Origin of the sequence: Paraburkholderia sp. J94, from assembly GCF_905220285.1 — a bacterium.
In the GTDB taxonomy this organism is placed as follows: Bacteria; Pseudomonadota; Gammaproteobacteria; order Burkholderiales; family Burkholderiaceae; genus Paraburkholderia; species Paraburkholderia tropica_A.
In genome coordinates this window covers 461,149-518,819 of the sequence record NZ_CAJMZH010000001.1, presented here as the reverse complement: position 1 = coordinate 518,819, position 57,671 = coordinate 461,149, and the positions used below count along the sequence as shown (strand labels likewise).

The following is a 57,671-nucleotide window of genomic DNA, read 5'->3' as shown; positions in this document are numbered from 1 at the left end:
GTCATGCTCATGAGGCCGCTCATGCCTTGCGCGATGAGGTCGAAGCCGCCTTTGTCGGCATACGGGCCGCTGCGGCCATAGCCCGAAATCGCGCAGTAAATCAGGCCGGGATTGTCGGCCTTGAGCGTCTCGTAGCCCATGCCGAGCTTTTCCATCGTGCCGCGCCGATAGTTCTCCGTCACCACGTCGGCGTCCGCGAGCAGACGGCGCAGCACCGCGCGCCCGCCCTCGGTCTTCAGATTGAGCGCGATGCCGCGCTTGCCGCGATTGACCATCATGAACGACGCCGATTCGCCGCTCGCGAGGATCGGCGCGAAACGGCGGCAGTCGTCGCCGCCCGGCATCTTCTCGACCTTGATGACTTCCGCGCCCATGTCGGCGAGCATCATCCCGCACACGGGCCCCGACATGATGTGCGCGAGTTCGATCACCTTCATGCCCGCGAGCGGTCCCACGCTTTCGCCACGCGGCGCGGTGTGCTTCTCTGCGTTCATCTCAGCGTCCCTTGAATTGCGGCGTCGATTTCGCGAGAAACGCCTGGTAGCCAATGCGGAAATCCTCGGTGCCGAAGCACGCGAAGCCTTCATCGCGTTCCGCTTCGCTGAGCGGCGACGGATTGCGCGCGCGGCGCACGAACTGCTTGTGCCAGCGCGCGACCAGCGGCGCGCCCGCCGCAATGCGCCGCGCCGTGTCGAGCGCGTGCTCGCTCACCTCGGCATCGGGCACCACGCGCGTGACGAGGCCTTTGGCGAGCGCTTCGCGCGCGTCGAGAATGCGGCCTTCGAGCAGGATCTCCAGCGCCACCGCTTCGCCCGCGAGACGCAGCAGCGCGTTGAGTTCCGCGTGCGCCATCACGAGGCCGAGGTTCTTGATCGGCGCGCCGAAGCGGCTCGATTCGCCGCAGAGTCGCAGATCGCAGAGCGCAGCGAGTTCGAGCCCGCCGCCCACGCAGATGCCATGAATCATCGCGACGACGGGAACCGGACACGCATCGATCAGATTCAGCGTGCGATGCATGAGCGCGCCGTATTCGCGTGCCTGCGCGACGTTCGAGCGATCCGTGGCGAATTCGCCGATATCGTTGCCCGGCGAAAAGGCTTTCTCGCCCGCGCCGCGCAGCACGATGCAACGCAGCGACGCATCGGCGGACAGCGTCTCGAAGGTGTCGCCCAGTGTGCGCCAGAGCGTGCGCGTGAGCGCGTTGAGCTTCGCGGGCCGGTCGATCGTGACAATGGCGATGGCGTCATCGCGTTCGTCGCGATCGACACGGATGCGGCCATTGACGGCTTCATTCGCGTCGTTATCGTTCATCAGGATTCCCTGGTATTACGCTGCGGTATGCGCATGCGCGCCGTCGGCGGAACGCGAGGCGCTGTCGAGCGCGCGGTCCGGGCGCATCGCGAACGACAGCACGATGCCCGCCGCCATGATCGCCATCGACACCGTGAAGGGCAGGTTCCAGTTGCCCGTGCGGTCGATCAGCCAGCCGCCCACCACCGGACTCACGATGGCCGCCGCCGCCGATCCCGTGTTCATGATGCCGCTCGCCGTGCCCGCATGTTTGGGCGCGATGTCCATCGGCACGGCCCACATCGGACCAATCGTCATTTCGTTGAAGAAGAATCCCGCGCTCAAACACAGCGCGGCGAGCGTGACCGTGACGTTCTGCACGAGCAGGATCGGCGCGAGCGAAAGCAGCGTGAGGAACATGCACACGCCCACCATCACGTTGCGCGCGAGGCGCAGATTCTGGCTTTTCTTGAGGATGCGATCGGTAACTGAGCCGCCGAGCCAGTCGCCCAGCACGCCCGCGAAAAACACGCCCGACGCGAACAGCGCCGACTTGCCGAGCTGCATGTGATAGTTGTGCAGGAAGTATTGCGGAATCCAGCCGAGAAACAGCCACAGCACCCAGCCATAGCAGAAGTACACGGCGGTGACCGGCGACATGCGCGCGGCCAGACGACGCCACGGCACCGGTTCACGTTCCTTCGCACCCGTGTAGCGTTCGAGTCCGGCGCATTCGGCTTCGGTGATGCGCGGATGCGCGCGCGGATCGTCGCGGAAGTACCAGATCCACAGCACTGCCCAGAGGAAACTCACTACGCCCGTGACGATGAACGCGCCGCGCCAGCCCGACATCAGCATGAGCCAGACGATCAGCGGCGGCGCGACAGCGTTGCCGATGCGCGAAGCGGCGTGCGTCGTGCCCTGCGCGAAGCCGCGCCGGTCGGCGGGCATCCAGTTCGACATCGCGCGCGTGGCGGTCGGGAACGTCGCGCCTTCGCCGAGGCCGAGCAAGAGGCGCGCGACGATCATCGACGCGAAGCCGCCCGCGAGACCGGTCAGCACGGTCGCGCCGGCCCAGATCACGGCGCACACGGCGAGCGTGCGGCGCGGGCCGAAGCGGTCACCCACCCAGCCGCCGATGATCTGAAACAGCAGGTACGGATACGCGAACGCGGAGAATACGATGCCGATTTCGGTATGCGAGAGATGTAGCTCGGCCGCGAACTGGCTCGCTGCCGTGCTCACGTTGACGCGGTCGACGTAGGTGATGAGGTACATCGCGCACAGCAAGAGCAGCACGCGCGTGGTGGCTCGGCGGAACATCGTCGTCTCCTGTTTAGTCATGGCGCGGACGCGGGGATGCGGCGCGCGGGCTCACTGCTGTAGCGTGATGCGACTTCGTGTACGACTGCGTGAATTGACTACGTGTAGCGACTGCCTGTAGCGACTGCGTATTTCGACTACGGTTGCGGCGCGGCGGGATGCAGCGCGCGTTCCAGCACCTGCGCGACGTGCAGCGCGTGCGCCGCCGCGCCATCGGCGATCTGATGACGGCAACTCGTGCCGTCGGCGACCACGAGCGCGTCGCCGGCTTGTTGCGCCGCGCGCACGGCGGGCAGCAGCGCGAGTTCGGCCATCGCCATCGAAGTCGCGTAATGCTCGCGTTCGTAACCGAAGCTGCCCGCCATGCCACAGCACGACGACTCGACTGCTTCCACCTTCAACTGTGGAATCCAGCCAAGCACGGTTTGCACCGGCGTGAACGCGCCAAAGGCTTTCTGATGGCAATGGCCATGCACGAGCGCGCGCGCTTTCGGCAAGGCGTGCAGCGTCAAATCAAGCCGCTGCGCGGCCCGCTCGCGCACAAGAAATTCTTCGAACAGGAACGCATGGCGCGCGAGCTTCGCGGCGTCCTCGCCGAAACCGTAGGCGGTCCATTCGTCGCGCAAGGTCAGCAGGCACGACGGTTCGAGGCCGACCACCGCCACGCCGCGCTCGACGAACGGCAGCAAGGCGTCGAGCGAGCGGCGCGCTTCCGCTTTGGCTTCGTCGACGAGACCGGCGGACAGCATCGTGCGCCCGCAACACAGCGGACGCTCGCCCGCAAGCTGATTCAGATGCACCGTGTAGCCCGCCGCTTCGAGCACGCGCTGCGCGGCGCGCGCGACGCCCGGCTCCAGGTAGTTGTTGAAGGTATCGACGAACAGCAGCACTTCGCGCGTGGCAGTGGTCGATTCCGTTTTGCGCTGCTCGCGTGAATCGCGCTGCTGCGCGAGATACGAACGCCCGATATCGGGCAACGCGCGCGCCTCGGCGAAACCGATGCGGCGCTTGATCCACGCCGCCACGCGCGGCAGGCGTTCGAGCGCGGCCGGTCCGCCCGGCACGCGGCTCGCGAGCGGCGCATAGCGCGGCAGATACGCCACGAGCCGGTCGCGCCAGCGCAAGCCGTGCTCGCGCCGCCACGCCGCGCGCGCCTCGATTTTCAGGCGCACCATGTCCACGCCGGTCGGGCAATCGCGCTTGCAGCCCTTGCACGACACGCACAGATCGAGCACGTCCTTGACCGCCTGGCTCGCGAGACCGCCCGCGCCCGCGCCGCCTTCCGCGCCGTCGAGTTGGCCCGACAAGGCGAGCCGCAGCGTATTGGCGCGGCCGCGCGTGACGTGCTGTTCGTCGCGCGTGACGCGATAGCTCGGACACATCGTGCCCGCGTCGAACTTGCGGCAATGGCCGTTGTTGTTGCACATCTCGACGGCTTTCGCGAGGCCCGCGCTCGCATCGTGGCCCGAGCCCGGCGCGCCCTCCTCGCCCGTCAGCGGATCGCGCGTGACATTCCACGCCGACCAGTCGAGCGCCGGTTCGAGCGCACGCTCGCGATAACCCGGCGCGAATCGGAAATGCTCGACGGCGTCCATCTTCGGCGGATTGACAATGCGGTCCGGGCTCAGCCGATTGCCCGGATCGAACAGCGTCTTGATCTGCGCGAACGCGGCGTTGATGCGCGGACCATATTGCCACGCGACCCATTCGCCACGGCACAATCCATCGCCGTGCTCGCCCGAAAACGCGCCCTTGTACTCGCGCACCATCGCGGCCGCTTCTTCGGCGATCGCGCGCATTTTCTGCGCGCCGTCGCGGCGCATATCGAGAATCGGCCGCACATGCAGCGTGCCGACGCTCGCATGCGCATACCACGTCCCTTCCGTGCCATGCCGATGAAACACCTCGGTCAAACGGCCCGTGTAGTCGGCGAGGTGTTCGAGCGGCACCGCGCAATCCTCGATGAAGGAGACCGGCTTGCCGTCGCCCTTCATGCTCATCATGATGTTCAGGCCCGCCTTGCGCACGTCCCAGAGCGCTTTTTGCGCGGCGGCATCGGCCATTTCGACCACGCTGCCGGGCAGACCCAGATCGCCCATCAACTCCACTAGCTGCGCGAGACGCGCGATCTGCGCCTCGCGGTCGTCGCCCGCGAACTCCACCAGCAGCACCGCTTGCGGCGAGCCCACCAGCGCGCGCTCGATCACAGGCTTGAACGCGGGATTGCCCAGCGCGAGATCGATCATCGTGCGATCGACCAGCTCCACGGCCGCCGGCCCGAGCTTGACGATGTGCTGCGTGAGGTCCATCGCGCCGTAGAAGGTCGGAAAATTCACCACGCCGAGCATCTTGTGGCGCGGCAGCGGTGCGAGCCTGAGCGTCAACTGGCGGCTGAACGCAAGCGTGCCTTCCGAGCCCACGAGCAGATTGGCGAGATTGGGTTCGCCGTCCGCTTCGAAGGCGAGCGGATTCTGGCAATCGAACAGGTCGAGGTTGTAGCCCGCCACGCGGCGCAGCACTTTCGGCACGCGCTCGCGCAAGGCGTCGCGCTCGCGTTCGGCGATCTCGCGCACGCCGCTCACGAGCGCCTGCGTGCGCGGGTCGCGTGCCATCGTGGAGAGCTTGCCGAAGCGCGTTTCGTGACCGTCGGCGAGCACGGCGTCGATTGCGGCCACGTTGTGGACCATGATGCCGTATTCGATCGAGCGCGAGCCGCACGAATTGTTGCCCGCCATGCCGCCGATCGTGCATTGCGCACCCGTCGACACATCGACCGGAAACCACAGGCCATGCGGTTTGAGCCACGCATTCAGATGATCGAGCACGATGCCCGGCTCGACCGTCACCGTGCGCGCGTCCTTGTCGAAATCGACGATGCGGTTCAGCCATTTGCTCGTGTCGATCACAAGCGCTTCGCCCACCGTCTGCCCGCACTGGCTCGTGCCCGCGCCGCGCGCGAGCAAGGGCGTGCCGGTTTCGCGCGCGATGTCGAGCACGAGACGCAGATCGTCTTGATCGCGCGGCACCGCCACGCCGATCGGCATGATCTGGTAGATCGAAGCGTCGGTGGCATAGCGCCCGCGCGAGGCGCGGTCGAACAGCACGTCGCCACGCAGCTCGCGCGCGAGGCGCGTGGCCAGCGGCGTGAGCGCGGCGCGCGCCGAAGCGGGCATCAGACGGATCGGCTGAACGAGCGGTTTGGGCGTGGACGTGAGCATCGAACGTGGGGCAACATTATGTATAAATCAGGAATCCGAATGTTATCGGCGTGAGCGATGAGGCGCGCGTGCGTGGCGGATATCGTCACGCACGCGACCCGCTTTCAGAACGATCAGGCGGCCGCTTTCAACGCGGGCCGCGCCGCGTGCTCGGTCAGATAGTCCATCGCCGCGCCCACGCCCGTTTCCGCAAGCGCCACGCCCGCGAGCCGCAGGCCCATTTCGCAGCCGGTGAGCGCCGCCATCAGCGTGAGGTCGTTGCAGTCGCCCAGATGGCCGATGCGGAACATGCGCCCCTTCACCTTGCCGAGCCCCGTGCCCAGCGACAGATCGAAGCGTTCGTAGATGATCTTGCGGACCGCGTCGGCGTCCACGCCCTCGGGCATCATCACGCCCGTGAGGACCGGCGAATACACGGCGGGATCGGCGCACTGGATCTCCAGGCCCCACGCCTGCACGGCGGCGCGGCACGCGGCGGCGAGCCGCTGATGACGCGCGAACACGTTGTCGAGCCCTTCGCCGAGGATCATGTCGAGCGCTTCGGCCAAGCCGTACAGCAGGTTCGTGTTCGGCGTGTACGGCCAATAGCCCTGCTGATTCATTTCGATGATCTCGGACCAGCCCCAGAACGCGCGCGGCAGCTTCGCCTCGCGGCTCGCGGCGATGGCCTTCTGCGAGACCGCGTTGAAGCTGATGCCGGGCGGCAGCATCAGGCCTTTCTGCGAGCCGGACACGGTGACGTCCACGCCCCATTCGTCGTGCCGGTAGTCGGCGGACGCGAGGCCCGAAATCGTATCGACCATCAGCAGCGCCGGATGCCCCGCCGCGTCGATCGCGCGACGCACGGCGGCGATATCGGACGTCGCGCCCGTCGACGTTTCGTTGTGCACGACGCAGACGGCCTTGATCGCGTGGCCCGTGTCCGCGCGCAAGCGCGTCTCGATCTGATCGGCCTGCACGCCGCGCCGCCAGCCTTCGATGCCGGGCAAGCCGAGGAATTCAGGCTTGAGGCCGAGGCTTTCGGCCATCTTCTTCCACAAGGTCGCGAAGTGACCGGTCTCGTACATCAGCACGGTGTCGCCGGGCGACAGCGTGTTGGTGAGCGCCGCCTCCCACGCGCCCGTGCCCGAGGCCGGATAGATCACCACGGGCTGCGCGGTCTTGAAGATCTTCTTGATGCCGTCGAGCACGGCTAGCCCGAGCGCGCCGAATTCAGGCCCGCGATGGTCGATGGTCGGATAGCTCATGGCCCGCAGGATGCGGTCCGGCACCGGGCTCGGACCGGGGATTTGCAGGAAATGGCGGCCAGCGGGATGGAAGTCGAGTTTCAGCATGAAGGCGTCCCACGTCAGGAAAGGTCGGAAGTCACACGCACTGCGTTCGAAGCCACCCGGCACCTGCTCTCACGCCGAAATGGCATTTTGCATGCAAAATACTCTAGTTCACTGAGCCGCAGATGCAAGGCTCAATTGGCATGAAATGCCCCAGGGGAAACCCGTCGATGCAGCGCAGCGTAGCTTTCCGGGCGATCACGCTAGAATGAGGGCACGTCGGTCGATCGGGGTTTCGTATGCAAAATGCAGACATTCCGGACGCACAACTCGCGTCCGCGCAGCCTGAGGCGCACGAACTGGCGCTGCCGAAGCTCGCGCGCCAGCGCCTGCACGACACGGTGGTCGATCATCTGCGCGAGTTCATCGTCGAGGGCCAGCTCGCGCCGGGCGTGAAGCTCAACGAGCGCAAGCTCTGCGAGGTGCTCGGCATTTCGCGCACGCCGCTGCGCGAGGCGCTCAAGGTGCTCGCCGCCGAAGGGCTGATCGAGATCTCGCCGAATCGCGGCGCGACCGTCGCGCAACTGAGCGAGGCCGAGATCCGCGACATGTTCGAGCTGATGAGCGGGCTCGAATCGTTCGCGGGCGAACTCGCGTGCGCGCGCATCAGCGAAGGCGAGCTTGCGCAGATCAAGGCGCTGCACGCGGCCATGCTCGTCTGCCGCGCGCAGAACGACCTGTCCGGCTATTACGCGCGCAATCACGCGATTCACGATCTCATCAACGCGGCCGCGCGCAACGTGGCGCTGCGCCAGACCTATGTGACGCTCAACCGGCGCTTGCAGGCGCTGCGTTTCCGCTCGAACTTCCAGACCGCGAAGTGGGACAGCGCGATCCGCGATCACGAAGCGATGATCGCCGCGCTCGAAGCGCGCAACGGCGCGGCGCTCGCCGCGATCCTGCGCTCGCATCTGCTGGCCAAACGCGATGCCGTGCTCGCCGAGCGCACGCTCACGGTGGCGGGCATGAACGCGCCGCGATAGCGGTTTCGCTGTTCGAACATCATTTGACGTGAAGGCGGACGATCTGTGCGCATGCACAGATCGAGGCGCGTGACGAGCCGTGCGCAGCGATTGGCGCGTGCCGACGCCGCCTGCCTTTATACTGCTGGCCCCGGAAACAACGACAGACAAGGACGGCGGCGCCGCGCGCGCCGTCGTCGACAAGGAAGACCAGATGGGACCGTATGTAGACGCCGTGCCCTCGGCCGAAGTGCTGCCCGCGCGCGCCGACGTGGTGATCGTGGGCGGCGGCGTGATCGGCGTATCGGCTGCGTGGCACCTCGTTTCGCAGGGCTATAGCGTGGTGCTCTGCGAGAAAGGCCATATCGCCGGCGAGCAGTCGAGCCGCAACTGGGGCTGGTGCCGCCAGGCGGGCCGCGATATGCGCGAGATGCCGCTCATCACCGAAAGCATGCGCCACTGGCGCGGCATGGCCGATGCCGTGGGCGCCGACGTCGGCTACCACGAATGCGGCGTGCTCTATATCGGCGCGAACGAGGAAGATGAAGCAGGCTTCCAGCAATGGTTCGACGATGCAGCGGGCTACGACACCGGCGCGCGCATGGTGCGCGGCGCGGAACTCGCGAAGCTGATGCCCGGCGCGTCGCGCGCGTATCGCGCGGGCCTGTTCGTGCCGACCGACGGCCGCGCCGAACCGCAGCGCGCAGTGCCCGCGATGGCTCGCGCCGCCCAGGCGCGCGGCGCGACGCTCATTGCGCATTGCTCGGTGCGCGCGCTCGAACGCTCGGCCGGACGCGTCTCCGGCGTGGTCACGAGCCGCGGACGCATCGCCTGCGATGCCGTGATTCTCGCGGGCGGCGCGTGGTCGAGCCTGTTCTGCGCGAACGAAGGCGTGCGCCTGCCGCAACTGAAAGTGCTCGGCACCGTGCTGCGCACCTCGCCCGTCGAGAACGGGCCGCCGACATGCGGCTGGCTCGGCGACATCGGTTATCGCAAGCGCGCGGACGGCGGCTACACGATCGGCTATAGCGGACATCGCTACACGCCGGTGAGCCCCGAGGGCTTCAAATATCTGCGCGAATACACGCCGCTGCTCAAGCAGAACTGGCGCACGATCCGGCCGCGTTTCGATTCGGCGGCATGGCGCGAGTTTCGCGATCGTCCAGGCTGGAACGCCGAACAGACGAGCCCGTTCGAACGCACGCGCACGATGGACCCGTCGCCTTCGCAACGCGGCGTGCAGGCCGCGATGGCGAGCATGCGCCGGCTCTATCCCGCGTTCAACGACGCGCGCATCGTGCAGGAATGGGCCTGTTATATGGACGTGACGCCCGACATCATTCCGTATATCGGCGCGGCGGCAAACGTGCCGGGACTCACGGTGGCGACGGGTTTCTCGGGTCACGGATTCGGCATCGGGCCCGCAGCGGGACGCGCGGCCGCCGACGTTGCCATCGGCCGCGATGCAGGCATCGACCTCGCGCCGTTCTCGCTCGACCGCTTCGCGCCGGGCATGCCGATCGTGCCGGGCGGAGAGATCTGAACGCGTGTGCGATTCGCACCATGCCATGCCATTCATTACATGAGATTGCATGGCCTTCCTTCGACGGCGTCGCTGCATCCGACGCCGTTTTTTTGCCTGCGACAAATGCGCCATCTTCGCCGCGATGGCCGCATTCATCGAAAAGACCCTGAAAACACGATCTAAACGCAAATCGGAAAATCATACCCGCCCACTTTATTTCGGCATCCAGATTAATTTCCCGATGTGACGCGTTGTGTCACTTTCATAGCCGTTTTGCAATCGAGCGTTTCGCGTTATGTGCGGCCACTATGGTGGACGCATTTAATTTATTGCTCTATACTCGGTTCGTCTTAATTACAAAACGCAACATCTCTTGCGATTCGCGCTGCAACGTCGTGCAAATTTCACGCTTGCAGCAGGCTCGCACCATCAAACGGAACCTCCGGTTCAAGCGGCACGCAAATTGCTACCGCACTCTTGCCGTTGCAGCATCGAACGGCGCCCATGCTCTGGCACGCACAACGCGCAGCCGGGCTGAACATGACAACCAGACGAACGCCATAGCGTTCATTCGACGGCCGGCAGCGCACTGAACGCGCGCCGGTACAGACTGTTTCCGTCAGTTCAATCGCGGCCATGCCGGGATCACGAACTTCCTTCGCAGCGCCATTGCGGCGCTCTCGCGGCGTGCCTGCGCGCGCCGTTTCGTCTACAAGGAGGCGTATCTTCATGACTCGACGCACTGTCCAACTCGTGGGCAGCCTCATAGCGATAGCCGTCATTGCGTGGGCCCTCGCCCGCGGCATCGGCGCCGATACGTTCCGCAGCCATGCGGGCGATCTCGCGTACTACACGGGCCAGCACATGCTGCTCGTGGTCTGGTCGATGGCGCTCGCCATCCTCGTCGGCGTGCCCGCCGGCGTGCTGCTCAGCCGCCCGCGCTTTCAGCGCCAGGCCGAACGCTTCATGCAGATCTTCAACATCGGCAACACGATTCCTTCGCTCGCCGTGCTCGCGATCGCGCTCGGCATCTTCGGTATCGGCGACATTCCGGCCATCGTCGCGCTGTTTCTCGCCTCGCTGCTGCCGATCACGCGCAACACCTATGAAGGCGTGAAGAACGTGCCTGCCTCGCTGCGCGAAGCTGCAAAAGGCATCGGCATGACGGGCTGGCAATCGCTCACGCGCGTCGAACTGCCGAATGCGGTGCCGATCATCGTCGGCGGCGTGCGTACCGCGCTCGCCATCAACGTGGGCACGGCGCCGCTCGCCTACCTCATCGGCGCGGACAGTCTCGGTTCGCTGATCTTCCCCGGCATCTATCTCGACAATCAGCCCTTGCTGCTGCTCGGTGCCGCAATCACGGCGATTCTCGCGCTCGCGCTCGACGGCATTGTCGCGACGGGCAGCCGTCAATGGATGCTGCGCCACGGAGGTCTCGCATGATGTTTCGCAGTACGATACGACGTCTCGCGAGCGCCTTCGCCATCGGCACGCTGTGCTTCGCGGCCAGTACCTCCGCGTTCGCGGCCAGGATCGTGCTCGGCGCGAAGAACTTCACCGAGCAATACGTGCTGGCCGAAGTCACGGCGCAATATCTGCGCTCGCGCGGCTATGACGTGGAAGTGCGTTCGGGCCTCGGCAGCACGCTCATGCGCAGCGCGCTGGAGAACGGCCAGTTCGACATGGTGTGGGATTACACGGGCACGGCGGCGCTGGTCTACGACAAGCTTACCGACAAGCTCGGCCCCGAAGCCATGTACCAGCGCGTGAAGGAACTCGACGAACCGCGCGGGCTCATCTGGCTCAATGCGTCCACGCTCAACGACACCTACGCGCTCGGCCTGCCCAGCGAATTCGCGCAGCAGACCGGCATCAAGACCATCTCGCAGCTCGCCGATTATCTGAAGACGAATCCCAAGGCGAAGCACATGGTGTTCGGCATGGACGCCGAATTCGCGAATCGTCCCGACGGCCTGAAGCCGCTGCTCGACACCTACGACATGCACTTCAAGCGCTCGCAGATGAAGCAGATGGACCCCGGTCTCGTCTACACCGCGCTGCATAACAACCAGATCAAGATCGGTCTCGTCTACACGACCGATGGCCGCGTGAAGGGCTTCGGCATCATTCCGCTCGAAGACGACAAGCGTTTCTTCCCGCCGTACAACGCCGTGCCGATCGTGCGCAAGGCCACGCTCGAACACAATCCGAAGCTCGCGGCGCAACTCAACGCGCTCTCGGCGGCGCTCAATAACGACGTGATGCAGGACATGAACAAGGCCGTGGATCTCGACGGCAAGTCGCCGCGCGACGTGGCCGATGCGTTCCTGCGCGCCCACCCGTTACCTTGAAGGAGCACGCATGAACCTATTCGACTATCTCGCGTCGAGCTGGCCCGACCTGCTCCAGCTCACGCTGCAACACATCTGGCTCGTCGGCATCGCCGTGGGCTGCGCGATTATCGCGGGCGTGCCGCTCGGCGTGCTCGTGAGCCGTCACGAATGGCTCGCGGGACCGCTGCTCGGCCTCGCCACCGTCGTGCTCACGCTGCCGTCCATCGCGCTGTTCGGCCTGATGATCCCGTTCTTTTCGCGCTTCGGCCAAGGCATCGGCGCGGTGCCCGCGATCACGGCGGTGTTCCTCTACTCGCTGCTGCCGATCATGCGCAACACCTATCTCGCGCTGCGCAACGTGGAGCCGGGCATCAAGGAAGCTGGCACCGGCATCGGCATGACCTCGTGGCAGCGGCTGCGCCTCGTCGACCTGCCGCTCGCGGTGCCCGTGATTCTCGCGGGCGTGCGCACCGCGGTCGTGATGAACATCGGCGTGATGACGATCGCCGCCGTGATCGGCGCAGGCGGACTCGGCACGCTGATCCTGCGCGCCATCGGCCAGAGCAGCATGATGAAACTGCTGGTCGGCGCCGTGCTGGTCAGTATCGTGGCGATCGTCGCCGACCTGCTGTTGCAGGCCCTGCAACGCGCGCTCACACCGAAAGGAGTACAGAAGACATGATCGAACTCGACAAACTGACCAAGACCTTCGCACAGAAAGGCGGCCAGCCCGTGAAGGCCGTGGACTCCGTGAGCCTCTCGGTGCCTGAGGGCGAAATCTGCGTGTTTCTCGGCCCGTCGGGCTGCGGCAAGACCACCACGCTCAAGATGATCAACCGCCTGATCGAGCCGACCTCGGGGCGCGTGCTGATCAACGGCGAGGACACGACCGGCCTGAACGAAGTCGATCTGCGCCGCCATATCGGCTATGTGATTCAGCAGATCGGCCTGTTCCCGAACATGACGATCGAGGAAAACATCACGGTCGTGCCGCGTCTGCTCGGCTGGGACAAGAAGCGTTGCGCCGAGCGCGCGACCGAACTCATGTCGATGGTCGCGCTCGATCCGAAGCTGTATTTGAAGCGTTATCCGCGTGAATTGTCGGGCGGTCAGCAACAGCGTATCGGCGTGATTCGCGCGCTGGCCGCCGATCCGCCCGTGCTGCTGATGGACGAGCCGTTCGGCGCGGTCGATCCGATCAATCGCGAAACCATCCAGAACGAGTTCTTCCAGATGCAGCGGCAACTGAAGAAGACCGTGATCATGGTGAGCCACGACATCGACGAAGCGATCAAGCTCGGCGACCGCATCGCCGTGTTCCGTCGCGGCCAGCTCGTGCAATACGATCATCCCGATACGCTGCTCGCACGCCCGCGCGACGAGTTCGTCGCGCAGTTCGTGGGCCAGGACAGCACGCTCAAGCGCCTGTTGCTCGTGAAGGCCGGCGACGCCGCCACGCAGCCCGAAACGGCGCGCGTGGACACGCCGCTCACGCACGCCTTCTCGGTGATGGACGAAGCCGACACGCGCTATCTCACGGTGCTCGACGATGCGCGCCATGCGCTCGGCTATGTCACGCGCCGCGCGGCCCGTGGCGCCGATGGCGCGTGCGGCGAGCGCGTCACGCCGTTCGCGGCGTCGGTCTCGGCCGAAGACAATCTGCGCGTGGTGCTCTCGAAGATGTATCAGTTCAGCGCTTCGTGGATGCCGGTGCTCGACGCCGACGGCGGCTATGTCGGCGAGATCACGCAGGACTCGATCGCCGAGTATCTGAGCTCGGGCCGTTCGCGCCAGCAAACGGGCCAGGCGCCGGGTTCGTCCGTCAAGGCGGCTGCCACGGTCTGACGCGACTGCGCTCGCGTTCGCGAGACATCATGAAAAAGGGCTCGTTCGTGTCATGCGAACGAGCCCTTTCTTGTTTGGGGCGCTACAAAGCGAACGCGTTAGCGCGGGCCACCGCCGCCAGGACCACCGCCTGGGCCTCCGCCCGGTCCGCCGCCGGGACCGCCCGGGCCGCCGCCATAGCCGCCGCCAGGTCCGCCGGGGCCGCCGCCTGGTGGCGGTCCCCACCAGCAGCCGCCAAGCGCGGCGGTGAGGAACAGCGCGGTCAACATCGTGATCAGCTTCTTCATGGGCTCTCCTGTGGCGAAGGTCGAGCGCCGCGCGCACGCCACGCATCGACCGGGGACAAGCGCATGAGCAACGCGCATGCCTGCCACCTGGCCTCACACGCGATCAGCGATACGCGGCCGGCTCATTCGTACGACAAACATTCGACGCGCACGAAGGTCCAGCGTTCATTTTCTTAAGCGTTTCCTAAGCTCGTTGCACGCACAATCGCGGCTCGCCCACCGCGCCGTCACGCGCGCCCGAGCCCTACGCATGCAACGCCTTTATCATCATCGCGGCCACGCTATCGACGTCAGCGTCGAAACCGTCTGCCGCACGCCGGACGGCGCCGCCACGGCGCTCGACCATATCGCCGTCCTCCTGATTTCCGCAGACGAATCGCGCGAGCAACCGTTCGCGCGCTTGCGCATCGACCGCACGTCGGGCCGCGCGTTTGAGTCCGCAGCCGACGCACTGATGGGCGGTTACAGCGTGGGCCGGGGCATCGTCGACAAGCTCATCGACGACGGCGAACGCCACGCGCAAGACATCGCCAGCGACGCCGCCTGAACGCCTACGCCACCAGATAGCGCTGCACCAGACGCACCCAGGCAGCCGCGCCGAGCGGCAAGACGCGATCGTTGAAATCGTAGCCGGGGTTGTGCACCATGCAGCCGCCGAACTCGCCTTCGCCGTTGCCGAGCAGCAGATAGCAGCCCGGCACCGCGTTGAGCATCCACGCGAAATCCTCGCTGCCGTTCAGGCCTTTCGGCGCCTGCACCACCACGTTTTCCGCGCCGACCAGCTCCGCGCAAACCTGTTGCGCGAGCAACGTTTCATCGGGCGTATTCACCATCGGCGGCGTGAGCTGGCGATAGTCGATCTGCGCCTCCACACCATGCGCCTGCGCCGTCAACGCGATAATCTCGCGCACGCGCTGCTCCACCAGTTCACGCGTGTCCGGGCGCGCCGCGCGAATGTTCACGCCGAGTGTGACGGTTTCGGGAATCACGTTATGCGTGGCGCCGCCGCGAATGAAACCGACCGACACCACGGCCGTGTCGTCGGGCGCGACGTTGCGCGCGACCACGGTCTGCAAGGCCGTGATCAACGCGGCGGCGGCCACGACCGGGTCCTTCACGCGATGCGGCATCGCGCCGTGTCCGCCCACGCCCTTGAGCGTGACGTCGGCGACATCGGAAGACAAACTCACCGGCCCCGCCAGCACGCGGAACGTGCCCGCTGGCACGCCCGGCATGTTGTGCAGCGCGTACACGGCGTCGCAGGGAAAGCGCTCGAACAGGCCATCGTCGATCATGGCCTTCGCGCCGCAGAGGTTCTCCTCATCGGGCTGGAAAATCAGGTTCAGCGTGCCGTCGAAATCGCGCTTGTCGGCCAGCGCCTTCGCCGCCGCGAGCAGGATCGCCGTATGGCCGTCGTGGCCGCACGCGTGCATCTTGCCCGCGTTCTGGCTCGCATACGGCAGCCCCGTGTTTTCGACGATGGGCAAGGCGTCCATATCCGCGCGGATGCCCAGCCGCTTCGTGCCGTTACCAAGTTTCAAGTGCCCGACCACGCCGCTGCGCCCGATGCCCGTATGCACCTCGTAGCCCCATTGTTCGAGCAGCATCGCGACGAGCTTCGCGGTCGAGCCGACTTCGAAACCTAGTTCGGGCTGCGAATGAATCTGGCGTCGAATGCCGATGAAGGTTTCGGCATCGATGTCGATCTCGGGTAGCAGCGTCGGCAAAAGCTGAAACGGCGTGAGTGTAGGTTCGCGCTTCATGTCGATGTCATCCTCTCAGGTTCTTTGGCCGTGTCGGCTCGGGTTGTATTGGATGTTGCGCGCTCAGGCGACGCGGCGCTCGCGGATGCGCCATACCGCGAACAGCGTCACGCATCCGCACGCGACCATGTACAGCGCCGGCGAAAGCGGATTGCCGGTCTTCGCGATCAGCCAGGTGACGATGAACTGCGAGCTTCCGCCGAACACCGTCACGCCCACGCTATAGATCACCGACAGACCGCTCGCGCGCACCGAGGCGGGCAGCATCTCCATGAGCACGAGCAGCATCGGCGTGGAGCCGAGGTTGGCGCAGGCCGTCATGACGACCGAAAGCAGCAGCACGAGCGGCACACTCGGAAAGCGCGTCATCAGCCAGAATGCGGGCACCACGACGACGATGTTGAATACGATCGATGCGATCACGAGCGGCTTGCGGCGCGTGAGGCGGTCGGCGAGACGTCCCGAGACGAGCGACGCGATCAGCATCGTGATGCCCGTCGCGCAGCCCGAGAGCAGCGACAGCGACGGCGGCATCTTGAGCACGCGAATCATGTAGGTCGGCATGAAAAACACCACGAGATACATGCCGACCGTACCCGCCGTCACCGCGAGTATGCCGAGCCCCACCTTCGCGCCGTGCTCGCGCATGAGCGTGCCGAGCGGACTGGGCGCATCGGGTTCGGCTTCGTGCGTTTCGTCGAGTTTGGCGCGGATATAGAGCCCGACGGGCGCGATCGCGAGGCCGCCGAGAAACGGCAGGCGCCAGCCCCAGCTTTCGAGCGACGACGGCGTGAGCGTGGCGTACAGCGCGGCGCCCGTGAGCGCGCCGAGCAGCGCCGAGATCCCCTGGCTGCCCAGCTGCCAGCTCACGCGAAAACCGCGCTGGTTGACCGCGCCCGACTCCATCAGCATCGATGTGGACGCGCCGATTTCACCGCCGAGCGAAAAGCCCTGCAACAAGCGGCCCGCGAGCAGCACCAGCGAACCCCACACGCCCGCCTGCGCGTAAGTGGGCGCGAGCGCGATGCAGAGCGTGCCGCCCACCATCAGCGCGATCGTGAGCGTCATGGCGGCCTTGCGGCCGCGCCGGTCGGCGTAGCTGCCGATAATGAGGCCGCCGAGCGGGCGCATCACGAAGCCGATGCCGAACGTGGCAACCGCGAGCAGCAGCGAACCGTAGGGACTATCGGAGGGGAAAAAGAGCCGGCCGATCAGCAGCGCAAAGAAGCTGTAGACCGTGAAGTCGTACATTTCGAGCGCGTTGCCGATCGAGCAGGCGGCAATCAGGCGGAACTGGCTGGCGCGCGTTTGCGTGCGCGCGGGCGGCTGGAGGGCGGGCGCGTCGTCGGCGCTGCTGAGCGTTACGTCATTCATGGCGAATCTCCGCGGGCTGGACCGAACGGCGCGTTCGGGGCGGCGCGCTGTGCGCGCGGCCAGCCGCGCATCAGGCGATTCGATATTCAGCCCAAGCGGCTTTTTGAAAGAAGTGAGAAATTTTCATCGTGATAACCAGATGGAATCGCTTGAATAACTGGTTTGTTGGTGGGGTGGTTGGGAACTGGTAATTGGTGAGCGATCGCGCGCAAGTCAATAGAGGCTTTTCTTCCAACGGCGGCCCGCTGTTGTCGACGCCGCACGTTCTCGAGAACGACCTCGTGATATTTTTTCTTCAGGCGCTTCACCTACAATATTATTTCGCGAACCGGCCGCGCCCCCCGTTCTTCCCAGCGGCAAACGCAATATTTTTGCATTTCCACTGCCTTTGATGGATTTCTCGATGGCTGCTCAACTCGACGACTATGACCGGAAATTGCTTGCAGAAGTCCAGAACGATGCGCGCATTCCACAAAACGAATTAGGCGCGCGCGTCAACCTGTCGACTGCGGCAGTCAATCGGCGTTTGAAGCGTCTGTCCGATGACAAGGTCATTGAGCGGTACACCGCAGTCGTCAAATCCGATGCGGTGGGTTATCCGCTGATGATTATCGTGACGGTTGAGATCGAGCGGGAACAGATCGACCTGCTCGATGCAATGAAGCGAACGTTCGGAGCCTGCCCGCAAATCCAGCAGTGCTATTACATTGCGGGCGAGTGGGATTTCGTACTGGTGCTCGTCGTGCGCGATATGGACCAGTACGACGAGCTGACTCGCGAACTGTTCTTCGGCAATAACAACGTGAAGCGCTTCAAGACGCTTGTCGTCATGGACCGGGTGAAGGCTGGACTTAACGTGCCGCTTGGTATCGAGCCCTAAGTTCGGCGCGCAAGCGCGAGCGGGAAGCCATGTTGGCTGCACCGCCCCGCTCTGCACGACGCAACGAGTCAGCGTGTTGCGGAAGAAGGCGGCAGCCACGCAGCCTGTCTCGCGAGGACCGACTCGGCTGCCTCGCCGACGCACGCCTCGTAGACTGAGGGTGCAGTCGCGCCTTCGGTGCTGATGAGCAACACGCGCGACTGCGCATCGAGTCCGGCTTCCGCCTTCAACGCGGGTTGACGTAGCAGCGCGTGGAGGCCGGCGAGGCCCGCCGCGCCGGATTCGCCGATGACGAGCGGAGGATCGAAGGCGTTGCCGGCCGCGGCCACACGCATTGCCTGAACAGCCTCGGAGTCGTCGATCGTCATGAAATGATCGGCGCCCTTCTCCAGGATTTTCCACGCGAGCGGCGATGCTTCGCCGCACGCGAGTCCCGCCATAATCGAGTCGACGGAGCCCGTTGCCTTTTTCAGTCGGCCCGCGACGGCGCTTTGATACAGACAGTCCGCCTGCTGCGGCTCGACGACGACAAAGCGCGGGCGCCTGAGTTGATGAAACTCCCAAAGCTGTCCCACGATGCCGGCCGCGAGACCACCGACACCTCCTTGCACGAAAACATGCGTGAATGCGCAGTGGTCCGGAGTGCACTTCGCTTGTTCAATGACTTCCGCCGCGATGATCCCGTAGCCCTGCATCACGTCGCGCGGGACGTCCTCGTATCCCTCGTATGACGTGTCGGATACGACTTGCCAGCCATTCTGTGCAGCCAGTCGCGCGGCTTCTTCGACCGATTGATCGTAGTTGCCCGCGCTACGCACGATCCGTGCGCCGTACGCGGCGATAGCCTGCTCACGCTCGGCATTGACGTTCGCATGAAGCACGATCACGCATCCACATCCTATGGTTTGCGCGGCGGCGGCGAGCGCTTTGCCGTGATTGCCGTCGGTCGCACTAATCACCGTGAAGTGCGCAAGCAAATCACGGTGTCGTCCAGCAAACAGATCGTCTGCGCTCAACGCATGCTCCGGCCAGCGACGCTTGATCAACCGTACCAGCGCGATCGGCGCGCCGAGCGCCTTGAAGCTCCCGAGCGGTGAACGGGTCGATTCATCTTTGAGGCTGATTTGTGCAACGCCGAGCTGCTGCGCGAGTCCTGGCAGCGTCCACAAGGGCGTGCCGGCCATGTTGATACCGGGCCAAAAGGAAAGCCACTCCCGACTTTCATTGACCGCTGCGATATTCAATATCTCTTTCAGTCGATCAGGATAAGGCGAATGTGCAATGTGTCTGTTCGATGTAAACATCATAAAACTCTTTATATAAAAGATTAGATGGGCTGGTGATCGAAACGATCGTCAAGTGTTCCGGCGAAGACCATCCGAACGGCATACGTAAATGGTAATGCGCCCAGCTCTCTCGTTTTTATCGAAACAGAAACAGACAATGCAAATTCGTATCGAATGGCGGATGAAATGCGAGATTTCTTTCAACGGTGAAGGAATGCAGTTATGGAGCAGTCCGATGCCGGCTTGCCGCAGGCGGACCCACGTCGCCCGAGGTGAATAAATTTGCAGCAGCGAGCGCTATTTAGAGAAAAATTCGCGAAATCATCTTCGACGCCCATATTGGATATCAGGACGCATCGATAGACTTCTTCCACGCCTTGTAAAGCGCTCGCGAGTAGTTCTTCGCTTTACCCTGGGTCGATCGGAAGTCAACCATCACTGAACCTCAAGTGGAGATCAATATGATTGTTGTGCGTGGCAAGTCAAGTCTGGTCGCCGTCGTGGCGCTTATATTCTTAGCGATCGCGACGACTTCGAATGCCGATGAAATTGTCAGGATTGGACACTTCGCTCCATTGACCGGCATGAGCGCCCATGTGGGCAAGGACGACCAAAATGGTGCGCGTCTCGCGATCGAGGAGATCAACGCGAAGCAACTGGTGATCGCAGGCAAGAAGGTCAAATTCGAACTCGATGCTCAGGACGACGCAGCGGATCCCAAAACGGGCACCGTCGTTGCCCAGAAGCTCGTCGACGACGGTGTGGTCGCCGTCATTGGCAGCGACATGTCGAGCACAACCATTCCCGCCGCCAAGATCTTTAGCGATGCAGGAATCGTTCAGATTTCACCGGGCGCAACCAATCCGGCCTATACCTTGCTCGGTTACAAGACTGCGTTCCGCGTGGTCGGTACTGATGCGCAGCAGGGACCGGCACTCGCGAACTACGCGTTGACGGCGCTGAAAGCGCGGACTGTGGCAATCGTGGACGACTCGACGGCCTATGGCCAAGGGCTCGCCAGCGAGTTTGAGAAAGGAGCGAGGAAGCAAGGCGCGACCGTGCTTTCGCACGACGCGACGAACGACAAGGCCGTGGACTTCCGCTCGATCCTCACCAGGATCAAGGGCGAGCATCCTGACGTCATCATGTACGGCGGCGAAGACGCAACGGGCGGCCCGTTCGCGAAGCAAGCGGCGAAACTCGGCATTCACGCGCGAATTCTCGCGGGCGATGGCGTGTGTACGGAGTCGCTGGCAGAACTGGCCGGTACGGCAACCGATAACGTTATCTGCTCTGAAGCCGGAATGGCGCTTTCGAAGATGCCGGGAGGGGCGGCATTTAGCGAGAAGTACAAAAAGCGCTACGGGCAACCTATCCAGATTTACGCACCGTATTCATACGACTCCGTGTACATCCTTGTGGACGCGATGAAACGCGCCAACTCGACCGCCCCCGCAAAAATTCTTGCTGCCATGCCATTGACCCATTACGAGGGTGTGATCGGCCAAACGGCATTCGACTCGAAAGGTGATTTGGAGCAGGGTGTGATCTCGCTCTTTTACTACAAGCAGGGCGAAAAAACACTCATCGACATTATGAAAATGTAAGGACGGCGCAGTTTCGGATTCGCTGCGATATCGTCGCGCAAAACGCGGCGAACCCGCTCAGCCGGAAACTGATGTCGCTCAGGCCACTTCTTCGCCGAGCGTAAACTGCGCTGCCGTCGCTGCGAGCATGCGTGCCTGGTCTTCAAGCGAACTCGCAGCGGCGGCGGCTTCTTCGACCAAGGCCGCATTCTGTTGAGTGGCGTTGTCCATGTTATTCACCGCGATGCTGACCTGACTCAGCCCGTGACTCTGCTCCTGCGTGGCCGCGGCGATTTCCGACATGATCGCGTTCGTACGCGCGACCGCATCGATCAATTCGGTCATGGTGTCGCCAGCTTCGTTGACCTGTTTCGCACCGTCGTCGATACGCGTCGTCGACTTTGCGATCAGCTCGCGAATTTCCTTCGCGGCTGCCGAAGAACGCTGGGCGAGCGTGCGGACTTCGCCCGCCACGACCGCGAAGCCACGCCCCTGATCTCCGGCACGCGCGGCTTCGACTGCCGCGTTGAGCGCGAGAATATTGGTCTGGAAGGCAATGCCTTCGATGATCGCGGTGATTTCAGCCACCGACGCGGAACTTTGGCTGATGTCGCCCATGGTCTTGACGACGCGCGACACAACCTCGTGCCCGCGCCGTGCAATGTTCGATGCCGTCGACGACAGTTCGCTTGCGCGCTGCACGTTATCCGCGTTTTGACGGACCGTGCTCGTCAACTCATCGGTGCTCGTTGCCGTTTCCTGAAGCGATGCCGCTTGCGATTCCGTGCGCGCCGAAAGATCCGCGTTGCCGGCGGCGATCTGACGCGTGGCGCTTGCGATCGCGTTGCTGCCTTCGCTCAGCGTGCGTACCGTCTTCCGAAGATTCGTCTGCATTTCCACGAGACCGCCGAGCATACGCCCCATTTCGTCGTGCGTGCGAACCTCGATCTTGCGGCTGAGATTGCCTTGCGCAATCTGTCCGAAATGCGCCACCGCGTCGTTCACCGGGACGAGAATTGCCTTGCGCAGAAAATACCAGCTACCGACCGCAGCGCACAGGCCCGCGAGAATTGCGCCAATGCTGGCCGCGACGAATAGATGATAGTGACGCTCCGTGGTCTCGTACTCTTCCTTCGACTGCTTGAACTGATAAGTCTTCAGCGCGTTCGCCGCCTCCTGCATGGTCGTGTAGATCTTGCCCACACTGAACATCAGCTTGAGGATTTCGTCGCGATCTCCACGCTGCGTGGCGTCGCGAAAACGTGCGAGTTCGGCTTCCGTTGCCTGGTATTGCTGCGTCACGCTCGATGCCAGTTGGTCCTCTTCTGCATCGCGCGGCAAAGAAAGATATTTTTGCCAGGCGGCTTCCGCGGCGTCCCGAACTTCCCTTTCCTTGCCGTACATGTTCTGTGCGTCTTGCGAGCCGGGATTGATCGCCGCGCGATCGAGCGACGTGCGCTGACGGCCAACCATGATCGTCATCTCACCCACGGCGATCGACTTCGGCAGTTGTTCGGAGTACGTATGCCGGTTCGCGTTGTTGCTGGCGACCATGCCGACAAGCCCAAACGCGCCGATGACAATCAGCAGAACGCCAAGAAAGGACATCGCCGCAATGAGGCGGCCGTTAATCGAAAGATGGGTGCGTAGCATCGTCATGAGAGGACTGTCGTTGGTCTGTCAATCAGGCAGGGTCAGTTCGGTACATTCTTAATGAATATCGGCAACGTCACCCACACCTTTAGTCGTTTTACATATTAATTCTGTGTCGCCAGCGACATTTCCATCACAACTTCATACGCATACCTGATTAAATAGTTGATCACGAGAAGTCTGCACCATGATCGATCACTTGACCCGTGACGGCACTGTGTCGTCACGGGGCAAAGTCGGTGAGCGCATGTCGCTCTCACCGGGTCAAACGCTTTCGCAAACGCGTTACGGGTTCTCCGCGCGCGTGGGCTGCGCCGATGCCTTGACCGCTTCGCGTACCTTCGCGACCTGATCCGCCGTGACCGCCGGCGCGTGATTGCCCCAGCTCGATCGCACGAAAGTCAGCACGTCGGCGACATCGCGGTTAGTCAACCGATCCGAGAAGCCCGGCATGCCATAGTGTGTCGGCGCCGATTTAGTCCACGGCATTTCGCCACCTTGCAGCACGAGATGGATCAGCGAAGTCGGATCATCCGAATTCACCGCCGACGAAAGCGCAAGTGCCGGGAAAGTGCCGGAATACCCCACGCCGGTCGTGCGATGGCACGCAGCACAGTTGTCAACGTAGGTCAGCGCGCCATTGCTGCGATCGGTGCCCGCGCGCAACGCGGTGGCGGTAGCCGGATTGGGCAGCAGCGCACTGCCTGCGGCGTCAGCCGGCGCGAGCGTCTTCAGATACGCGGCGATCGCGAAGAGATCCGCATCGCTCATATGCTGCGTGCTGTTCTCGACCACTTCCGTCATGCCGCCGAAGGCCGCCGAATGCGCCGTGCGTCCGCCCTTCAGGAATGCGACGATATCCGCCTCGCTCCACGTGCCGAGACCGTCCTTGCTGTCGCCGCGCAGGTTCTTCGCGAGATAGCCATCGATCACGCCACCCGAGAGGAACGTGTGGCCGTCGTCAGTCAGCGACTTCTCCTGCAAGCCGACGCCGCGCGGCGTGTGGCACGCGCTGCAATGCGCGAGACCTTCCACCAGATAGCGGCCGCGCACGATCGGATCGTTCGGCAGCGGGCGGTCGTCCGTGATCGCGTCCGGCGCGAACGCCATGCGCCAGAAACGCAGCGGCCAGCGCATCGAGAGCGGCCAGACGATATCGGTCGACCGGTTCGGCTGCGCGACCGGCTGCACGCCATGCATGAAGTACGCGTAGAGCGCCTTCACGTCCGAGGGTTTGACCTTCGCGTAGGAGACGTACGGCATGGCGGGATAAAGCGACGAGCCATTCTTCGCCACGCCGCGACGCACGGCATCGTCGAACTCCTGGAACGTGTAGTCGCCAATGCCCGTCGCCTTGTCCGGCGTGATATTGGTCGAATAGATCTTGCCGATCGGCGAGTCGATACCCAGACCGCCCGCGAAGGGCTTGCCGTTCTTCGCGGTGTGGCACGCGATACAGTCCGCTGCCGCCGCGAGATAGCGGCCCTTTTCGATGAGCGCCTTGTCGGCGTCGCTCATCGCGGCTGTCGCTTGCGGTTGCGCGGCCTGCGTTGCCACGCGCGGCGCCGAAGCCGGCTCCTGTGCGAACGCATAAGCGGCCCACGCCGCGCCCGCGACCATCGCCGAGGACAACGCGGCCATCGTGATTTTCTTCATCGTCATCGCGCGCTCCTCAAGCCTGAACCAGCGGAGCCGGATTCTTCAGATACTGCTCGCGGATCGCCTTCGCCGAGTGATACGCGAGCGCCGCCACGATGCCAGTCGGGTTGTAACCCATGTTCTGCGGGAACGCCGAAGCGCCCAGCACGAACACGTTGTGCACGTCCCAACTTTGCAGATACTTGTTGACCACACTGGTCGCCGGCGACGAGCCCATCACCGCACCGCCCGTCGTGTGCGTCGACTGATACACGCGCGTGTCGTAGTGCTGCCCCTTCTTGCGGATCGCGCGGTAATGCTTCTCGGGGTTCATCGCCTTCGCGACTTCTTCCATGCGCGTGCCGATGTAGTCGAGCATGTTGTACTCGTTGTCGTGCCAGTCGAATGTCATGCGCAGCAGCGGCAGGCCGTGCGCGTCGCGATACGTGGGATCGAGGTCGAGATAGGCGTCGCGATACGGCATCACCGAACCCGAAATGCCGATCGTCATGTAGCGCTGATACGCGTCGTTCACGCCCGCCTTCCAGCCGCTGCCCCACGTGGGCGTGCCCGGCACCGTCGCGGCCTGATTGATCGGCCGGCCGCCCGTGCGCACGTGGCGAATGCTCGCGCCGCCCACAAAGCCGAGCGGACCATGATCGAACTGGTCGCCGTTGAAGTCGTCCATGCCCACGCCGCCCGCGCCGGTCCCGATAAACGGATTGAGCTGCGTGCCCTTCGGCAGCAGCACGTTGATGCCGCCGTTCATCTGGTACGCGTAGTTCCGGCCCACAACGCCTTCGCCCGTCTTCGGGTCGTACGGCTTGCCGATACCCGAGAGCAGCAGCAGACGCACGTTGTGCATCTGGAATGCCGCGACGATCACGATGTCCGCAGGCTGTTCGACTTCGCGGCCTTGTGCGTCGATGTAGGTCACGCCCGTCGCGCGCTTGCCTTCGGAATCGAGCAGCACCTTCGTCACGTACGATTTGGTACGGAGTTCGAAGTTATTCTTCTTCAGTAGCACCGGCAGAATGGTGGTCTGCGGCGAGGCCTTCGAATACATGTAGCAGCCGAAGTCTTCGCAGAAGCCGCAGAAGTTGCACGGTCCGAGACGCACGCCATACGGGTTCGTGTACGGCGTGGACGCGTTCGCCGCCGGCGCCGGATACGGATGGAAACCGAGATCTCGCGCGGCCTTCTCGAACAGCGTCGCGCCCAGACCGTTCTTCAGCGCGGGCGTCGGGAATTCGTTCTTGCGCGCGCCTTCGAGCGGATTGCCGCCCGGCTGGATCTTGCCGTTGAGATTACCCGCCGTGCCCGACGTGCCGAACACCTTCTCCGCGAAGTCGAAGAACGGCTCCATCTCGTCGTAAGTCACGCCGAAGTCCTGCACCTGCATGCCTTCGGGAATGAACTTCTTGCCGTAGCGCTCCTCGTAGCGCGTACGCAGTTCCAGTTCCTCGGGCAGCATGCGGTAGTGCATGCCGTTCCAGTGGAAGCCCGCGCCGCCCACGCCATTGCCGAGCAGAAACGAGTGATGCTGACGATACGGCACCGCGAGGTCGTCCACGCCGTGACGGATCGTGACGGTTTCCTTCGACAGATCCTGGAACAGCTCGCCGCGCACGGCGTACTTGAGTTCGTCGACGACTTTCGGATACGCCGCATCGGTGGGCGTGTCGCGCATCGCGCCGCGTTCGAGCGCGACCACGTCGAGGCCCGCGTCCGTGAGTTCCTGCGCCATGATCGCGCCGGTCCAGCCGAAGCCGACGATCACGCAATCGACCTTGTTCTTCTTGATCGTCATGACTTACCCCCGACGGCCGTTGATCGAAACGGGACCGTACGGGTACTTGACGCCCGGCTGATCGATCCAGTCCATGAAGTCCGCGCGCGCGCCAGGAAAGCCGACCATCTTCCAGCCGACCATGCCCTGATTGCCGCCGTAGATCGGATCGGCCAGAAAGCCTTCCTTGGTGTTGCCGAGCAGTGTCGCGAAGAAGGTCTTCGAAGGCACGCTGTCAAATGCGGGCTTGCCGTGTTCCAGTTCGTGGAGCACGGCTTCCTGGGTCGCGACGTCGAGTTCCGCGAAGACCTTTCCGCCGTGCTGCTGCTTGCAATACGCGTTGCAGGCTTCGATGCCGTGGCGATAGACCTCGCGCGGCGACAGGTTGATCTGATAACCCATCTCGGGCACGGAGTCGGGATGAAACGGCCCTTGCATGTACCAAAGCTTGCCGTGACCGTAGGGCGTGTCCATCTGCTTGTCGATGTATTCGGGCACGCCGGCTTGCAACGCCCCCGCTCCGAGGCCGTCCGCGGGAATCAGGCGATCGACGGCAGCGCCGATAAAGCGCCATTCGTCCTCGGTGAAATATTGCGGGGCGTAAGGCGCCGCTGCGCCTTGTGACGAAACTGCGCCCGACGAAGGTGCGTCACCACAGGCCGACTCGGAGAGCGCCGTGGCCGTCGCGACGGAAGTGACCGGGACAACCGCCAGCATCTGCCGCAAGAAGCGGCGACGCGGTTCGTGATTATTTGACATCTGTGATTCCTGCTTATTGGAATGCCAGCATCGGACCAGCAAATGCGGCTGTGGGGACGTACCAGGCTGAGTTTTGCGCGCTCATCCCCAACACAATTTTTTCGGACTACTGATTACACGCGCGCGTAGCGCCGACCCAACAGCTGTCGGCCGAGGAGACAAATACGACGAATCCGCGAGATGCCGGGCCGATTGACCGAACGACCCAAGGCATCTGCTCCATTGTTAATTGTTAACAATGGAGCAGATGGTAGCGCGACGCTAGGTCGCAGGTCAATTAAGCGTCCCAGATTTCGTGTACATTTTTGTTAATTGTTGACAATTCGACGACTCAGGACCTAGACTCCCGACACGGGAAGGAGCGCCGCGTGCAAAAAATCGCCGGTATTAACAAAAAAGCATTGGGGCACCAGGCGGCCGATTGGATCCGCAACGCCATTGCGGCGGGTAGCATCGCGCCCGGAACACGACTGACGGAGATCGGCCTTGCCGAACAGATCGGGCTCTCGCGCTCGACCGTGCGCTCCGCGATGGAGCGCCTTTCCGGCGAAGGCCTGCTCGTGCAACATCCGTATTCCGGCTGGGAGGTCATGTCCCTGACCGTGAAGGATGCGGAGGATCTCTACGCCGTTCGCAGCACACTAGAGGCGTTGGCCGCACGTCTTGCGGCCGAAAACCTGGACGACGCGGGCCGCGAGGTACTCGAGAATTCACTGGCGGCACTCCTCGCCGCCGTGGAATCCGGCGACCGCGACGCCATCGCGCATGCGGATCTCGAAGTGCATACCGTCATTGTCGATTTGTCGGGCAATGCACGCCTCAGCAATCACTATGCGCAGGTAGTCGATCTCGCGCGCGTCTATATCCGCTGGACGAACACCATGCATGCCGGAAGCCTGGACCGCATGCTCAGAGATCACCGCGAACTGGTCGCGCTGATCGTCGCTCGCGATGCGGCTGCAGCAGAGAAACTCGCCTTCGAACACGTGTCTCGCAGCGGCAAGTCTCTCGTTGAGGCCATGAACGGTTCGCCCGAGTTTTCGATCAACTACGATTAATAAGCGATCTTCAATGGATTCCAGCGGCCTGGAGTTCGTCGAATGTCTATCAGCCGCATGTGCATCGGCCACGGGTCACACTAATCACACTCAGCCAGCCGCCCTGCCTTCGATGCTGGCTCGCTTCATGGAAAGCGCATCGGCCGGCAGAGTCTTTGGCTCACAATGACACCCTCTACATTCAAGCCGCGATCTCATCGAGCTTGCGTCCGCGTGTTTCGAGCGCGAATACACCGACCACCATCGCGCCGAGCAGCGAGACGAGCGCGAAGTAACCAAACACCGCTTCGACACGCAGATACGTCAGCAACGCGCCAATCACCAGCGGTCCGATCACCGACGCAATGCGCGTAATCGCCGATGCCGCGCCCGCGCCGGTCGCGCGAATGCGGGTGGGATAGACCTCGGGCGCATAAACGTAGATACCGCACTGCACGATCGCAATCATCGCGACGCTCACCGAGGCCAGCACAAGCACCTCGCCGGCGCTCACGCGCGTGCCGCTCAGGGCCAGCCAGAACATGGGCAGCGCCGCGCCCAGAAATGCGATCGCGAACGTCTTCCTGCGGCCGAGCCAGTCGATCGCGAAGGTGCCGATGAACGTCCCCAGCAGCGTCGCGATCATGCTCACCATGCCGTAGCGCAGCGCGACCTCCAGCGGCAAGTGATAAACGGTGCGATACAGCGACGGCAGCCACACCAGAATCCCGTAAGTCGTCAGGCTGCCGCAGCCCGCCATCAGCCAGACCACCAGCGTGCGTCGCGCCAAGCCGCGCGCGAACAGCGCCCGGAACGATTCCTTGCGCTCGGGCGTGCCGGTCACGGCGATGTCGAGCGTGCTTGCGTCCAGCCGCAGCGCGCCGGATGTCGTGCGCTCCATCGCGTCGACGATGACGCGCGCTTCGTCGGCGCGGCCGTTGATCGCGAGCCAGCGCGGCGACTCCGGCGCCACGCGCGGCAGGATCGCCGCCAGCACGATCGGCAGGCCGCCCACGAGAAACATCACCTGCCAGCCGTAGGCCGGAATCAGCCAGAGCGCCGCGACGGCTGCCACGAGATTGCCGAGCGCGAACGTGGATTGCAGCACGAAGATCACGCGTCCGCGAATGCGAGCAGGACACACTTCGTTCATGTAGGTCGCCGAAACGGGCGACTCGCCGCCCAGGCCGATGCCCTGCAGAAAGCGCAGCGCAATGAACACCGCATAGCCGGGCGCGAAGGCCGACGCCACGCTGCCGAGCGCCAGCAGCACGAGCAGCCAGCGCAGCACGCGCAAGCGTCCGAAACGCTCGGCGGCGGCGCTGAACAGCAGCGCGCCGATCGTCTGCCCCACATAGCCACTCGACACCAGCAAGCCCGCTTCGGTGGGCGTGAGATGCCAGAGGCCCATCAGGACCGGCATCACGAACGCGATAGTCAGCGCGTCGAAGGCGTCGGTCATATGCACCAGACCGATCATGCCGAGCACGCGCGTATGCCAGCGCGTGAACGGCAGACGTTCGATGCGCGCGGAGATCAGCGCGGCTTCATGCCGACCGGCGACGTGCGCGTCGTCGATCGTCTCGTACTCATTCGCAAGACGTGTCAGTTCCATCGTGTCCTCGAAGGAAACGTTTCTGGGTGAAAGGGACAGAAAACAACGGGAAAACAGCGGGAAAACAGCAGGAAAACCGCGGGACATCGCGCGCATCAGCGCGCGATGCGTGAAGGGTCAGACGTGATCAGGCGAGATCGAGCACCAGCGTGCCGCTTTGCGCGCCGGACACGCAGATCATCATCGCGTCGTTCGCGGCGCGTTCGGACTGCGTGAGCACGCTGTCGCGATGATCGACACAGCCGCCGAGCACGCGCGTCTGGCACGCGCCGCAAAGCCCTTCGCGACAGCTGTATTCGACGTCGACATCGGCGTCGAGCAACGCGTCGAGCAAGGGCTTGCCAGCCGGTACGAACAGCGTCCGACCGCTACGCGCGAGCTCCACCGTGTAGCCGGTGCGCTGCGCGCTCTCGACCGGCGCGCTTGCCGCGAAGCGCTCGATGTGCACGTTGTCGATGCCCGCCTCGGCGCACGCCAACTGGAACGCATCGAGCATCGCACCGGGGCCGCAGCAATACGCGTGCACGTCGCTGGGCTGACGCGCGAGGCAAGCGGCGAGATCGAACGGACGGCCGTCGTGTTCGTCGTCGAAATGCAGCTGCACGTCGCCGCCCAGCGCGGCCAGTTCGTCGAGAAACGCGGCTTGTGCACGGCTGCGCGCGCAATAGACGAACTGCACCGCGCGCCCGCGTTCACGCAGCTTGCGGTACATGCACAGCATCGGTGTCACGCCGATGCCGCCCGCCACCAGCAGCGTCGACGACGCCGCTTCGTCGAGCGCGAAGTTGTTACGCGGCGCGCCAATCGACAGCGTCGCGCCGCAGCGCAGTTCCTCGTGCAGCCAGCGCGAACCGCCGCGGCTCTTTTCGTCGTGCAGCACGCCGATCACATAGCGGCCCTGCTCCTCGGGCGCGTTGACGAGCGAGTAGCTGCGCGTGAGGCCGTTGGGCAAATGCACGTCGAGATGCGCGCCGGGCGTGAAAGGCGGAAAGACCTCGCCTTCCACGGGCACCAGTTCGATGCTCGCAATGCGCTGCGCCTCGTGGCGCAGCGTGCGCACGCGCGCCTGCAAGCGCGCGTTCGTGCCCGTGCCCGCGCCGTGAGTGGAGTCGTTCATCATGTGACGAGGCTTCCGGAGAATCACAAAAGGGAGCGGCGTCAGGCCGCTTCGCTGTTCGGAGCGGCGTCGGCATCGTCGGCATCGTCGGCGGCAGTGGCGGCGTCTGCGTTGGCACGCACGCCATGCACCGAGAAGAACCGCGCGCGCTCGACCTTCTGCCCGATCGCCGCTTCATACGCCTCGCGCACCGCCTCCGGCTGACCATACTGGCCGATGAAGTCGCGCAGATATGCACCGAGCAGCGGATGCGCGGCCAGCGCCTCGCGCGTCAACCCGTTCATCATTTCGTCGCGGCACGCCGACGGCAAAAACACGTTGTGGTTCGCCTGCGGATCGGTGATGAGCCCCTTCGGCGTCTTGCCCTCAGCCACCGCTTCGAGTTCCTCGAAAAAGCGCCGACGCAGCATCACGATGCCGCGATCGCTCGCGCCGAGCGTTTCCTTCGTGCGGTCGGTGATCGCGCCCTGCCCGACCCACGCGGCGAAATCCTGATTCGCAACGTGCGTGGTGATCCACTCGCCCTGCTCGTCATACAGCGGCCCGTACCACGCGGGAATATGGTCCTGCACGTAGGGCTCGCGCTCCTTCGGCACCTTGTTGAGCACCCAGAGAATGCTGAGCGTGTTCGTGTCGTCGATAGGCACGCGCCATTCGAAGTGATGCCCGAGATAGAAAGCATTCGGCCAGAGCGTCACGCGGCCCGTGGTCCACATCGGGTTCGCTTCGTTTTCATGCGCACGCAGCCGCTTGTAGACGAAGCCGTGCTCGAACTCCTCGTACAGCGTGCGCAGATGCGTCGGCACGTGTTCGGCGTGGCTGTCCTGCTGGCGCGAGGTCCAGTTGTTGTGGGTCCACTCGAAATGGATCGGGTCGATGGAATTTTCCTGGCACTGAAACCAGTTGCACGGAATCTCGGCCATCACGACCTGGGCGAAGCCGTTCGGGTAGTTGAACGGCTCCCAGTCGGGCAATTCCGGTGCGGGCGCGCTGCCCATGTACGCCCAGATCATGCCCGCCTTCGCGCGCACTTCGTAGGCCGTGATCTTCGTTTTCTGGCGCAGGCGCGCATCGACGTCGACGATTTCCTCGAACGGCTGATGCGTGCATTGCCCGCTCGCATCGAATTCCCAGCCGTGATACGCGCAGCGCAAGCCGCACTGCTCGACGAAGCCGAATGCGAGATCGGCATTGCGATGCGGGCAGCGGCGCTGCACCAGCCCGAACGTACCGCTCAGATCCTTGAACAGCACGAGGTCTTCGCCGAAGAGACGAATGGGGCGAACCGCCTTGTCGTCGAATTCCGCCACGCCGGCGATCGGATGCCAGTAGCGGCGCAGGTAGTCGCCCATCGGCGTGCCCGGTCCCACCTCGGTCAGCAAGCGGTTTTTTTCAGCGCTCAACATGTCTTGTGTCCTCACTCGTTGGAAACGCGGCGTCATGCGAAAGCAGTGCATGGCCGTCGATGAGTGCATTTTTCGCGACGCCCTCCACGCCCACAACTGCCTCAAAATCCAAAAAAGTCGCCGATCGTCTCAACCGTCATCGCGAGGCCCGGGTCGCGCCGCGTCCTGTCGATGGATGCATTTTTTGCTTGATGTCAAAAAACTCTCGCCGCAGAATGTCGGTTCATTTATGTTCTATCTGTTCATTTTTGAACACATCAACGAGCCCGACGGACGAGACAGACATGCTGAAAATTGGAGTGGTGGGTGGCGGAATTGGCGGACTGGCGGCGGCGATCGCCCTGCACCGCGCGGGACATCGCGTGACGGTGTTCGAGCAGGCGGAGCGCTTTGGGCGCGTGGGCGCGGACATCAATCTCACGCCGAACGCGGTGCGCGCGCTCGACGGCCTCGGCGTGGGCGAGCAGCTGCGCGAGACCGCCGCGCGCCCCAATGCCCGCATCAGCCGCACGTGGGACACGGGCGAGGAAACCTCGCGGCTCGCCATGTCGGACGAAGCCGAGCGCCAATACGGCGCGCCGCAATTGACGATGCACCGCGCCGACGTGATGAGCGCGCTCGAAGCCGCGCTCGCGCCCGGCGTGCTCCAGCTCGGCCAGCGCACGGTCTCGTTCGCGCAGGACGCCGACGCGGCCACGATCACGCTCGCGGACGGCACGTCGCACGCATTCGACCTCGTGATCGGCGCGGACGGCATCCACTCGGGCGTGCGCCGCCATCTGTTCGGCGCGGAGCATCCGCAGTTCACGGGCATCGTCTCGTATCGCGCGGTCGTGCCCGCCGAGCGCCTCAGCGGCATCGACACCGGTGCGTTCGTGAAATGGTGGGGACCGAGCGACGACTTGCAGATCGTCACGTTCCCGCTCAACCGGGGCCGCGACGTATTCATTTTCGCGACCACCTCGCAAAGCGACTGGACAAACGAGTCGTGGACGCTGCCCGGCGACCCCGACGCGCTGCGCCGCGCCTATGCCGCGTTTCACCCCGAAGCGCGCGCGCTGCTCGACGCCTGCGACACGGTTCTCGCCTCGGCGTTGTATATTCGCGATCCGTTGCCGCAGTGGAGCGGTGCGCGCATGACGCTGCTCGGCGACGCCTGCCACCCGATGATGCCGTTCATGGCGCAAGGCGCGGGCATGGCGATCGAGGATGCCGTGGTGCTCGCGCGCGCGCTGACCGACGTGGCGCCCGCCGGACTCGACGACGCGCTCGCGCGCTACGCGCGTGCGCGGCAGGAACGCACGGCGCGCGTGCAGATCGGCTCGCGCGGCAACAACTGGCTCAAGACCGGCGGCAACGCCGACTGGGTCTATGGTTACGACGCGTGGACGGTGCCGCTGCATTGAGCGGCTGCACTGAGCGAATAGCCGCCACGCCTTTCAACAGGATCAGATGAATACGGATACGTCTTCACCCCCGTCCGCCGATGCGGCCAGTTCACCCGTCGAGCGGGCGTTTCGCCTGCTGCGCTACATCGCGGAAGGCGGCTCGACCGCCAACCTCAGCGACGTCGCGCGGCAGATCGGCGTGAACCGGGTGACCGTGATGCGGCTCATCGAGTCGCTCAAGGCCGCGGAACTGATCCAGGAGCATCCGGCGGGCGGCTCGCATCGGCTCGGCATGCCGTTCCTGACGCTCGCCGCGAGCGCGCTCGGCGCCTCGGATCTCACGGCGCGCGCGCGGCAGATCCTGCCGGTGCTCGTCGAACAGACCGGGCTTTCGGCGTTTCTCGCGGTGCTCGAAGGCGCGGAGATCGTCTATCTGCTTTGCGAAACGCCCGATACGCCGCTCGTGACCCGCATTCGCGCGGGCAGCCGCATTCCCGCGCATCACGCGACGCCGGGGCTCGCCATGCTCGCGTGTCTGCCCAAGGGCGCGGTGCAAGCGCGCTATGAACAACATCCGTCCAACGAGCGCCCTGCTGACTGGGCGACGCTGGACGCCACGCTCGACGTCATCCGCACGAATGGCTGCGCCTGGAGCTTTTCCGGGCTCGAAGCAGGCGTCGACTCCTGCGCGGCGGCCGTGTGCGACAGCCGCGGCGAAGTGCTTGCCGCGCTCAGCATCGCGGGACCCAATACCGCGTTCTCCGTCGATGAAAGCCTGCGCATGCGCGTGGAAACCAGCGTGAAAAATGCTGCACTCACGCTGTCGCGTTCCTGCCTTTAACTCGCACGGCCGCCCTTTCTTCATGATTGCAGACCCGCCCGCACGGGATGCCGGTAGAACGCGCTCAGGAGCCGCAAACGCAACCTGCTAAACTAGCTGATTGCCGGCCTTTATGTCTTTTTGTGCATGTCTATCGTCAAGAGCAGTTCGAAGGGTGGCCTCGTCTACTCCACAGATGGCGGACGGATGTGTCCCGAGTGCCGGCGCACGGTCGCGCAATGTGTATGCAAGACGATTGCCCAGACACAAGCACCAGGGGACAGCGTCGCGCGGGTACTTCGCGAGACCAAAGGCCGAGGCGGGAAGTGCGTGACGGTCGTGAGAGGATTGGCGCTCGACCCCGTTGCCCTCGCGTCGCTCGGCAAACAATTGCGCACCGCCTGCGGTTCGGGCGGAACGGTCAAGGATGGCGTGATCGAGGTGCAGGGCGACCACTGTGACCGTATTATCGAAGCGCTCAAAAAGTCCGGTCATCGGGTGAAGCGCGCCGGGGGCTAATTCCTTCGGTTGACGCAGGCGAAAATCACAAACGACCACGCTCAAGCGGTAACACGCCAACATCGTCTATTCGCGAACGTCATCGCGCAATCGAGCGCTGCCCGTCACTGTCATCCGACTCACCATGGATCGATCGCACCACGCTTTCGGCGCATGGATGACGACACACGCCGCGCCATACGCTTCGACGTCGCTGCGAGCTAGCGAACCCGCGAACCCGCGAATAGCCCCAGACAAGATCACCCGCCCGCTAAAAAACGCGTGCCTTCGGTTGTCGGGGTCCGGGTATTCGCGAGACATCAATCATGCTGGAGAGAGGCAAATGAAGAAAGGAAAGGCGAAACTCACACGTCTTGATGCTGAACGACTCTTCGAGGGACTTCCCGCCTCGAACGCACGCGTGTCAAGTCGGCCGGAGAACCCATTCGACACAGGGATGTTCACCGAGAGCAAACGCATCGACGACGAAGCCAAGCTCTGGAAAGACAACCTCATCACGCTCCCGCTAGCCATCACATTGCCTGCTGGATACGCGTCGGTATCCGCCTTGCGCGAGGCGATGGTGCGCGCATGGCGCGTGAGGTGGGTGCGGGAAGAGGGAAAGCTCGTTGTCGCCGAATTTCCCGAGGGATGGACAGCCGTTCGTCCGCAGAGTGGCCCGATAGAGTTGCGCGACGCCACGGGTGTGGTCCGCGCCCTTTTTGGATGGGCCGAGGACGCCGAAGTCCGGATTCTGCCGAGGTATCTGGTTGAGTCGCAGACGAACAGTTCAAGTGGACTGGGCAGCCTCGTTGTCCGAGATAGAGGAAACGGCCAGATCCTCGAGAGATCGTCAATCTGGTCCGCGAAAACGGGTACCCATCATCCGGATTGGGGCAAGCTGTCACTGTGGCTCAGTTCACGTTACCCACAACATGGCGATCCGCTGCGCTACTGGAGCGATTGCGAGGAAAACATCAAAAATTAGGCGACTTCTGCGGGCCTGGTTCCGCGTGCGCACACTACCGTAATTGGCGTTGCGGGTTGGCCAGCGCGCCGGCGCTTCATTCAGTTTCCGCGTTCGGCACCAGGGTCGGATTCGCCCGCATTGCTCTCTATGCGCCTTTCAGCCAGGGCATTTCCACAGGCGACACCACCAGCTGTCGGGACTCACGCTGCAGCTCGAAGATGAACCCGACCAGGATCATGGAGTCGGCATAGGGAATCGGAAATACGTGAGGATTTTCTGCGGCACGTAGCGGGCGCGTGGGCGTGTCCGCCGTCGTTGCGGCGTTTTCGCGGACGCTTTCCAGTTCGTCGGCCATCGACTGCCCACTGACTTTCATGACGCGGCTACGCAGGTCGCTGAAGGGTTCAATGCGCGCCCCGTCTTCATTGTATTCGGGCACTTCATAGATAAACCAGGACACTTTTTTCTCCCTGAAAAAGGCCGTTATTCTAACAGCGGGAGTCAGTGGTCGCCCCAAGCGACCCAATGCTGCTGACTCGATTATTCGCGGCAAGTGATGGCAATGCAACGGGTTACAGCTGCTAACGGCATTGCGAGACAGTTACTCCGTAGCATAGGCGTTCGCATTGGCGTGGACCCGCCATTTGCATTGAGTCGGGTTGTGCGTTCCCGGCAGGAGCACCGCGCCCCAGACGATGATCGCGCCCGGTCGGGCGGTACGGCGAGGCGGCAGCGTTGGCGCGGTCGGCCAAAACGAGACGCTCGCTCGATCGCGCTGAGTGGCTGAGAATTGGCGGCGGATTCAACCGGTCGATGCAACACCTAAAACTGCCCTGTCACCTGGAAGCCGAGCGTCACATGCGACGCAGGAAATCCATCCGGTTTATAAACGGGTGTCCCAGCGAACACGTCATAGCTCAGGGTGGCAAAGCGCGCGGGAACCGCACCCTTGAAGCCGATCACCGCCCCGGCCAGTTGCGTACCCGACAAATACTGCGCGGATGGCCCCCACACGTGGCCGTAGTCCAGCCCGGCATAGACAGCCTGGCCGGTGTTGCCAATCGGGTATTGCACTTCATTGCGCCAATAAAAACCTTTCTCCGCCGCCAGCATCGTTTCGCCGTCAAAGCCGCGCACTGTGTAACGGCTACCGATGGTCAGGTCGTCAATGTAATTCAGCGTGTCGTTCGTGTACTGGCCGTGAACGGTTCCGACATACGCGAGACGCTGACCCGCAACCGCGAACGGCACAGACAGGTTCGCGTCGAGCGTAGCCATGTGAAAACGATACGTTGGGCCATCAACGACATCAGGCGAGGCACCCAACCAGCCGATACCCTGACGATAAGCGAGCGTGCCGTCGAATTGCGCCGCACCGAAATAGTGACGGTCGGTCAACCCTGCTTCGATAAAGGTGTTGTCGCGATGCTGTTGCGGGATTTCGGTGTCTTCGATGAAACTCGCGCCAAAACGCTTGATGAGCTGGAATTCCGCACCGAACACGTCGTTCTCGCCGCGCCGCAATACACGTTGCAACTTGAGTCCAGCAGTCTGCGAATTGCCGCTCACGACATACGTCTGATTCACGCCAGCAACGTTCTCGTAGTACGTGTTCGTATAGCCGAACAGCGTGGCGGTCCAGTAGCCCCAAGGCACCGAATAAGAACCGTTCCAGCCATGCGTGCCGACTCCGTGATCGCCAAACTGCAAATCCTGATTAAATCCGGCGGTGAGGATGTCGTTCAGGCCGAGTAGATTGTCGATTCCTAGCGAAACAGTTCCAATAATGCTGCCAGTTTCGCGCGTGCCGGAGTCATCGACGGACGCAACAAATGTCCAGGGTTTTGCGCGCTTCACTGCAATCTCAACGTCGCTTTCGCCAGGCGCACTTGCGGGGAACAATTTGCATTGTTGCGTCCTGGCTGCTTACACGCTTCATCTGCTCGACACCCTGCTCCAGATCGCGCAGGTTCACCACGTCGCCATCGCGCGTTGGAAATGCCGTTTTCCAGGTGCCGCGCGTGGAAGCATCCTTGAAGCGAAAACGGTGACAGCGCGCTGCTGCTGTATCTGTTGATCCTGCTGCGCGTTTGCACGCGCAGCCGTCGCGGCAGATTCCCCGTTACCTGGATTTTTTTGCGCATGCGCGAGCGCTATGGCGGCTGTAAGCGGCAAAGCGCTCAGCCATCTTTTCATCTTCATACTCGAATAAATAAACGGGGAATACCTTGGGATTGCCCCAAAAAGAATCACGCAGACTTTTCGCCAAAAGACTTGAAGACGCTAAGCGTTGTACCCGTTAGCGTATCGCCGAGGAGATGCTGCGATTCTCGATGACTACCACTGCAGTCGCTGACCGACCTGCTGCTGTGGATGGTCGAGCGCTTTCACATAACGGGAAGATCACCCTGTCCTTCGCCGCGATGGTGCCGCAAGCCGTGTATTCTGCGGCCCGATCGCGATCAGCATCTCTCTTAACGCTTCAAAAGATTCCATCGCGGCTTCCACCTATGTCTCATAGCTCGTCCAATGATAGCTCGAACACGCGGGTTTCGAATCTGGTCAAAGTATGGGACGCACAAGTCTAATTTAGCCAACTCATTACCACGTTCATTTATATTGAGCACGTAAACGACAAGCCCACCTAAAGTCTTGATTTTTAAATATATAGGCTCAATAATTTTAGATCTTGCTGCAACTCATCTGACTCATCATCGGGCAGAGCATTGAGAATAGCCTCCAAGGATTCCTGCGCAATAAGTTCATCAATCTTTCTTCGATGAAAATCCGCGCCCCCTCCTCGGCCAGCCGCGAGAACAAGTGTAAGAACTTCGAGCATTAACCGTTCTGCAACGGTATCAAACGCATTGACGAACTCCTCGTACGCAAATCCAAACTCGTACTCGCCACTCACCCATTGCTGGCGACTAACAAGCTTCGTGCGACAATAAACATAATATGAATTTAAAAGAAATCCGCGAATTTCTCCGTATGTTGCTCGATCGTCCATCTTCATTTCCCCTTGCTCTGAGGGCGAAGTATTGCGCCCCCGTTATCCATTACATTGATTGAAATATTTGGGTACTTTATCTGAAATTTCTGAATCACATCAGAACAACTTGAACATGGCGAACGCTCAGTTAGCGCCGCAAGCGTGCCGGTATTCGACAGCGCGCCGGACGTGCTGACGCTGGCCGCGCCCTGCGCATAGGTCGTGCCGGAATTGACGGCGCTGGCCGCCTTGATTGCGACGTTGCCGCTCGCGCTCATCTTGCCGGACTGCACGAGCTGGCCCGCGCTGGTCAGCGTCAGATCGCCCGCCTGCGCTTCGATCACACCTGCGTTATTGACCCCGACGCCATACTCGTTCGACACCAGCACGATGCGATTGGCGTACATGCCGCCGAGCTGCGCCACGTCGATCGAAACACCAGGCGCGGCACCGGAGCCGGTCGTCGGTGTCGCATTCAGGGTTGTGTAGTCGACGTTGTTCTTGCCCGTGACGACATTCAGCGTATTGGCGTACAGCGCGGCGTTGACCTGCACCGCGCGCGCAATCAGATCGACCTGATCCACGTTGGTCGCATTGAAGCCTGCGCCCTGAACCGTGATATTGCCTTGCGTGACGTTGAAGCCAGTGAGGTTGCCGTTCGCATCGAGCAGCGGATTGCCGGTCGTGAGAATGCTGCGCGACGTGTTGATGAAGCCGCCGCCATCGACGACGATGCCGGAAGAATTCGCCACGACAACGGCCGCCTTCTGGCCTGCAACCTCGATATAACCGCGCAACTGCGACGGATTATTGCTATTGACCTGATTGACGATGACCCTGGCTGCGTCGCTCGCGCCGAAGTTCGGATTACCGCTAATCTGACCAGCGAGCTGCGTGCTCGTCATGAGCGGCGAATTGTTGAGAATTGCGCCGCTGCGCGAGACATCGAATTGCGAATAGGTGTTCAGCGATACGCCGGCGCCGGAAGGTTTCTGGATGTTCACCTGCGGCAGGCCATTGGCCGTGCTGATGACACCCGGCGCGTGCGCGCCCGAGGGCACGATCTGCGCAATGGACAAGGCAGGACTCAGCCCGAGCAGCGTGAGCGCGGCGAGCGCTGCATGACGCATCACGCGACTCGCGCGATCCGCAATGCGTAAGGATGGCCCCGACGATTTAGCTTTTACCCGCCCCGAATTGCCGTTTGCGATGGCCGTTTCGGCAACGGCGACCACCATTCCCCGCGACTTGTTGAATACAAGTCGGTAACAACCGCTATTTATTTTTCTGCTACCCGTGACGCTGGAAGAATTCCCGCCCGCGACTCAAGGCGTCTTCCCATTGCTGCATAACGACACCCGCGCACCGTGGCGTCGTTCCCCGAATTACTTTCAATACCTTTCTAATAATTTCAACCCGCTGCGGGCGCAGGCTAACAGATGGGCCAGCGTTTCGGGTAATTTTCTTAAACGCTTACCGCAATATATGCAAATTGAGTGAAAACCACACGGTCAGCACATGGGTGTATGGAATCGCGCAGGACCATGGTGAAAGACAGATGTGAGCCGCAAAGCGGACAGTGGCCGCTCGTACCGGAAGGTCCGAGCAGGGTCGACATGCGCCCCAGCATCCTTACTCCGACACGCTAGGTACCGCTAATTTTTAATTCGCATTCCCAATCTTTTAAATTGAGTCATCCACGTAACGCCCTACCCCACAATTGACGAATCGCTACGATGCAGGTACACTGCGCGCCGCGGGGTGGAGCAGTCTGGCAGCTCGTCGGGCTCATAACCCGAAGGTCACAGGTTCAAATCCTGTCCCCGCAACCAGAAACCCATAGAGATTTCCGCCATTCAAGAAGTTGGGGGCTGTTCCGTGATGAAACAGGTATTCGCGCAGCTTGCGTTCGCCACAGCCGCAATCGGCCTGACCAGCGCCACCCACGCAGCGGACGTCAACGTTGGCATTAACGTGGGTGCTCCTGTGGTGGTCGCACCGCCGCCGCCCGCCGCCGTTGTCATTACGCCGGGCTGGCATGGCGACCGCTATTGGGATGGCCACCGTTACTGGGAACACGACGACTGGGAGAGGCATCATCATCACGACAAGGGTTGGCATTGCCCGCCCGGACACGCCAAAAAAGGCGAGTGCTGATCAACCTCCCGCATGAACAAACCCGGCATCCTGGCCGGGTTTCGCATTTCTGGCTGCCGCGATTCGCAGCCTTGTCGGCGACGCCCGTCGGCACAACATCCGCGCCGAGAAGAAAGCACACGATAGCGTCGATAGCGCAGCGTGCCAGTCTGAAAGCGCCCAAACAATCTCCCCAAATCCCGATCGCGTCACACCCAGTTCGTTACGACCGACGCCCCCTCCTTCTCCTCCTGTCGCGCGTCCGATCCACAAAGTCGAAACAAGTGTAATCAACTGTTATCCGCAGGCACGCGGGCCTGATTTGCGGCCAGAAATACATCTCTGCTTTGGTACGATCCGGGCTTTTCGTCCAAAGCGCAGCCGCCGTGAAACACCCGTATGTGTCGCTATTTCGTGAATTCTGCACACGCTGGGTGAGCCGTGCCCGCTCGCTCGCCGCTGCGATCGGCGCGAAGCAATACCGTCTAATCCGTGTGGCGCTGCATGGCGTTCGCCACCCGACGCGTCGCGGCCTTGCATTGGCACTCGCCGCGCCGCCACTGTTTTGCGCAGCCTACGCACTGGCGCTTGTTCCGTTCACACCGCATCTCGGTGACATCCGCAAAGCCCGCGTCGATCGTCCCGCTCTGATCCTTTCCGCCGATGGCAAGGTGCTCACCGAGTTCAAGCCGGTTAACCGCGAGTGGGTCGCGCTTAACCAGATTTCCCCTCATGTGGTCGACGCCCTCATTGCGACAGAGGATCACCGTTTCTATCAGCACCACGGCATCGATCTCCAGCGCGTTGCAGCAGCGGCGTTGCATACGTTCACCGGCAGTCGCCAGGGTGGCTCGACGATCACGCAGCAGCTCGCGCGCAATCTGTATCCGGAAGAGATCGGCCGGGCACCAACATTGACGCGCAAGCTCAAGGAAGCGATTACGGCGCTCAAGATCGAATCCGTGTACAGCAAGGACGAGATCCTGACGACGTACCTGAACACGGTGCCGTTTCTCTACAATGCGTACGGCGTCGAAATGGCTGCGCGTACGTACTTCGGCAAAACCGCAGCCGAACTCAACATCCTTGAAAGTGCAACGCTTGTCGGGATGCTGAAGGCGAATAGCGCGTACAACCCGGTGATCAATCCAGATCGCGCACTCGAACGTCGCAACACCGTACTCGCGCAGATGGTGAAGTTCGGCAAACTTGACCCGAACGCATACGCCCGGCTCCAGCGCCAACCGTTGCGCGTTAATTTTGAGCCGCAAGCGGAGGCTGTGGGCGCTGCGCCGCACTTCACGGCACAGTTGCGCCGATGGCTGACCGCATGGGCAGATCACAACGGCTACAGCATTTATTCCGACGGTCTCGTTGTTCATACAACGATCGATTCACGGCTTCAGGCAATGGCGACGCAGGCGGTTGCCTGGCAAATGAGCCAGTTGCAGTGGATTGCCAATAACGCGTGGAACGAACGTACAGGCTGCTGGCCGGGCAATGCCTTGTTTCAGTCGTTCATCCGGCAGACAGCCGAGTATCGGGCTACACGTGATGCTGGCCTGCCGGACGACGCTGCCATCAAGAAGCTGGCGAGGGACGCTTCGTTTGTCGAGGGACTTTGCCATAGCAAGACACAGATTCAGGCCGGGTTCGTCGCCATGGATCCCCGTAACGGGGATATCAAGGCCTGGGTCGGCAGCCGCGACTTTCAGGGCGAACCGTTCGATCACGTGCAGCAGGCGCGACGACAGCCCGGCTCCACGTTCAAGGCCTTTGTCTATGGCGCCGCCTTTGCAGATGGCGCGCAGCCGGGCGACACAATCGTCGATCGCAATGTCGCGATCGCCTTGAAGGGCAACGCGGTATGGAAGCCGACTGATCCGGAGCCCGCCACCGGCCGGCCGATGACGCTGCGTAACGCCCTCGCATTTTCACGTAACCGCGTCACGGCCCAGCTCATGCAACGGGAAGGGCCCGGGAAAGTGGCCGCACTCGCACGCGCCATGGGCGTGCGCGAAAGCCCCCTTGATGCGGTGCCGTCGCTCGCTCTCGGTACCAGTCCGGTCACGCTCAGGGAGATGGTCTCGGCGTATTGCACTATCGCGAACCGCGGGGCCTATGTTGAGCCTCGCATGGTGACTCGCATCGAAGACCGCAACGGCAACGTGCTCGCTGCGTTTCCTGCGACGGCCCCGGAGCAGGCACTGCCGACAGCGGCCGCACTCAAGCTGGTCGATGTGATGCGCGACGTTGTCGATCGTGGTACCGGCGAGGATATCCGCACGCGTTTCGGAATTCACGCCGATGTGGCGGGCAAAACAGGCACGTCGCAGGATAGTACGGATAGCTGGTTCATCCTGATGCATCCCCAGCTTGTCGCGGGCGCATGGGTGGGATTCGACGATGCGCGTGTAACGCTGCGCAACGACTACTGGGGAGAAGGCGCCCACAGTGCCTTGCCGGTGGTTGGAGCGTTCTATGACATGGCGCTGCGCGCGCGGGTCATTGATGCGCACGCACAGCTCCCGTCCGGCGGCGGCACGCCCCGAACAGGTCGTGCGCACAAGCGTCATCACTTTCTTTTCTGGAACTTTTGACTGAGCGGATGCTGCGACGAAAACGCAGGATCCATTCGGGATGGCCAGATGCCCTTTGCAATCGCTCACGAGCGGCATATCGGGCATATCGGGCGATCTGGGACCCCGCATGGAGTACGACTCTCAACTGCCCGCGTTGCGTGCGTCACGCGACCAACGCAGGTACGAGCAGTAGCGGCACTGACGTCAATCTCACTTCCCGCTCCGCAACGCTGCCTAGCAGCCAGCGCGTCAACCCGCGTCGTCCATGCGTTCCCAGCACGACGAGTTGTGCCTTCCAGTGGCGCGCTTCACGATCGATGGCATGAGGCACGTCATCAAATGTATTCCGGGTCTTGATGACAGCCGTCTCCACTTTCCATGCCTTCTGCTGCCCGCAAATGGCGAGTTCGTTGGCCGCCAACGCGACGACATTTTGTCCGATCGCGGTCTGGCAGTCTTCGAACTGCTTCTCGAATGGCCCCGTCCCCGGCGCAAGAAGCCGGTCGACGATATAGACGACACGGCAGTCCGCCCGTGGTGCCGCCAGCCGCGCGCCCACGCGCAAGGCCGCAACGGACCCGTCACTGCCGTCGGTCGCAAACAGGACGCGCGACAATGGCGCGTTCGTTTCCGGCTCATGGTCAACCGGGACGATCAAGGTTGGCCAGCGGAGCAATCGCGCAAGCGGCGCGGAGACCTCGCCTTCCACCCAGCGCATCAGCGCCCTGCTATGGCGTGTTCCGAGGACAACCAGATCGGGCGACCATTCCGATAACGCTTCAGCAAGCGCGTGAACAAGGTCTCCGCTCTCCTTGCTCAAGTCGACGAGTTGTCCGTCAAGGTGCGCACCGCAGCCATCCAGCGCGGATTGAGCGGCCTGGATGGCCTCTCCGGCGTCATGCCGCAGTTCCTCCCGCGCGGCTTCGAGCTGCGACCCAACCCACCTTCCGAGCGGCACGAGCGTGCGCGGATTCTCGGCAACCGACACGACACGCACCGCATTGCCGGGATGCAGCAGTTGCCTCAGATATCGGAGCGCCGCGGTTGATGCGGGTGTGGAATCGACAGCGACCATGATTCTTGCAAAGGGCATGCAAGTATTGGCGTCGGATTTCTGGGCCATTTCGCACCTCACCACCACACAACGATCGTGATTGAGAGCAGTCTCCTGGCGCAATGCAAGAACTGCAATTCGGGCTGATTAACCTACACATTAAACATTGAAAGGCTTTGCGATATCGGACTTTAGTCCGACTCGCAGAGAGCGAGGGTAAAGGGAGTCGATCAGGGAATGCAGGTATGTAAACGATAAACGAAGCCGCACAGCCCATCACGCTTCCCGCTTCGGCGATGAATACCGTCAGCGGCACAGCCACGGCTTCGGCGGACGCGAGCCTGCGCGCGCTTCAGACGACGCCGCCTGGGGTCTACGAAATCGCAACGGTAAAAATCCTGATTGCCTCGTCGAGCATCTCGGCCTGTACGGAAAGACTCTGGGCGATTGCGGCACCCTGCTCGACCAGCGCTGCGTTTTGCTGGGCTCGCCCTATCACGAGTAATTATCCACGTCTATATTTAACTAAATTGACAATTGTTAACATTGCCTCTGTGTGTGCGCGCCGAAGCCTGTATGGTTGCACGTCGCAATAGTCATAAATAACGTGTTTTTCACAGAACAGGCATCTCACAACGGCTAAAAATCGTTAAAACCCGCGTTCAGGCTGTTTCACTTTCCCATACTGCTTACAGTCATTCGCAATCAGCTGTCTCCCTCCTGTTCCATTAGCGAACAACAGCCCAAATCGGCAAGCCTGCTATCCCACTGTATCTAAAGGATTTCAGCAGGAAATTTCACCGTTTTCTCCAAAGCACACTCATTGCGCATCGAATGTTGCGCGGCCGCTGCATGGCCATTTCCTCACCCAAGACTTACCAGTGCTTCTGATATCTTTCGCGCCGAAATATTTAAACAATTAACGCAGTCATTGCGCGAGGTGGCGAATTGAAATTTCGTGAAACACGAAGTGACGTCAATGCGGCTGTATCAGGAGATGGCATCGGCAGTTATTCGCCGGTCGAGGCAAGCCGCCGCGCCGCGCGAGATGAACGCTTCGCGCTCGTGCGCAGCCGGGTTTCCATCGCGGTCATGCTGGCCGTTGCAGGTAGTTTTTCGATGGCGAGCAATTCGGCCAGCGCAAACGGAGGCGCTGGCGTCAGCGTGCTTGGCGGCGGCGCGGGTGGCCCCGGTGGCACCGACGGCAGTCAGTCGAGCGCAACGGGACAGAACGGCGGCACGGGTTCGATCAGCTCGAGCGCCGGCTCCGGCGGCGGCGGTGCGCTCAATCAGACTACCGGCAACGGCGCTGCGGGTGGCGCATCGGGCATCTACGCCGCGGGCATGGTCTACGGTACGGCCGGTGCCACCGGCAGTGTAGGCCTGATCGTCACCACGCAAACGAGCATTTCGACCGCTATCACGGGTGGCGCCGGTCAGGCTGGCCAGATCGCAGTAACCAACGTGAGATCCGCAGGCGGCGGCGGGGGCGGTGGTGCCGGTGTGCAGGCAACTGCCGACGTGACCGTCACGAGCACGGGCGATGTCACAGGGGGCTCGGGTGCCAGACACACGGGTGCGGGCGGCGGCGGTAGCGGCGCGGGAATCTTTTCCTCGGCCAACGTCACGATCGATGCGGGAGGCCAGGTTAGCGGCGGGTCGGGCAGTCAAGTGGTCATTCCCGGCAGCGGTGGCGGCGGTGAAGGTGGTGTGGCGATCGTTCTGGTGGGCACGGGCACTGTGACGAACAGCGGCACCCTGACCGGTGGCACTGGCGAATATAGCCTCTCGGGTGGAGGGGGCGATGGCGGCGCCGGTGTAGAGATTGTGTCCGGTGGCGCCGTCATTAACGAGTCGGGTGGAACGATCACGGGCGGAACCGGAGGCGCAGGCCTTTTGAGGACCTCTTATGGCACCCCCAGCACGCCCGGCGCAGGCGGCGCAGGCATCACGGGCTCCAACGTCACCGTCATCAACGCCGGCACGATTACAGGCGGCACAGGCGCGACTCGCGCCGGATGGACCCCGGTCAACGGCGATGCCATCCAGTTCACCGGCGGCGTCAACTCGCTGGAAATCTGGTCCACCTCGGTCATCAACGGCAATGTCGTCGCGTACAGCGCAGCGGACACGCTCAAGCTCGGCGGCAGCACCAATGCGAGCTTCGATGTCTCGCAGATCGGCTCGACCGCGCAATACCAGGGCTTCGGCGTCTTCGAGAAAGTCGGCACGAGCACATGGACGCTGACCGGCACCACATCCGCCGTCACGCCGTGGACCTTGAGCGCGGGCATCCTGCAAATGTCATCCGATAGCAATCTCGGCGACGCATCGGGCGGCCTGACGTTCAACGGCGGCACGCTCGAAAACACCGCCGATATCACCAGCGCGCGCAACGTCACGATGCAGGCGAGCGGCACGATGCTGACGGATGTCGGCACGACCTTCACGCTGAACGGCGCGATTACGGGCGCGGGCGCGCTGACCAAGACCGGCAGCGGCACACTCGTCCTCAACGGCAACAACACCTACACCGGCGGCACGACAATCAGCGCCGGCACGTTGCAGATCGGCAGTGGCGGCACGAGCGGCAGCATCGTCGGCGACATCGCGAATAACGGCGCGCTGGTGCTGGACCGCGCCGGTACGCTGACGTTGAACGGGACGATCTCCGGCAGCGGCAGCGTCAGCCAGATCGGAACCGGCACGACCGTACTCGCCGCCGATAACACCTACACCGGCGGCACGACGATCGCGAACGGCACGCTGCAACTCGGCAGTGGCGGCACGAGCGGCAGCGTCGTCGGCAACATCACCGACAACGGCGCGCTCGCGCTCGATCGCAGTGACACGTTCACGCTCGACGGCCTGATCAGCGGCACAGGCACGCTGAGCCAGATCGGTGCGGGCACATCGATCCTCAACGCTGCAAACACCTATGCCGGGAACACGCAAGTGCTGGCAGGCACGCTCGCGGTCGGCGACGCGGCGCATACCAACGCGTCCATTGCCTCGGGCCTCACGACCGTCGCGGAAGGCGCGACGCTCGGCGGTTACGGCAGCGTGTCGGGCTCGGTCGACAACAGCGGCACGGTCGCGGTCGCCAACGCGTTGTCTGCGTTTGCATCGGCGAATACCGGCACGTTCACGATTGACGGCGACCTCGCCAACGCAGGTGTGATCGATCTGGCCGCCGCATCGGGAAACATCGGCAACACGCTCAACGTCGCGGGAAATTACTCGGCCACGAACGGCGCGCTCGTGCTGAACACCTTGCTCAACGCGGGCGGCGCAGCATCGCAGACCGACCGGCTCGTCGTTGGCGGCAACGTCAGCGGCACGACGGCCATCACGGTGAACGGCTCGGGCAACGGCGCGACAACGACCGGCGACGGCATCGAACTCGTGCAGGTCAATGGCACGTCGGCGGCGAACAGCTTCCACCTTGCTGCGCCCGTTCAGGGCGGCGCCTATCAATACCTGCTGTATCAAGGCGGCGCAACGGACGCCAATAGCTGGTATCTGCGCTCGCGGCTTGAAGCAGCCGACCCGACAGCTGCGTCGGCCACCGGTGCTTCGGCATCGGCGCCCGTGGCCTATCGACCCGCCGTGGTCGGCTATTCCGTCACGCCGCTGCTCAACGCGGACTATGGCTTCAGCATTCTCGGACGTCTGCATGAACGCGTCGGCGATGTGGCGAATCTCGATGCCGCGCAACCGGCGCACGCGAACGGTATCTGGGGTCGCCTCGGCGGACAGAACCTCGATGCCGACGTCGGCGACCGCTTCTCTACCGACGAGCACACGTTCTTCGCGCAGTTCGGCAAGGACTGGACGCTGTCGAGCAACGTCAACGGCGGCAGCACGCATGCAGGCGCAACGATCACGATCGGCTCGACGTCGGCGAACTTCGCCGATAGCGCACGCAGTATTGCAGCCTTGTCCGTTTCGACTGGCACCGTCGAAACACAGGCGCAATCGATCGGCGGCTACTGGACGAAATTTCTGCCCGACGGCACCTATTTCGATGGCGTGGGCCAGTTGACGCACTACCACAACCGCTATGGCGATATCTATGGCGGCAGCGCGAGCCAGAACGGCATCGGCGCGGGTATCTCGGGCGAAGTGTGCAAGCCGTTCGCGCTCGGCTCGACGGGCGTGGCGATCGAACCTCAAGCACAACTTCTCTATCAATATCTGCACCTGAACGGCTTCGACGACGGTATTGCGAACGTCAGTTCGAACACGACGAACGGAATGCGCGGCCGCCTCGGCTTCAGGATCTTCAAGGCCAATTTGAACAACGATTCGAAGACGTCGAGCATCACGCCGTATTTCACCGCAGACGTGCTGCACGACTTCTTCTCGCCGGGCCAAACCACAATCGGCGATACGCCGTTCGATAACGCGATGCAGAAGACCTGGTATGACGTCGGCTTTGGCATCACGGGCAGCTTCGGCAAGCGCTCGGCGATTTACGCGAGCATGAAATACGAACACAGCCTCGGCGGCGAATATCGTCGCAATGTGTTCAGTCAGGCCGGTTACCGGTTTAGCTGGTAACGTCCGACACCCTGCGTTTCTCGGAGAAGAGGCCCCGTCACCGCCGAATGCGGTGACGGGGCTTGAGCGCAGGTTCCGCATCAATTACGCGCGGCCGGACATCGATCATCCATGTCAATCGAGCCATTGCTCCAGAAGCCGACGCAACTCACCCGCGAAGCGCGTTTCTTCAGCATCGTTCGGCCCACCCGCGATTCCGATTGCCCCGATAACGACGCCTCGATAACGCAACACGTCGCCCGCAACCGCGGGAACGATACCGGGGATCGCCCCGATGCCGGGGTTGGTGTCGTGCGCGAGCTTCAGCAGAACCTCGGTATCCACACCGTTGCTCGCCGCACTTTTTGCCTTCGCAATGGCAGCATCGACGCAGCCCGGATGCGCGCCGTCGTGCCGGTCGAAATCGAGCAGATTGCCGCTGGCGTCGGCGATGGCAACACAGAGCCGGTAGCCGCGCTTGTCGCCCATCTCGATCGCCTGTGCAAGCAGCTTGCGCGCGGCCGCGCTCGACAAGGTCGGCTGCGTGCTTACCCAAACGCTATCGGGCGCATTGGCTGGCGCGGCCATGACGGTCACGTCCGCAGAGGACAACGCAACCAGCAAGGCGGCAACGGCGCTTTTCATCAACGAGTCTCCGGTGATCATGCTCAAAACGCCGTGCTCGCGCGCGTTGCGATATCGACTTCGTTCTGGATAGTCGAGCCCGCCACGCCCACCGCGCCGTAGAACTGACCGTTTTTGACGACCGGAATGCCGCCACCGATTGCGATCATCTCGGGCAGCGCCGCCACGGCGGGCTGGCCGCCGTTCACCATGTCCATGAAGACGCCCGTGGGCGCGCGATAGATGGCTGACGCGTGCGCCTTGCCGATGGCGGACGCCGTGCAGCCAGGCGCCGCGCCATCCATGCGATCGAACGCGATCAGCGTCCCGCCCGCATCGGAAATGGCGATGCAGACGGGCGCGTTCAAAGTCTTCGCGCTGCGCGTCGCGGCTTCGACAAGCGCGTGCGCGCGAACCAGCGAGAGATTTGCCGCCACGGGCGCGGACTCGTCGGCATGCGCGTACGTCATGCATGTGGTCGCGGCGGCCAGAGCTGCGAATGCGCGCAGTCGTACGAACGGTCGAAGATCATTCATGGTGTGTACTCCGAATTAGTGTGAATGGAATGACGAGCCGCTTGATCGATGCGCGCACGACGCGCCCGTTGCCATCGCCAGCGCACGATGGAAATCAGCAAGGCGATGGCCACCAGGCCAACGAGCGCGCTGAAGCCGATCAGCGGTTTGATGTTGTCGAGAAGCCAGGGTGTCCGGCCCCCGTTGCGCGTGACGCGCACCTGCGAGGCGTCCACCGTGACCGCGGGATTGCCGAAGCGTTTCGTCACGAAGTTGACGAGCGCTGCGATCTGTTCGTCCGACATATCGCGGCCGAACGCGGGCATCACCGTCTGGCCCGTCGCATCGTGGCGGTCGATGCCCTGCACGACCGTCATGATCAGATTCGATGCATCGCTTGCTCCCACCGTCGTCGACGACGTGAGCGACGGATAGACGCCCGCCTTTCCCTCGCCGCGATCGCCGTGGCAACTCGCGCAGGCCGCGCCATAGAGCACCGCGCCAGAACTAACGTGCCGATATTCGGCAATCTCATCGGGCGTCGAGTCCGTACCTGTTTCGTCGTTTTCCTGTGCCAGCGGCCGGGCTTGCGTCCACGCGAAATCGGCCCGTTGCATGCCCGCGTTAGTTGAAGCCGATGCAGGAACGCGCCGCAAATAGGCCGCGATTGCGCGCAAATCGCTTTGCGGCATCTGCGAGAACGAATGCTCGATGGCTTCGGCCATCGGGCCGGCTGCGCTCGCGCGACCTTGAGCATGACCCTTGCGCAGATAATCGACGAGTTGCTGTTCGCTCCATCCGCCGACACCGCGCACGGGATCGGATGTGATATCCGGCGCTTTCCAGCCGCCAACGCTACCGCCCGTGAGGTACGCGAAGCCCTGCTCGTTCATCAGCGCACCGCGCGGCGTGTGGCAGCTTGAACAGTGCCCGGCGACATCGACGAGATAACGTCCGCGCTGCTCCTGCGCGGTCAGTCCAGCATCGTTGCCATGTGGGCCGACGCCATAAAGCAGATTCCATCCGGCCATCAGCCAGCGCTGATTGAACGGGAAACCCAGCGACGTTTTAATCACAGGCCGTGTATCGACGGGAGCGATGCCCTTCGTCATGTACGCGTAAAGCGCCGCAACGTCTTCATCGCGCATGCCCGCGTAGGACGGGTAAGGCATCGCGGGATAGAGATGCGTGCCGTCACGCGCGATGCCCTTGCGCAAGGCGTCCGCGAATTGCGCGAGCGTATAGCCGCCCATGCCTGCCGTCTTCGACGGCGTGATATTGGGCGCAACGATCACGCCGAGCGGGCTTTCGATTGCGCGGCCGCCTGAAAACGGCGCGCCACCCACGGCGGTATGGCAAGCGGCGCAATCCGCTTCGATGGCGACGGCCTTGCCGCGCGCGATCATTGCTGCGTCGGCGGATTGCGTTTGAGCGTGCGCGTGCGCCGCGAAAGACAGCGCCCACACACACAATGCCAACTGCACACGGACGCGCCTCATCCGACTCGCCTTGAACGATCCGGTCATCGCCTAGACCTCCGTAGCGATGCGGTCGGCCGCACGAATGGCGAGCGCGATGCCGGTGAGCGTCGGGTTCACCGCCGAGCAGGCGGGAATATTGCCCGTGCCGACCACGAACAAATTCTCGTGATCCCAGCTACGGCAATCCTTGTCGACAACCGAAGTCTTCGGGTCGTCGCCCATGATGACGGTGCCCATGATGTGATCGACCGCCACGATCTCTTCGCCGCGCGCCATCACATCGGTACCGCCCATCGCCTTGATGAACTGCTCGAAATCCTGACGCACGACCGGCGCGGTATTGCGGCTGTAATCGTCGAGATCGTAGTGCACCGACATGGTTGGCAAACCGATGACCGTTCTTCCCTGCCCCAACGTGACGCGGTTCGATGCTTGCGGCAACGTTTCCCAGAAACCGAACATCTCCACGAAGCGTGCGGAATCATGGCGAATCCGGTGATCGAGTTCGGAGCCAAGCACGCCCTGTTGCAACAGGCGCGTCGTGATGAATTCATTGGCCACCGGCATCGACAACTGATACTTATTCGACGCGCGATGACGACGAAAATCGCCATCGCGCAAATTCATGATCGCATTGCCCTGAATCGGCCCGCGACCGGGCCATAGCGGTTCGTCCGCGAGAAAACGCAGTATCAGCGCAAGATGCGGCATCAGATTGCGCCCGACCTGATCGCTCGAATTACCGACATGGGACATCAGCAGCAATTTCGCCGATTCATAGGCATGCGCCGCCACGACGAAAGTACGCGCGGTCAGGCGTGTGTCTTCGCCCTTCGAATTCCGGTAGTGCACGGCGGCGATTTTGCCGTTGGGCCCTTTTTCGAGCTTGAATGCAGTGGCGTCCGTCAGGAGGCGCGCGCCGGCCTGCTCGGCCAGTTCCGCGTGAATAAAGCCCGAGTAATTCGCGCCGATAGGACACGCCGGCAGGCAATTGTTATTGCCCACGCAAGCGGGCCGCCCGCGATAGCCGGCGCTTGCACGCGTCGATGGCTCCGTAATCACGCGATAACCATGCGGCTCGATGCGCTTCGCAATGCGTTGGGCGTAATACGTGTCGACTTCGCGCGGCAACGGATAAGGCGTCGAGCGCGGCGGCCACGCGCGCCCCATATTGCCCGCCTGGTCCTCGCTGTTATCGCCTGCCACCCCGATTTCCGCTTCCGCGCGTGCGTAATATCGTTCGAGATCGTCGTAATCGATAGGCCAGTCGCGGCCCACGCCATAAAGCGACTTCAATTTGAAGTCGCTCGGAATCAGCCGCCAGGCCGCGCCGCCCCAATGCCACGTCGTACCACCCACCAGTTTCAACTGGCCCGGCGTCATGATCTGATTGCCGGTATTGACGATATAGCCGTCATAAGCCGAAGTGGGCGCCCAGGGCTTGTTGGGAAACGGCGCGATATTGTCCTTGCGCCGCGAGGTATTGTGAAAATTCTGGATCAGTTTCCAGCGCGGCATCCGCTCGCCCGCTTCGAGCAGGATCACCGACTTGCCCTGCTTCGCCAGTTCATAGGCCGCGTTCGATCCCACCGCGCCCGAACCGATCACGATCACATCCGCATCAAAACCTGTACTCATGTTTCCTGTCTCCCTGTTTTTACAGGTTCTTCAATCGGTCGCCAGCGTGGCGGGCGGCTCATGCCAGAAGCCATTTTTGCCGCGCGAGAACGTGGGAATGATCGAGACGTCGAGCGTTGGCGCGAACATCAGCGCCTCGCGATACGTCACGAAGCGCGAAGCATCGGCCATCTTCGAGAGATCGGGTGTGCCGGTGTAGCCCAGATACCAGGCCGACACGATCGTCGTTGCCGTGGCGCGATTGCGCGCGCCCGCTTCGGTCGCGAGAAAATCGTCCATCGTTTTCGCGCGCGATACGGCGATTACCTCGGATAACGCGGAGAGCTTGCCATCGAAACCGGGATCGAGCGCACGCAATTGCGTGAGCGCCCGTGCCGCGAGCGTCGTGTCGAGTTGCGTTTTGCCCGTTAAAAACCCGCTCAAACTGGCAAACGTGTCGGCCTGCATGACCGCGGGTGCTTGCGCAGGCAGACTGCCCGCGCGCAGCTCGGTGTCTAGTGCAAACGCTCCGGTCAGCGCGATGCCGATCTGCAGGAAGCTGCGGCGCGTCACGCCGCTCGTTGTGCTTTTCTCTCGCGATTGCGACATGGATGACGTCTCCTCCATCGATGTGGCGTGCTCCGCTTCAGGCGGATGCCGCCGGTACGATCGCCTTGTCGCGCACGCGCTGGCTGGCGAACAACACAAGCAACCTGCGCGGCACGAATCCACGCGCCAGCAACCAGCCGTCAAGCGAGAAACGGCCTGCGCCCGACAAAGCGAAGCTCAGGTAGAAAATCGCCATCAACATCGGATATTCCCAGCCGCCGTCGGGACCATTCGCCCACGTGAAGCCGTTGTCGAAATGCGCGCCATAGTGATTGGCAATGGCGAAATAAAGCGTCGCACCCAATGCGGCGAGACGCGACAACAGGCCAATGCCGATACCAATCGCAATCGCGAGTTCGCACAGTCCGCCCATGATGACGAACGGCCCCGGCGTCGCGATGCCAAAGCCGCCGAACACCGTGCTCATGTGATGAAACGAAGCGCTGCCCGCAAACAGCTTTTCAGTGAAGTGACCGACCATGTCGAAGCCGAAATAAATCCGCACGACCGTCATTTGCCATTCGAGTCCGCTCAGGCGTTCGCCAGGAGCCGCCTGATTCCAGTTGTTTTGCAGACAATCGAGAAACATCGCGACATAGATCACCGCGATAACAGCGGAAACGATCATCACCGGCCAGATATTCATCATGGCGGCGACGCGCCAGTTGGTCAGCCACAGCAAGGTGGAAACGAGAAAGCCCACAGCGAAGTTACGCGGCATGACCCAGTGCGCGGCAGCAACGGCCAGCACGCACATGGCGACGCAGAAATAATTGGCGCTGTCGTGCAACGCGCCGCCGATCACGCCGTAATAGACGGTCGCAATCAGGCCAACGATCAATGCCAGCGTAGCGAGCGAAAGCGGAACGCGAGCCGGTCGAAGCGAAGAATAGAAGTTTTCGGACATAAGCATGTGTGTGTGCAGCCCAGCAGGCTGCACGGTCAGTGATAAAAGCGTTAGACGTTGTGATTAGCCGGGCCGCCGTATTCGTCCGGCAATTTGAAGCGCCAGATCTTGAACGGATAGGTCACGAGGCTCTTTCCGCCGGGGCCGCGCACGAGTTGCAGATTCACGGACTGCGAAATCGGAATGTAGAGATAGCGGTCGGCGGTAATGAACAGGCCGTCGCCGCCCCAGAGGTTTTCGTCTTCGATCAGCACGCGCACGTCGCCATTGGGCAGCAGCACGGAAATGCACGGGCGGCTCGCTTCGGCCATGAAGAGATTGCCCTTGCTGTCGATCGCTGTGCCACCCAGCGTCGGCGTGTCGTAGACGTATTCGACGGCCTGGCGCACATCGGCCTCGCTAATCGAGCGATCGCGTAGCACACGCGTCGGCACGCGGTACAGCGGACCTTCGGCAGTCTGGTAATAGAACCATTCGCCGTCAGGGCTGATTTCGAGTTGATCAGCGTGCACGGTATGTGGCTTGCCGTCGGGATGCACCATCGGCACGTTGTCGCGCGCAATGCCCGCGCGCTGCATCGTCGTACTGGTGTGGCCCGCAAGACGGCGGAGCCCGTCACCGGTTTTCAGATTGACCACGACAATCGCGCCCGCGCCCGAATCGGTCAAATAGGCGTAGTTACCGTAAATGCGGATATCGTTGAATGCGGCTCCAGGCGGCAAGACGTCGGTGCCAAATTCATATTTGCGCACGATCTTGTTCGTGCGCGTATCGATCTGCACGAACTTGCCCGCGCCCGGCATGAAGGCGTCATGGCCCGGCACCGTGCCCTGATCGACGGCCCAGATCGTCACGCCGTCGAAGCAGTTGACGGCATTCACCCCGACGAAACTGTCCGTGCCGGAATCGCCCGGCTTCCACTCATTCCACGCGCCGCCCGGATACGGCACCAGCGAGCCGTCCTTCATCACTTCGACGAGCGCGGGCGTTTGCTCGAAACCGGGCCAGCGCGGCATCGAAGCAAACATGCGGCCATTCGCGGTGAGCGTTACGCCATTCCACAGATGCGTCGGCGACGTCGCGACCAGCTCCAGCTTCACGCTGCTTTTCGGATACGCGAACGCGCGGGTGGCCATACCGCCCGCAAGCGGTGCAAGCATCAACGCCCTGAGGCAATTCCTTCGCAATGCGAAATGCCGTTGATCGACATTCGTCATGATGTGTCTCCGTTTCGATTTATTGTCAGAAAAGTTGGCGCAGGCCGGCGGTGACGAGCACCTGAGAAGGCTTGCCCGCATCGACCATCGCTGCGCCGATGACAGCTTGCGCAGGCCCCGAACCGTTCGAACCGTTTGCGTGGCCGTATCCGCCTTCGATATAGATCGCCGTGCGCTTGCTCAAGTCATAGAGCGCGCCGAGCGTGACCGTCTGATAGACCGCCGATGAGTCGCCCGTCGAATGCATGTAGTTATAAGCAAGCTGCGTTTCGACGACCGGCGTGACCTGCCAATGCACGTACGCGGAACCGATGTGGTAATGCTCGGTTTTCGTGAATTGCGACCAGCCGTCGGGCACATATTCGGCATAACTGTAATAGCCGCCGAACGTGAACGTGTCGAGCTTGTAGCTGGCTGCCACGCGGCCGATATTGATCGCGCTAGCCGACGCATACGCGCTATTAATCGACGTGAAGAAAAGCGACTCGGCGGCCGTGGTCTGACGCGCGGAGATCGCAGGATTCCCGTTGTCGATGTGCATGCCGCCCGCACCGATCGAGAACGGCCCCGTGTGCCACGACACCGCCCCGCCGAACGCCTGCCCCGACGCCACCGAACCCGCCACACCGCCAAACGCGTAACTCGCACCAATACGCAGGCCGTTCCATTCGCTGCTCAGCCATTTCACGGAGTTATTGAAGCGAGCGTTCGAATCGGCGTTATCGACGTCGCCGGGTGTCGTGAACAAGCCGCCGAAATACGCGTCGGCCTGGTTCGGTTGCACGAGATCCGTCATCGGATCATATTGGCGGCCGAGGGTCAGCGTGCCCCAGCGGGTGTCCGCCACGCCCACATACGCCTGGCGGCTGAATAGCGTTCCGCTCTTATCGAATGTGCCATCTGCGATAGAAAAACCGCTTTCGAGGGTGAATATGGCCTTCAACCCCGCTCCCAGGTCCTCGCTGCCGGTCAATCCCCATCGCGTGGCGTTGAGACGGCCACTCGTCATCGAATACTGGTCGTGATCGCCACCCGCATGATGAATATAGGTGATGCCCGCATCGGCGATGCCATACAGCGTCACCGAATTCTGCGCCTGTGCGCTGGCGCAGACCGCGCCCAATACGGCGCCCGTCACCGCCAGAATTGCCGTTTGCCTCATTCCTGCTCCTCCAGTCTTGTTTTCTTTATTCGACGAATGGCCGTCGCACCGTTTCACGTTTCTTACTGAACGAGTTTCACCCGTTCGATCTTTCCGACAATCACCAGATAACTAAAAATCGCGAGCAACGCATTCGCACCGACGAATAGCAATGCGCCATTGAATGACCCGGTTCCGGCAATCAGGTAACCGATCACGATCGGCGTGACGATGCCCGCGAGGTTGCCGAACAGGTTGAAGATCGAACCGCACAATCCCACGACCGCCTTCGGCGAAGCGTCAGCGAGCACGGCCCAGCCCAGCGCGCCGAAGCCTTTGCCGAAGAACGCCATCGACATCAGCACGATCACGAGCCAATCGGCCTTGACGTAATTGCAGCCGACGATCGAGAGCGAAAGCAGCATGCCGAGCACGATCGGCAGCTTGCGCGCCGCGCTCAGCGAATAGCCGCGCCGCGCCAGCGCATCCGAAAACGCGCCTCCGAGCAAACCGCCGAGAAAACCGCAGATCGCGGGCAACGAAGCCGTCACGCCGGCC

49 protein-coding genes, 1 tRNA gene and 1 pseudogene (2 of these 51 only partly in view) are annotated in these 57,671 nt (G+C 62.7%); 19 read left to right on the top strand and 32 right to left on the bottom strand.

Annotated elements, in window-relative coordinates:
• From U4Y88_RS02275 to U4Y88_RS02255, 5 genes are all read right to left on the bottom strand, one after another.
• Positions 1 to 494, bottom strand: the 5' end (the start) of a protein-coding gene (locus U4Y88_RS02275; RefSeq protein ID WP_321781930.1) for a CoA transferase. Its footprint begins 742 nt before the window's first position; 494 of the gene's 1,236 nt are visible here — the first part of the coding sequence; it begins with the start codon at positions 492 to 494; its stop codon lies beyond the left edge, outside the window.
• A 1-nt stretch (position 495) separates the two neighbouring features.
• Positions 496 to 1,311 (bottom strand): enoyl-CoA hydratase/isomerase family protein, encoded by an 816-nt coding sequence (locus tag U4Y88_RS02270; protein ID WP_321781929.1) that lies wholly within the window; start codon positions 1,309 to 1,311, stop codon positions 496 to 498.
• A 15-nt stretch (positions 1,312 to 1,326) separates the two neighbouring features.
• Positions 1,327 to 2,613, bottom strand: a complete 1,287-nt coding sequence (locus U4Y88_RS02265; protein WP_321781927.1) for an MFS transporter — start codon at positions 2,611 to 2,613, stop codon at positions 1,327 to 1,329.
• Positions 2,614 to 2,750: 137 nt separating this feature from the next.
• Positions 2,751 to 5,831 (bottom strand): FAD-binding and (Fe-S)-binding domain-containing protein, encoded by a 3,081-nt coding sequence (locus U4Y88_RS02260; protein WP_321781925.1) that lies wholly within the window; start codon positions 5,829 to 5,831, stop codon positions 2,751 to 2,753.
• A gap of 113 nt (positions 5,832 to 5,944) precedes the next feature.
• Entirely contained in the window at positions 5,945 to 7,165 is a 1,221-nt protein-coding gene (locus tag U4Y88_RS02255) for a pyridoxal-phosphate-dependent aminotransferase family protein (RefSeq protein ID WP_321781923.1), read from the bottom strand.
• A 236-nt stretch (positions 7,166 to 7,401) separates the two neighbouring features.
• Here U4Y88_RS02255 and U4Y88_RS02250 point away from each other — a divergent pair, with 236 nt between their 5' ends.
• The 3 genes from U4Y88_RS02250 to U4Y88_RS02240 all read left to right on the top strand — a co-directional run bounded on the left by U4Y88_RS02250 (position 7,402) and on the right by U4Y88_RS02240 (position 9,896).
• The gene (locus U4Y88_RS02250) at positions 7,402 to 8,145 is read left to right on the top strand and encodes a GntR family transcriptional regulator (protein WP_224006090.1); all 744 of its coding nucleotides are present in this window, start codon (positions 7,402 to 7,404) and stop codon (positions 8,143 to 8,145) included.
• Positions 8,146 to 8,242: 97 nt separating this feature from the next.
• Entirely contained in the window at positions 8,243 to 9,667 is a 1,425-nt protein-coding gene (locus U4Y88_RS02245; RefSeq protein ID WP_321781921.1) for an FAD-binding oxidoreductase, read from the top strand.
• 49 nt (positions 9,668 to 9,716) lie between these two features.
• Entirely contained in the window at positions 9,717 to 9,896 is a 180-nt protein-coding gene (locus tag U4Y88_RS02240) for a hypothetical protein (RefSeq protein ID WP_321781919.1), read from the top strand.
• 157 nt (positions 9,897 to 10,053) lie between these two features.
• Here U4Y88_RS02240 and U4Y88_RS02235 read toward each other — a convergent pair whose 3' ends face one another.
• Complete coding sequence (locus tag U4Y88_RS02235) at positions 10,054 to 10,380, bottom strand: hypothetical protein (RefSeq protein WP_321781917.1); 327 nt, start codon at positions 10,378 to 10,380, stop codon at positions 10,054 to 10,056.
• On the opposite strand from U4Y88_RS02235, the gene U4Y88_RS02230 reads away from it, so the two are divergent.
• Genes U4Y88_RS02230 through U4Y88_RS02215 form a run of 4 tightly spaced genes read left to right on the top strand, consistent with a single transcriptional unit; the run spans position 10,379 to position 13,830 of the window.
• Entirely contained in the window at positions 10,379 to 11,095 is a 717-nt protein-coding gene (locus U4Y88_RS02230; RefSeq protein WP_224006084.1) for an ABC transporter permease, read from the top strand. The two genes, U4Y88_RS02235 and U4Y88_RS02230, sit on opposite strands and share 2 nt — an antisense overlap.
• Positions 11,092 to 12,003 carry a glycine betaine ABC transporter substrate-binding protein gene (locus U4Y88_RS02225; RefSeq protein WP_224006081.1) on the top strand — a complete coding sequence of 304 codons (912 nt, stop codon included), beginning with the start codon at positions 11,092 to 11,094 and terminating at the stop codon, positions 12,001 to 12,003. The genes U4Y88_RS02230 and U4Y88_RS02225 overlap by 4 nt, the downstream gene beginning before the upstream one ends.
• A 10-nt stretch (positions 12,004 to 12,013) precedes the next feature.
• Positions 12,014 to 12,667 (top strand): ABC transporter permease, encoded by a 654-nt coding sequence (locus tag U4Y88_RS02220; RefSeq protein WP_224006078.1) that lies wholly within the window; start codon positions 12,014 to 12,016, stop codon positions 12,665 to 12,667.
• Complete coding sequence (locus U4Y88_RS02215) at positions 12,664 to 13,830, top strand: ABC transporter ATP-binding protein (protein ID WP_321781915.1); 1,167 nt, start codon at positions 12,664 to 12,666, stop codon at positions 13,828 to 13,830. Before U4Y88_RS02220 ends, U4Y88_RS02215 begins: the two co-directional genes overlap by 4 nt.
• A gap of 98 nt (positions 13,831 to 13,928) precedes the next feature.
• Here the strand turns inward: U4Y88_RS02215 and U4Y88_RS02210 are convergent, their stop codons facing one another.
• A complete protein-coding gene (locus U4Y88_RS02210; protein ID WP_321781913.1) occupies positions 13,929 to 14,117 on the bottom strand; it encodes a hypothetical protein in 189 nt (62 codons plus the stop codon).
• A 250-nt stretch (positions 14,118 to 14,367) separates the two neighbouring features.
• Here U4Y88_RS02210 and U4Y88_RS02205 point away from each other — a divergent pair, with 250 nt between their 5' ends.
• Entirely contained in the window at positions 14,368 to 14,664 is a 297-nt protein-coding gene (locus U4Y88_RS02205; RefSeq protein ID WP_321781911.1) for a hypothetical protein, read from the top strand.
• Between the two features lie 4 nt (positions 14,665 to 14,668).
• Here U4Y88_RS02205 and U4Y88_RS02200 read toward each other — a convergent pair whose 3' ends face one another.
• From U4Y88_RS02200 to U4Y88_RS02190, 3 genes are all read right to left on the bottom strand, one after another.
• Positions 14,669 to 15,880, bottom strand: a complete 1,212-nt coding sequence (locus U4Y88_RS02200; RefSeq protein ID WP_321781909.1) for a M20 aminoacylase family protein — start codon at positions 15,878 to 15,880, stop codon at positions 14,669 to 14,671.
• 63 nt (positions 15,881 to 15,943) lie between these two features.
• Positions 15,944 to 17,254 carry an MFS transporter gene (locus tag U4Y88_RS02195; protein WP_310631356.1) on the bottom strand — a complete coding sequence of 437 codons (1,311 nt, stop codon included), beginning with the start codon at positions 17,252 to 17,254 and terminating at the stop codon, positions 15,944 to 15,946.
• 86 nt (positions 17,255 to 17,340) lie between these two features.
• Entirely contained in the window at positions 17,341 to 17,562 is a 222-nt protein-coding gene (locus tag U4Y88_RS02190; protein WP_321781907.1) for a hypothetical protein, read from the bottom strand.
• Between the two features lie 95 nt (positions 17,563 to 17,657).
• Between U4Y88_RS02190 and U4Y88_RS02185 the strand changes: the two genes are divergently transcribed.
• Positions 17,658 to 18,134, top strand: a complete 477-nt coding sequence (locus tag U4Y88_RS02185) for an Lrp/AsnC family transcriptional regulator (RefSeq protein ID WP_224006061.1) — start codon at positions 17,658 to 17,660, stop codon at positions 18,132 to 18,134.
• A 68-nt stretch (positions 18,135 to 18,202) separates the two neighbouring features.
• Here U4Y88_RS02185 and U4Y88_RS02180 read toward each other — a convergent pair whose 3' ends face one another.
• On the bottom strand, positions 18,203 to 19,438 hold the full coding sequence (locus tag U4Y88_RS02180; RefSeq protein ID WP_321781905.1) for a diaminopropionate ammonia-lyase: 1,236 nt from the start codon (positions 19,436 to 19,438) through the stop codon (positions 18,203 to 18,205).
• Positions 19,439 to 19,881: 443 nt separating this feature from the next.
• On the opposite strand from U4Y88_RS02180, the gene U4Y88_RS02175 reads away from it, so the two are divergent.
• A complete protein-coding gene (locus tag U4Y88_RS02175) occupies positions 19,882 to 21,027 on the top strand; it encodes a branched-chain amino acid ABC transporter substrate-binding protein (protein ID WP_321782244.1) in 1,146 nt (381 codons plus the stop codon).
• A gap of 78 nt (positions 21,028 to 21,105) precedes the next feature.
• On the opposite strand, the gene U4Y88_RS02170 is transcribed toward U4Y88_RS02175, so the two are convergent.
• The 4 genes from U4Y88_RS02170 to U4Y88_RS02155 form a co-directional block, all read right to left on the bottom strand.
• The gene (locus U4Y88_RS02170) at positions 21,106 to 22,665 is read right to left on the bottom strand and encodes a methyl-accepting chemotaxis protein (RefSeq protein WP_321781903.1); all 1,560 of its coding nucleotides are present in this window, start codon (positions 22,663 to 22,665) and stop codon (positions 21,106 to 21,108) included.
• A 279-nt stretch (positions 22,666 to 22,944) separates the two neighbouring features.
• A complete protein-coding gene (locus U4Y88_RS02165; protein ID WP_321782242.1) occupies positions 22,945 to 24,315 on the bottom strand; it encodes a cytochrome c in 1,371 nt (456 codons plus the stop codon).
• A gap of 16 nt (positions 24,316 to 24,331) precedes the next feature.
• Entirely contained in the window at positions 24,332 to 26,107 is a 1,776-nt protein-coding gene (locus U4Y88_RS02160) for a GMC family oxidoreductase (RefSeq protein WP_321781901.1), read from the bottom strand.
• A gap of 3 nt (positions 26,108 to 26,110) precedes the next feature.
• Positions 26,111 to 26,845, bottom strand: coding sequence for a gluconate 2-dehydrogenase subunit 3 family protein (locus U4Y88_RS02155; RefSeq protein ID WP_321781899.1), 735 nt, complete (start codon positions 26,843 to 26,845; stop codon positions 26,111 to 26,113).
• 368 nt (positions 26,846 to 27,213) lie between these two features.
• Between U4Y88_RS02155 and U4Y88_RS02150 the strand changes: the two genes are divergently transcribed.
• Positions 27,214 to 27,903, top strand: coding sequence for a GntR family transcriptional regulator (locus U4Y88_RS02150; RefSeq protein WP_224006043.1), 690 nt, complete (start codon positions 27,214 to 27,216; stop codon positions 27,901 to 27,903).
• 181 nt (positions 27,904 to 28,084) lie between these two features.
• Here the strand turns inward: U4Y88_RS02150 and U4Y88_RS02145 are convergent, their stop codons facing one another.
• The 3 genes from U4Y88_RS02145 to U4Y88_RS02135 form a co-directional block, all read right to left on the bottom strand.
• Positions 28,085 to 29,497, bottom strand: a complete 1,413-nt coding sequence (locus tag U4Y88_RS02145) for an MFS transporter (protein ID WP_321781898.1) — start codon at positions 29,495 to 29,497, stop codon at positions 28,085 to 28,087.
• A 127-nt stretch (positions 29,498 to 29,624) separates the two neighbouring features.
• Complete coding sequence (locus U4Y88_RS02140; protein WP_321781896.1) at positions 29,625 to 30,617, bottom strand: PDR/VanB family oxidoreductase; 993 nt, start codon at positions 30,615 to 30,617, stop codon at positions 29,625 to 29,627.
• Positions 30,618 to 30,655: 38 nt separating this feature from the next.
• The gene (locus tag U4Y88_RS02135) at positions 30,656 to 32,020 is read right to left on the bottom strand and encodes an aromatic ring-hydroxylating dioxygenase subunit alpha (protein ID WP_321781894.1); all 1,365 of its coding nucleotides are present in this window, start codon (positions 32,018 to 32,020) and stop codon (positions 30,656 to 30,658) included.
• A 284-nt stretch (positions 32,021 to 32,304) separates the two neighbouring features.
• On the opposite strand from U4Y88_RS02135, the gene U4Y88_RS02130 reads away from it, so the two are divergent.
• The 4 genes from U4Y88_RS02130 to U4Y88_RS02115 all read left to right on the top strand — a co-directional run bounded on the left by U4Y88_RS02130 (position 32,305) and on the right by U4Y88_RS02115 (position 35,714).
• Positions 32,305 to 33,426 carry an FAD-dependent monooxygenase gene (locus U4Y88_RS02130; protein ID WP_321781892.1) on the top strand — a complete coding sequence of 374 codons (1,122 nt, stop codon included), beginning with the start codon at positions 32,305 to 32,307 and terminating at the stop codon, positions 33,424 to 33,426.
• Between the two features lie 46 nt (positions 33,427 to 33,472).
• Positions 33,473 to 34,249 carry an IclR family transcriptional regulator gene (locus U4Y88_RS02125; RefSeq protein WP_310631348.1) on the top strand — a complete coding sequence of 259 codons (777 nt, stop codon included), beginning with the start codon at positions 33,473 to 33,475 and terminating at the stop codon, positions 34,247 to 34,249.
• A gap of 126 nt (positions 34,250 to 34,375) precedes the next feature.
• Positions 34,376 to 34,747: a translation initiation factor Sui1 gene (locus tag U4Y88_RS02120; protein ID WP_224006025.1), complete on the top strand. Its 372-nt coding sequence runs from the start codon at positions 34,376 to 34,378 to the stop codon at positions 34,745 to 34,747.
• A 322-nt stretch (positions 34,748 to 35,069) separates the two neighbouring features.
• Positions 35,070 to 35,714 carry a hypothetical protein gene (locus U4Y88_RS02115; protein ID WP_224006022.1) on the top strand — a complete coding sequence of 215 codons (645 nt, stop codon included), beginning with the start codon at positions 35,070 to 35,072 and terminating at the stop codon, positions 35,712 to 35,714.
• Positions 35,715 to 35,841: 127 nt separating this feature from the next.
• On the opposite strand, the gene U4Y88_RS02110 is transcribed toward U4Y88_RS02115, so the two are convergent.
• From U4Y88_RS02110 to U4Y88_RS02095, 4 genes and pseudogenes are all read right to left on the bottom strand, one after another.
• On the bottom strand, positions 35,842 to 36,156 hold the full coding sequence (locus tag U4Y88_RS02110; protein ID WP_224006019.1) for a helicase: 315 nt from the start codon (positions 36,154 to 36,156) through the stop codon (positions 35,842 to 35,844).
• 362 nt (positions 36,157 to 36,518) lie between these two features.
• Positions 36,519 to 37,737, bottom strand: a pseudogene (locus U4Y88_RS02105) (ShlB/FhaC/HecB family hemolysin secretion/activation protein); the annotation flags it as partial.
• Positions 37,738 to 38,355: 618 nt separating this feature from the next.
• On the bottom strand, positions 38,356 to 38,712 hold the full coding sequence (locus tag U4Y88_RS02100; RefSeq protein WP_321781890.1) for a hypothetical protein: 357 nt from the start codon (positions 38,710 to 38,712) through the stop codon (positions 38,356 to 38,358).
• Positions 38,709 to 39,971, bottom strand: a complete 1,263-nt coding sequence (locus tag U4Y88_RS02095; protein ID WP_321782240.1) for a filamentous hemagglutinin N-terminal domain-containing protein — start codon at positions 39,969 to 39,971, stop codon at positions 38,709 to 38,711. The genes U4Y88_RS02100 and U4Y88_RS02095 overlap by 4 nt, the downstream gene beginning before the upstream one ends.
• A gap of 472 nt (positions 39,972 to 40,443) precedes the next feature.
• Here U4Y88_RS02095 and U4Y88_RS02090 point away from each other — a divergent pair.
• The 3 genes from U4Y88_RS02090 to U4Y88_RS02080 all read left to right on the top strand — a co-directional run bounded on the left by U4Y88_RS02090 (position 40,444) and on the right by U4Y88_RS02080 (position 43,424).
• A tRNA-Met gene (locus U4Y88_RS02090) sits at positions 40,444 to 40,520 on the top strand.
• Positions 40,521 to 40,569: 49 nt separating this feature from the next.
• A complete protein-coding gene (locus tag U4Y88_RS02085) occupies positions 40,570 to 40,845 on the top strand; it encodes a hypothetical protein (RefSeq protein ID WP_321781888.1) in 276 nt (91 codons plus the stop codon).
• Between the two features lie 365 nt (positions 40,846 to 41,210).
• A complete protein-coding gene (locus U4Y88_RS02080; RefSeq protein WP_321781886.1) occupies positions 41,211 to 43,424 on the top strand; it encodes a penicillin-binding protein 1A in 2,214 nt (737 codons plus the stop codon).
• Positions 43,425 to 43,569: 145 nt separating this feature from the next.
• Here the strand turns inward: U4Y88_RS02080 and U4Y88_RS02075 are convergent, their stop codons facing one another.
• Positions 43,570 to 44,529: a universal stress protein gene (locus U4Y88_RS02075; protein WP_321781884.1), complete on the bottom strand. Its 960-nt coding sequence runs from the start codon at positions 44,527 to 44,529 to the stop codon at positions 43,570 to 43,572.
• Between the two features lie 1,050 nt (positions 44,530 to 45,579).
• Here U4Y88_RS02075 and U4Y88_RS02070 point away from each other — a divergent pair.
• Positions 45,580 to 49,023: an autotransporter outer membrane beta-barrel domain-containing protein gene (locus U4Y88_RS02070; RefSeq protein ID WP_321781882.1), complete on the top strand. Its 3,444-nt coding sequence runs from the start codon at positions 45,580 to 45,582 to the stop codon at positions 49,021 to 49,023.
• Between the two features lie 114 nt (positions 49,024 to 49,137).
• Here the strand turns inward: U4Y88_RS02070 and U4Y88_RS02065 are convergent, their stop codons facing one another.
• The 9 genes from U4Y88_RS02065 to U4Y88_RS02025 all read right to left on the bottom strand — a co-directional run.
• Positions 49,138 to 49,668, bottom strand: a complete 531-nt coding sequence (locus U4Y88_RS02065) for a GlcG/HbpS family heme-binding protein (RefSeq protein WP_321781880.1) — start codon at positions 49,666 to 49,668, stop codon at positions 49,138 to 49,140.
• A 2-nt stretch (positions 49,669 to 49,670) separates the two neighbouring features.
• Positions 49,671 to 50,096, bottom strand: a complete 426-nt coding sequence (locus tag U4Y88_RS02060) for a heme-binding protein (protein ID WP_321781878.1) — start codon at positions 50,094 to 50,096, stop codon at positions 49,671 to 49,673.
• Positions 50,097 to 50,158: 62 nt separating this feature from the next.
• Positions 50,159 to 51,625 carry a cytochrome c gene (locus U4Y88_RS02055; protein ID WP_321781877.1) on the bottom strand — a complete coding sequence of 489 codons (1,467 nt, stop codon included), beginning with the start codon at positions 51,623 to 51,625 and terminating at the stop codon, positions 50,159 to 50,161.
• A gap of 45 nt (positions 51,626 to 51,670) precedes the next feature.
• On the bottom strand, positions 51,671 to 53,260 hold the full coding sequence (locus U4Y88_RS02050; protein ID WP_321781875.1) for a GMC family oxidoreductase: 1,590 nt from the start codon (positions 53,258 to 53,260) through the stop codon (positions 51,671 to 51,673).
• A 30-nt stretch (positions 53,261 to 53,290) separates the two neighbouring features.
• Positions 53,291 to 53,848, bottom strand: coding sequence for a sugar dehydrogenase complex small subunit (locus U4Y88_RS02045; protein ID WP_321781873.1), 558 nt, complete (start codon positions 53,846 to 53,848; stop codon positions 53,291 to 53,293).
• Between the two features lie 37 nt (positions 53,849 to 53,885).
• Positions 53,886 to 54,761 (bottom strand): DoxX family protein, encoded by an 876-nt coding sequence (locus tag U4Y88_RS02040; RefSeq protein WP_321781871.1) that lies wholly within the window; start codon positions 54,759 to 54,761, stop codon positions 53,886 to 53,888.
• 44 nt (positions 54,762 to 54,805) lie between these two features.
• The gene (locus U4Y88_RS02035; protein WP_321781869.1) at positions 54,806 to 55,915 is read right to left on the bottom strand and encodes an L-dopachrome tautomerase-related protein; all 1,110 of its coding nucleotides are present in this window, start codon (positions 55,913 to 55,915) and stop codon (positions 54,806 to 54,808) included.
• Between the two features lie 82 nt (positions 55,916 to 55,997).
• Positions 55,998 to 57,134, bottom strand: coding sequence for a porin (locus tag U4Y88_RS02030; RefSeq protein ID WP_224005987.1), 1,137 nt, complete (start codon positions 57,132 to 57,134; stop codon positions 55,998 to 56,000).
• Positions 57,135 to 57,196: 62 nt separating this feature from the next.
• On the bottom strand, positions 57,197 to 57,671 hold the end of the coding sequence (locus tag U4Y88_RS02025) for an MFS transporter (RefSeq protein WP_321781867.1). 866 nt of this gene lie beyond the right edge of the window; 475 of the gene's 1,341 nt are visible here — the last part of the coding sequence; its start codon lies off the right edge, out of view; it ends in the stop codon at positions 57,197 to 57,199.

Bases quoted from the DNA above. Each gene is read 5' to 3' on its own strand.
- U4Y88_RS02065 (WP_321781880.1), bottom strand. From the start codon at position 49,668: ATGATCACCGGAGACTCGTTGATGAAAAGCGCCGTTGCCGCCTTGCTG.
- U4Y88_RS02175 (WP_321782244.1), top strand. From the start codon at position 19,882: ATGATTGTTGTGCGTGGCAAGTCAAGTCTGGTCGCCGTCGTGGCGCTT.
- U4Y88_RS02230 (WP_224006084.1), top strand. From the start codon at position 10,379: ATGACTCGACGCACTGTCCAACTCGTGGGCAGCCTCATAGCGATAGCC.
- U4Y88_RS02215 (WP_321781915.1), top strand. From the start codon at position 12,664: ATGATCGAACTCGACAAACTGACCAAGACCTTCGCACAGAAAGGCGGC.
- U4Y88_RS02220 (WP_224006078.1), top strand. From the start codon at position 12,014: ATGAACCTATTCGACTATCTCGCGTCGAGCTGGCCCGACCTGCTCCAG.
- U4Y88_RS02195 (WP_310631356.1), bottom strand. From the start codon at position 17,254: ATGAATGACGTAACGCTCAGCAGCGCCGACGACGCGCCCGCCCTCCAG.
- U4Y88_RS02115 (WP_224006022.1), top strand. From the start codon at position 35,070: ATGAAGAAAGGAAAGGCGAAACTCACACGTCTTGATGCTGAACGACTC.
- U4Y88_RS02030 (WP_224005987.1), bottom strand. From the start codon at position 57,134: ATGAGGCAAACGGCAATTCTGGCGGTGACGGGCGCCGTATTGGGCGCG.
- U4Y88_RS02250 (WP_224006090.1), top strand. From the start codon at position 7,402: ATGCAAAATGCAGACATTCCGGACGCACAACTCGCGTCCGCGCAGCCT.
- U4Y88_RS02240 (WP_321781919.1), top strand. From the start codon at position 9,717: ATGGCCTTCCTTCGACGGCGTCGCTGCATCCGACGCCGTTTTTTTGCC.
- U4Y88_RS02200 (WP_321781909.1), bottom strand. From the start codon at position 15,880: ATGAAGCGCGAACCTACACTCACGCCGTTTCAGCTTTTGCCGACGCTG.
- U4Y88_RS02045 (WP_321781873.1), bottom strand. From the start codon at position 53,848: ATGTCGCAATCGCGAGAGAAAAGCACAACGAGCGGCGTGACGCGCCGC.
- U4Y88_RS02040 (WP_321781871.1), bottom strand. From the start codon at position 54,761: ATGCTTATGTCCGAAAACTTCTATTCTTCGCTTCGACCGGCTCGCGTT.
- U4Y88_RS02265 (WP_321781927.1), bottom strand. From the start codon at position 2,613: ATGTTCCGCCGAGCCACCACGCGCGTGCTGCTCTTGCTGTGCGCGATG.
- U4Y88_RS02210 (WP_321781913.1), bottom strand. From the start codon at position 14,117: ATGAAGAAGCTGATCACGATGTTGACCGCGCTGTTCCTCACCGCCGCG.
- U4Y88_RS02145 (WP_321781898.1), bottom strand. From the start codon at position 29,497: ATGGAACTGACACGTCTTGCGAATGAGTACGAGACGATCGACGACGCG.
- U4Y88_RS02050 (WP_321781875.1), bottom strand. From the start codon at position 53,260: ATGAGTACAGGTTTTGATGCGGATGTGATCGTGATCGGTTCGGGCGCG.
- U4Y88_RS02070 (WP_321781882.1), top strand. From the start codon at position 45,580: ATGGCGAGCAATTCGGCCAGCGCAAACGGAGGCGCTGGCGTCAGCGTG.
- U4Y88_RS02260 (WP_321781925.1), bottom strand. From the start codon at position 5,831: ATGCTCACGTCCACGCCCAAACCGCTCGTTCAGCCGATCCGTCTGATG.
- U4Y88_RS02165 (WP_321782242.1), bottom strand. From the start codon at position 24,315: ATGAAGAAAATCACGATGGCCGCGTTGTCCTCGGCGATGGTCGCGGGC.
- U4Y88_RS02205 (WP_321781911.1), top strand. From the start codon at position 14,368: ATGCAACGCCTTTATCATCATCGCGGCCACGCTATCGACGTCAGCGTC.
- U4Y88_RS02270 (WP_321781929.1), bottom strand. From the start codon at position 1,311: ATGAACGATAACGACGCGAATGAAGCCGTCAATGGCCGCATCCGTGTC.
- U4Y88_RS02235 (WP_321781917.1), bottom strand. From the start codon at position 10,380: ATGAAGATACGCCTCCTTGTAGACGAAACGGCGCGCGCAGGCACGCCG.
- U4Y88_RS02225 (WP_224006081.1), top strand. From the start codon at position 11,092: ATGATGTTTCGCAGTACGATACGACGTCTCGCGAGCGCCTTCGCCATC.
- U4Y88_RS02255 (WP_321781923.1), bottom strand. From the start codon at position 7,165: ATGCTGAAACTCGACTTCCATCCCGCTGGCCGCCATTTCCTGCAAATC.
- U4Y88_RS02140 (WP_321781896.1), bottom strand. From the start codon at position 30,617: ATGATGAACGACTCCACTCACGGCGCGGGCACGGGCACGAACGCGCGC.
- U4Y88_RS02060 (WP_321781878.1), bottom strand. From the start codon at position 50,096: ATGACGTACGCGCATGCCGACGAGTCCGCGCCCGTGGCGGCAAATCTC.
- U4Y88_RS02155 (WP_321781899.1), bottom strand. From the start codon at position 26,845: ATGTCAAATAATCACGAACCGCGTCGCCGCTTCTTGCGGCAGATGCTG.
- U4Y88_RS02035 (WP_321781869.1), bottom strand. From the start codon at position 55,915: ATGCTTGCACCGCTTGCGGGCGGTATGGCCACCCGCGCGTTCGCGTAT.
- U4Y88_RS02125 (WP_310631348.1), top strand. From the start codon at position 33,473: ATGAATACGGATACGTCTTCACCCCCGTCCGCCGATGCGGCCAGTTCA.
- U4Y88_RS02185 (WP_224006061.1), top strand. From the start codon at position 17,658: ATGGCTGCTCAACTCGACGACTATGACCGGAAATTGCTTGCAGAAGTC.
- U4Y88_RS02120 (WP_224006025.1), top strand. From the start codon at position 34,376: ATGTCTATCGTCAAGAGCAGTTCGAAGGGTGGCCTCGTCTACTCCACA.
- U4Y88_RS02130 (WP_321781892.1), top strand. From the start codon at position 32,305: ATGCTGAAAATTGGAGTGGTGGGTGGCGGAATTGGCGGACTGGCGGCG.
- U4Y88_RS02085 (WP_321781888.1), top strand. From the start codon at position 40,570: ATGAAACAGGTATTCGCGCAGCTTGCGTTCGCCACAGCCGCAATCGGC.
- U4Y88_RS02160 (WP_321781901.1), bottom strand. From the start codon at position 26,107: ATGACGATCAAGAAGAACAAGGTCGATTGCGTGATCGTCGGCTTCGGC.
- U4Y88_RS02075 (WP_321781884.1), bottom strand. From the start codon at position 44,529: ATGGCCCAGAAATCCGACGCCAATACTTGCATGCCCTTTGCAAGAATC.
- U4Y88_RS02135 (WP_321781894.1), bottom strand. From the start codon at position 32,020: ATGTTGAGCGCTGAAAAAAACCGCTTGCTGACCGAGGTGGGACCGGGC.
- U4Y88_RS02170 (WP_321781903.1), bottom strand. From the start codon at position 22,665: ATGACGATGCTACGCACCCATCTTTCGATTAACGGCCGCCTCATTGCG.
- U4Y88_RS02180 (WP_321781905.1), bottom strand. From the start codon at position 19,438: ATGTTTACATCGAACAGACACATTGCACATTCGCCTTATCCTGATCGA.
- U4Y88_RS02100 (WP_321781890.1), bottom strand. From the start codon at position 38,712: ATGAAGATGGACGATCGAGCAACATACGGAGAAATTCGCGGATTTCTT.